Below are 57,671 nucleotides of genomic sequence, written 5' to 3' on the forward strand. Positions count from 1 at the left end.
CCTTTAAATGTTTTCCATGGCTTTAAACTGGTTAACCCGGTGTTGCCATCATTGCCCTTAACAGGATCGATATAATAGGTTCGATTGCCCGGAGAAACACTTCTTCCGGATGGAGCTAAATATTCAACAAGTTTATTTTGAGCTTTTAATACGTTGCATATCAGAAACGGACTTAAAAGTAACAGGCATTTTATTGTAAAATATCTCATGGTAAATATCAGGTTACTAATATATGGCGTATATGGTATAACATTTACGCTTAACATCTATAATTTTGGCCATCCACAACCAGCATTTAAAAATTACCTTGTCTTTACTTCATAACTTATGGTTAAAACAGCGATCCCTCTTTTATATAATATCCCATACATTTAACATAAGCGAAAATCATTCATTAAAATATAGGTTAAATATTTACCCCTGCACCAAAAGGCACTGACAGTCAAACGTGATGTCCATCGGTGATTATATTATTTTTATCATTATCATTGTTCTTCAAAACCATTAGCAACGACGGTATCAATTTCAGATTGACACCAGCCGGAACACTGATGAAAATAACTATATGAACGTTTTATCAAGAAAGATACTGCTTGCTTTTTTAGCCTTTACCATAATTTTAGTTATCGCTGCCCTTTTTGTAAGAGACAAGATCACAGAAAGATTAGCCCATACGGCACAGATCTCGCACCTTATGGACCTTAATAATTCCAGGCCCCAGCAGGCGCTGCTTTTACTTCACCAGGCCGAGGATTTATTTCAATCCTCACTCGTAGATGCCGACGCTGCTAAGGCTCAGGCTTATCAGGCCAAACTTTCACTGGCTTTTGCTGAAATTGATACCCTATTAAACATGCAGCATGACACTACCAAACTAAATGCCGAACAGCGTTCTCAACTTCATACATGGCACAACCAAAAGGTAAAACTATCTGCCGATCTTCTTTCTGCCCGGCACGACTTTGATTCCCTGCTCACAACCTATTCAGATTACAGCACAGCGACCGTTCAAAATAAACTTGCCGTAAAAAGTAGCCGTACGGTACAAAACAGCAGCGACACCTTAACCCAACCCGGCCAGGTAAAACGAAAAGGTTTTTTTGCAAGAATTAAAGAAGCCATAAAGAACAAAAACGCCTATGCAACCAATTCGGGCGGTGTTGTTATCAACCACCGGACCCGAATTTATGTCGACTCGGTTACGCAAAAACTCCGCAATAAAGATCAATCCAACTATCTCAATAAAATCAGGCAATTACAACAAAGCAACCACAAATTACAGGAAGCGCAAAGACAGCTCATCGCCCTTAATATGCGCATTACCCATAAAATGGAGCAGTTAATTAGTACCATTAAGGATATAAATTACAGCATGACCGATGCCTTTAAGGGTTTAGCCTTTAACAGTTACCTGGAAACAACACGTTTGCTAAACAGGCTTTACCTTGTTGCACTTTTGTTGCTTCTGGCTTTTGCAGTGTTGTTGATTGTGTTTGTTATTAAGCTGGGGCGATCTGAAGAGCTTTTGCTGAAGGAGAACGAACGGGCCGTAATGATAGCGCGTCAAAAAATGGACCTGCTGCTGCACATGAGCCATGAAATCCGTAATCCGCTCACATCTATAAATGGTTTTTTATACATTTTCAGCAGAACGACGCTCACTCCAAAACAATCAGAAATGTTGGGAACAGTGCGGGCATCATCCGATTTGCTACTGCAAACGCTCAATGATACCCTTGATGCCGCAAAAATGGAAAGCAGCGAACTCAAAATCCATCATGATCCTTTTTGCCCGGATAAAACGTTAAAAGAAGTAATTGAAAGCATGGCATTTAGTGCTGATAAAAAACAATTGGAATTAAATTATCATTTTGAAGGCGATCCGGAAGCTGAAGTTTTGGGTGATAGTTTCAGGTTAAAGCAGATTATCGTAAACCTTGTTAGCAATGCTATCAAATATACCGATACAGGAAACGTAAAGATCAAAGCAGCGCTAAAATTATCCGACAGCAAAGGCGGACTAACAGTTGATATTAGCGATACAGGAGCCGGTATAAGCCAGGAACAACAGATTAACCTGTTTTCAAAATATTACCAAACCAATTCGGCAAAAGGAAATACCGGTACAGGTCTTGGTTTATACATTTGCAAACAATTGATTGAATTGCAAAAAGGTAATATCACCGTAAAAAGCGATGCGGGCAAAGGAAGTACTTTTAGTTTTGAAATCCCTTACGAAAAGTATAAAATAGATTAATTGCCGGCGTTTTATTTAAAATTTGATGTATATACCCAGAATCTTAAAAAACTCTTTATTCTCCAGCTAATTATAAGTTACACCAGTACGTCCATTTTAACGTTAACTGTCTGTTTTTTACTGTATACGGTGATGGCGTGGTATTATCGCCGTAAACAATAAACAGGTCGGACGCAGGCTTATAGCGCCATTGCAGGCGGGTATTAATGTTGATATTATCCACCTGCTCATTATATTGTATATAGGTGGTAAAATACAAGCTATTGGTGAAGGTAACATCAATTTTTGGCCCTACCAGCCAGAACGTATTATGGCCAAATGGCTGCGGCAACCTTAAATCATTGAAGGAGGTATTGATAGCAATATTTACATAAGGTTGAAAACGATAGCCTATTAAACTTGTAAAGCTATTGCGTACGCCCTTATCATAATACCCACCGTGCGATGCTTCCAGCAAATAGGTAAACACATTTTGCGGCTTCGACACAAACTGCACATCAATAGTGTTCCAGTTATGCTCAGAGCCGGTAGGTAATAAACCTTTACCGATATTAGTTGGATCATAAGGCCTCAGAAGGCGCACATAATCATTTATACCGGACACCGACAGTGTTGCCCGGTTACGGAATGTGATCAAATATGACAGGATACTTTCATTATCAGTACGGTGAAACGACTCATCGAAGAAATAATTAGAGGTAAGCTGGATGCCATGGCTTAGAATATTACCCTGCTTAGGAAAAAAATTACGGAGTAACAGCGGGCTTAACTTCACATAACCAACACGGGGAACATAGCCTACTTCGGCATTGTAATTTTTACCTACGTACTCCTCCTGCATATAAAGCGTCCAGTATTTGCTCAGGTATTGGAAATGATCGGATACCACGTAATCATGCCCGCTCACGCCGGGCGTAAATGATTTAAGGGCCAGTACTTTGCCTGTCCAGATATTACTGCGCGAGGCAAGGTTAAACTCTGCGCCTATATTACGGTTATAGGCAGTTGAACCGGTATTGGTGCCGGGAATATTGGCGGTAGCGTCCTTATTTACAAACAGGAAAGCGATGTTTGAGCGATCAAGGATCCGTCTTTGCAGGGTAATGATGCCATAATTTTCAGAAGCCTGCTGGGCGCTGCCCGAGCCGCCTGTTTGAATATCCATAGCGCCAATACGCCAGTCCTTATCTAATTTGCCGGTCAATCTTGCTCCAAAATCAATCGGTACGGTGAGGCCTATCCGCCTTGAAAAAAAAGGGCGAATATCAGAGTAACCAAAGTTGGCAAACAGGTCACCGTTTTCTAAAAAGAATTGCCGTTTTTCGGGGAAGAAAAGTTCGTATCTGTTGAGGTTGATCACCTGTTGATCAACATCAACCTGCGAAAAATCGGGATTGACTGTTAAATCGAGGTTAAGGGCTGGTGTAACGGAGATCTTGGCGTCCCCTCCTATTTCATGTTTATATTCGGTTTTGGTATTATGCTGATAATCTTTAGATAAACCCGTAAGCGCGTATGGGATTATAGATACGTTGCTGCTGGCTGTTGGGGGCGCTTCGTCCCAAACAAGTGTGCCGGTATAAGCCAATGAAGCTGTAGGGAATTGCCGTGGGATGGGTGTCCAGCTTGATTTTTCGGCAGTCTTGAGATCATTACGGCTAAAGTTGATCCCCCATTCCTTTATGCCTTTTTTATAACGGATACTCTTAAATGGGATGGATGCTTCCCAAACCCATTTATCAGGATAATTTTTTACTGCCGAATACCAGCGGTTATCCCAGCTCAGGTCAACCTTGCCGCCTTCATACATGCTGCCGTCCCACTGCCCTCCCGCCGCGTTGGCACCAAAACTAAAGCCATCGGTGCGGGCATCAAATGGATCCATGAAAATCAGGAAGTTATCATTTTTTACAAAACTGAAATCACGTTTTAACGATTCAACCATGTAAGGCCCCGGTACCGAATTATAATTGATAGCTATGATGTACAGGTTTTTATCATCGTAGGTCATCCGCACCTCGGTTTTAACAGTAGCCTTGCTGGTATCCATCGGCAGCACCATGAAAAAATCTCCCGCCGAATCAGCCTGCATCCAGGCTTGCTCATTCATCACTCCGTCTATATTAATAGCCGAAGCAGCCCTGCGGATATGGTACTTATACCCCGCGTTCTTTTTTTGAGCCGATGCATAAAAGGAGGTTATACAGCATAAGATGATGAGCAAGAATGTTTTTGCCGAAAGCCAGCAGTAGCGTTTTAAGGGCATTAAGATAAGGGTATATAAACTTATTGGTTCACGAATTTTAAAACTACATTTTTTTAGTAAAAATCAACGCCTTGTATCATATAATTTACGGCCTGGGTTCTACACAAACAATTACATATCTGACAATCAGTACATTACACACAATTCGTATAAAGTAGAGTTAATCTTATAACCAACAGCCCGCTTAACCGATTGGTTAAGCGGGCTGTTGGTTACCCGTTATCATATGTTTGAAATCCTGCGGGCTTTGAAAGGCAATAACAAAGCCGGAGAATCCAGACTTACGAAGTTTGAAAAGTTCTTAAGTCTGGATTCTGCAACAGAATTATGGGTAACTTTTTATTTTTAAAATGTTAATTAATACTTTCCAACATCTTAATATACAACTCAATGCCTTCCCTGATCTCATCTACATAAACAAACTCATCGGCAGTATGTGAACGTGCGGAATCGCCGGGGCCAACTTTAATGGACGGGATATCCAGCAATGATTGATCTGATGTTGTTGGTGAGCCATAGGTGATACGGCCAAGCGCTATACCAGCCTGAACTATGGGATGTTCTTTAGGGATAGATGATGGTTTTAACCTGATAGAACGCGGTTTTACATCGCTGGCAACATGCTCACGGATAATCTCCAGTACTTCCTCATTACGATAAGCATCAGTTACACGCACGTCAACAGTATACACGCAGCTGGCAGGCACAACGTTGTGTTGTGAGCCGGCATTAATAATAGTCACCGACATTTTTATCGGTCCAAAAACTTCTGATTCTTTCGGAAATTTAAAAGTACGGAACCATTCAATATCTGTTAACGCTTTGTAGATAGCGTTCTCACCTTCTTCGCGGGCGGCATGGCCGGCACGCCCATGAGCGGTACAATCCAACACCATTAAACCCCGTTCGGCAATTGCCAACTGCATCAGGGTTGGCTCACCTACTATACCAAAAGATAGTTGCCCCAAATCGGGAATAATCAGTTCCAGACCATTTACGCCTGAAATTTCTTCTTCAGCGGTAGTCGCCAGGCAGAAATTATATTTCAGGTTTCCCTTATCATGAAAATAAAGAAATACCGCTATAAGTGAAACAAGACAGCCTCCGGCATCATTACTACCAAGGCCATATAATTTACCATCTTCAATTTTGGCATCGTAAGGATCGCGTGTATAGCCCGAATTGGGTTTAACGGTATCATGATGTGAGTTAAGGAGGATAGTTTCTTTAGCCGGGTCGAAATGTTTATTCCAGGCCCAGATATTGTTAAGCTTACGATGAGTGGTTACCCCATGCGACTGCAGGAATTCGTTGATCAGATCGGCGGTGCGGTCTTCCTCTTTACTAAACGATGGAATGGATATTAGTTGTTGCAGTAATGTTACCGCCAGTTGAAATAAATTGCTTGTGTCAGTCATAAATTTAAGGGTTATCCCTTGTAATGAACGGGCAAAATTAACACTTTTTATTTATGTGGATGAAATACATTTCCTGAACATTAAGTCACTTTAATAGATTTACAAGTAACTTAATATTCACCTAACGCAAACATTACATATCATTTGTAATCTGCACATTTTCAAATCTGCTCATCTTCCATTTTTGAATGTTTGCGGGTATCATTCATGGTGATATATAAAACCAACGATAGCCCGATACAAACAGTTACATACCAATAAAACCATTGCGCATGATGTTCATTTTTGAACCACAGGGCAATATATTCGGCAGTGCCGCCAAACAGGGATACGGCTATTGCATAAGGAAAACCTACGCCCAGGGCGCGCACATTGGCCGGAAAAAGTTCGGCCTTAACAACAGCATTGATTGAGGTATAGCCGCTTACAATGACCAGCGCGCAAAGGATCAGCGCGAATGCAACCCATACATCTTTAGTATGGCTTAGCAATGTCATGATAGGAATTGTACAAAGCGTACCCAATATGCCGAAACCAATTAGTAATGGCTTCCGGCCAACTTTATCCGACAGTAAGCCAAATAAAGGTTGTATCACCATAAATACAGCTAATGTTAAGGTTGAGATGAGCGTAGCGGCGCTCTTACTGAAGCCGGACGTATTAACCAAAAACTTTTGCATATAGGTGGTAAAGGTGTAAAACGCCAGTGTGCCGCCAATGGTTAATCCAATTACCGTAAAAACAGCTTTAGGATGCTTTGTTAAAGCTTTTATAGTGCCATTCAAGGCATCAGCTTTTTTACTTTCTTTATCAAACGATGCTGATTCCTGTAAGCTTCGCCTTAAATACATAGTGGTGACAGCCAGTATTGCCCCGATTCCAAATGGAATGCGCCAACCCCAGTCATGCAATTGTTTTTCAGATAAAAACGCTCTTTGCAGCAAAACCAAAACACCCAATGCCAGTAATTGCCCCATAATGAGCGTTACATATTGAAAGCTTGAGTAAAAACCACGGTGCTTTTTTGTAGCCATTTCACTCAGGTAAGTGGCGCTGGTTCCATACTCCCCTCCTACGCTCAGGCCCTGGATAATGCGGGCCAACACCAGCAGTATAGGCGCAGCAACACCGATGGTTTTGTAGCCAGGTGTTATAGCAATGATCAATGAACCAACGCTCATAAGCAATACAGAAAATGTAAGCGCAGTTTTACGGCCGCGCTTATCCGCAAAGGTCCCCATTACCCAACCGCCTATAGGGCGCATTAAAAAGCCGATGGCAAAAATACCGGCTGTGTTTAAAAGCTGTACGGTTTGATTATCTGAAGGAAAAAAAGCATCTGAAAAATAAAGGGAAAAGGCAGTGTAAGCATACCAGTCATACCATTCAACCAAATTTCCCAGCGATCCGCCTATGATGGACTTGATGCGTCCGCCCGTGGTTTGGGGTATTGGTGATTTTATTTCATTCATAGGTTTGGCAGATATTGTTGGTTTCCGTAATATTAGGAATTTTAAAATAGAGGCGCAATACCAATATAATAACCGGCATATTTGCTTTAATAAAAACTTATTCAACCTAATCTAATACGCTCAACCATTCACCCAAACCACAACCATGCTTTTCACCGAAGATTTTTTGCACTACATCTGGAAATTCAGGCTTTTTGAGCGCGAAAACCTTCAAACTATAGATGGTGAGGAACTGGAGATCTTTTCGGCAGGGCTGCACAATTCAGATTCAGGTCCCGATTTTCATAATGCGAGGATCCGTATTGGCGAAACTGTTTGGGCAGGTAATGTAGAAGTGCACCTTTCCGCGTCCGACTGGCAAAAGCATGGCCATACTAATGATGGCGCTTATGATAATGTGATATTACATGTGGTTTATCGTAACGATATGCAGTTGTTTTTACCAAACGGGCGCAAAGTTCCAACACTTGAACTGCAAAACCGTATTAGTGAAGAGCTTTATAACAAATATCATAAGCTGGTTTTCGGTAACCAGAGTTTTATACCCTGCGAAAACGGCATCGCTACAGTGGATGCCCTCACCATGCAAAACTGGCTTACCCGCGTGCTGGTTGAGCGGATGGAAAAACGATCGGCAAATGTGGCAGCGGCTCTGGCACTTAATAAAGGCGATTGGGAGGAAACTTTTTACCAGTTTTTAGCGGCAAACTTTGGTTTTAAAGTAAACGCCCTCCCGTTTGAGCTGATGGCTAAATCGCTGCCTCAGCTTATCCTCGCCAAAAACAAAAACAGCCCGATGCAAATTGAAGCTTTGATATTTGGGCAGGCAGGCTTTTTAGAGGGTGAATTTAAAGATGATTATCCCCTCAAACTTCAAAAGGAGTATGAATATCTGCGTAAAAAATACAACCTTAAACCTATAGAAAGCCACCTGTGGAAGTTTATGCGGCTAAGGCCCCAAAACTTTCCAACCATCAGGCTGGCGCAATTTGCCGCACTTATCGTACAGTCAAACCACCTGTTATCTAAAATATTAGAGATTAAAGAGGTAAAAGCACTGCGTAGTTTATTTACAGAGATCAAAGTAAACGATTACTGGGAGGACCATTACCGGTTTGATGTGCAATCCAAGCCGTCATCAAAAAATATGGGCGATGGTTCTGTTGATATTTTGCTGCTCAATGCAGTGGCCTTGTTCCTGTTTAGTTACGGCAAGCAGCATCAGCAGCAATATTATATTAGCCGTAGTCTTAAATTGTTAGAAAATTTACCGGCCGAAAAAAACAATATTATTGCTGATTTTGTTAACTTAGGAGTGAAAATTGAAACTGCGTTTGAATCACAGGCATTGCTTGAGTTAAAAAATAATTACTGCAACTATAAGAAATGCCTGCAATGCGGCGTTGGTAATAAGATACTAAAACTGGCTTGACACCATGCTACAGCGGATACTTACTTTTTTTGAACGGTACTCTTTTGGTGTATGCACCTACCTTGGCGAACGCTTTAATATCTCGATCTCCAAGATCAGGCTTTTCTTTATCTACTCCTCATTCCTGGCGGTAGGCTTCCCGCTTATATTTTATTTTTTTGCAGGTGTTGTATTGGATATCCGGAACTTCATTAAACGCAAGCATACCGGGGTTACTGATCTTTAACCGCTGATCATTTCTGATTACGTTGATTTCGCTTATTTTTATTGGGAGATTTCACCGATTATTCCCTGCTTTCACCGATTTTGATTAGTGAAAGCACATCTTCTCATTAAACCAATTTGCCAGTTTTTACAGCATCTTGTAAGTTGCGCACCTTAAATTTGGGAGTATAGCAATATTGGGCCAGTTGTTTAACCCATGTAGTATTGTAGCCAAACATCAGTTTAATAACTTTTACCCGGGTTGAACCTTTGGGATAGCCATATTTATACCAACTGAATTTAGATGGATCTATATTGAACTGTTCGGCAAAATCAGCAAGAAAAAGGTCTATCTCAATGTCAAAAATATCCAGATCAAGATCAATACTGGTATCGAGGTTCAGGCTATGCGGATCAACCTTATGTATCTTATACCTGTTGCAATAATCAACTATAAATTCTTTTAAGGGTGGCAGTATCTCTTCCATTTAAACGAATGTTAATTTGACCATTTAAGTTATGAGACGTAGCTTTTTAAATAAGGTTGCATACAAATTTACTTTATTTTTAAATCGTTTAAATTGAACCTGATAGTTAATAAATGTTAAATATTTATTGCTGTACAATGGAGCTTTATGCTACTAAAATCAACCTGATGTATTATTATTGCACCAGGTAAACCAGATACTTCAAATGAACCTAAAAGTAATTGCCTTTGATGCCGACGACACCCTTTGGGTAAATGAACCTTACTTTCAAGCCACCGAAGAAAGGTTTTGCAGTCTGCTCGAAAATTTTTCGCCACAGCACACCATTTCCAAAGAGCTTTTTAAAGTTGAGGTTGATAACCTCCCACTTTATGGCTACGGGATAAAAGGCTATATCCTCAGCATGATAGAGGCAGCATTGAGCATTTCTGAAAAAAATATTAGCGTTGATGTAGTGGAAACCATATTACAATATGGTAAGGATATGCTTAATCAACCGATAGAGTTACTGAACGAGGTAGAACATGTTTTATCCTCATTAAAAGATCATTACAGACTGGTGGTAGCCACCAAAGGCGATCTGCTTGACCAGGAGCGGAAGCTCAAAAAATCAGGGCTGGCACATTACTTTCACCATATCGAAATTATGAGTGATAAAAAGGAGGATGATTATATCAAGCTGATCAAACACCTTGACATCAATCCCGATGAGTTTATGATGATCGGCAATTCCTTAAAATCAGATGTAATGCCCGTGATCAACATTGGCGGGCATGCTGTTCACGTACCCTATCATACAACCTGGGCGCACGAACACGTAGAAACCGTTTTAACACACGAAAACTTCAAACATGTGCATAAGATCAGTGAAGTATTGGAATTTGTGAAGTTCTAAGTCTTGAGTCCTAAGTCGATTATACCAATTTAACTTTTGACTCAAGACTTAGAACTTAGGACTTAAACGCTCTTCTCCATTACAATTAGCTCAATATGCTGTTTGGCGTCACCAAAACGGCCATGCGCATGAAAAGGCTGGATTTCGCCGGTTGGTTTGTAGCCGCGGCGCTCATACCAGCTTATCAGTTCGGAGCGGATGCTGATTACCGTCATAGTTAAAGTATTGCAGTTATACTTACGCGCGTAAACTTCAGCTTCTTCTATCAGTGCGCGGCCCACACCTTTATTCTGCAATAATGGTGATACACTAAACATGCCAACATACAACTTTGGAGTTCTGACTTCAAGATAAACAGTACCCGTAATATTGCCCTCCTCATCAGTATGTTTTAAAATGATAATATTTTCATTATTCATATACCCTGCAAGAGTTTGTTCATCAATGCGGGCACCACCAATTAAGTCGGCCTCAGTTGTCCAACCCCGTTTGGAGCTTTCACCACGGTAAGCGCTGTTTACTAAAACATTAAGTTCGGGTACGTCGGTAAGTGTAGCTTGGGTTATTACAGGCATATGATTAATTTAAGGATGCCAAAGGTAATGGTTGTACGTTCTAAATAAAAGGCCTCAAATTACCATTTTGAAGTTTGTACCTTAATTAATTCTGCTTAATTCATAAATCAGCAACCTTTCGGCGCTTCACAAAGCCTATCCCGATAATCGTTAAAGGCAATAACAATAATACATCGGCCACATGGGCTAACAATAAGATCCTTAAAATCCGGCTTACCGGGAAAGCTACAGCTGCAAGGCCTACCAGCAAACCAAGCCAAACAGGTACTGCTTTTTTACGGACAAGGTTTATAGCTAACACCAATAGACTTAACGGGAACAACGGGCCTGCCCAAAAAAGCAACAAACCCGAACTGACGGGATATTGCTGTAAAACACCGAGATAATTATGATGAGAAATTTTAAATATAGTTGATAAATATCCCAACATGCCAAACCCTATCCCACCCATACAGCATCCATAAATCGCTATCAACAAACCTATCGCTGAATAAAACGGCATGTTGTGCTTTAACAAGCCAAATAACCCATACAAAGCCGGGATCCAAAATACTGTTGACAGGCAGATCAGCGTTGCGGCCGTTACCCCGTATTGTCCATCTACCCAAAAAAATGTTGATATGCAAAACAGCAATGGTGCTGTAATAAGGCACAAGCCAGGCAATATTTGTTGCTGGAAATCAATTTCGGCTTTCATAATTTAAAAGATTTACCAGCTATGACCGTAACATGCTATCGTAGGTTACACTTATATCAAATGACATTAAAAAAGCCATAAGTTTTAAAACCAAGCTGTATATTTAGTAGTTAATAACACATCTGTTTATATTAAACCCCGCCATGGCTTTTATAGATTATTACAAAGTATTAGAGCTCGACAAAAATGCATCCGAAAAGGATATTAAAAATGCTTACCGTAAACTGGCCCGCAAATATCACCCCGATCTTAACCCTAATGACGAAGATGCCCACAAAAAATTCCAGCAGCTAAACGAAGCAAATGAAGTATTAAGTGACCCGGAAAAGCGAAAGAAGTACGACAAATATGGCGAAAACTGGCAGCATGGCGAAGCATACGAACAACAGGCGCGCCAACAGGCCGGTGCACAAGGAGGTTTTGGTGGCTATGGGGGCTTTAACGGAGCCGAAGGATTTGGTAGCGCCGAAGGGTTTGGAAGTGACGATTTTTCAGATTTCTTTCAATCGATGTTTGGCGGTGCAGGAGGCGCGCGTAGCGGCAGGCAGGCAAAATACCGCGGGCAGGACTATAACGCCTCGTTAAGTTTAAACCTTCGAGACGTTCTTGAAACACATAAGCAAACGTTGACTGTCAATGGCAAAAACATCCGGATAACTATACCCGCAGGTATTGAAAACGGGCAAACTATCAAAATAGCCGGGCATGGCGCCCCGGGTGTAAACGGCGGCCCCGCCGGAGATCTGTATATTCAGTTTAATGTTGCACCTGATGCAAATTTTAAGCGTGATGGTAATAATTTGTACACCACGTTGAAACTTGACCTGTACACTGCAGTTTTAGGTGGAGAAATAACTGCCGATACATTAAACGGCAAAGTTAAAGTGAAAGTAAAACCTGAAACTCAAAACGGCACTAAAGTAAAACTCAAAGGCAAAGGTATGCCCGTTTATAAAAAAGAGAATGAATTTGGCGATCTGTACCTGACCTATGATATCCAAACCCCTACCAACCTTACCGAAAAGCAGAAACAATTATTTGAAGAACTGGCAAAATCCTCAGCCTAAATTAAAAACATTATGAAAACAGCAGAATTAATAGCAGCAAACGATTTTTGTGTATATCATAATGTTGAATACACGTTCATCACATCTTTACATGAAGCAGGCCTGGTTGAGGTAACCATCATTAATGAAATCGTCTTCATTCCTCAAACTGAACTTCAAAAGCTGGAAAAACTGGTGAGCCTGTACGAATTGGATATTAACGTAGCCGGCATTGAAGCTATCTCCCACCTGCTTGACCGGGTTGAAAAATTACAGGAAGATATGCGGTATTTAAAAAACAGGTTGAGCTTATATGAATAAGAAAGCTTTTTTTTCAGGAATGCTTAAACCAAATATTTATTCATCATCCGCTCGCTTACAATATTGGCTTCATCGATAACAGGTTCTGGATATCCCATGGATTTGAGTATGGCGATTCCGTTAGTGTTTTTAAGCAGGCCCTGCTTCAGGATATAGTCAAATACCAGCATGCGCCCGTCTTTTGATTCTGAAAAGGAATATACAACAAAATCTTCGTCGAGCAGTTCGGCCAGTTCAAGGTCATGGGTTGATACAAAAACAAAATTTTGGTTAGCGGTAATGTACGAAAGCGCAGACTTAGCCGCCGCTATACGTTCGATGGTATTGGTACCCCTGAAAATCTCATCGATGATCACAAGGCTTTTTATATCCTCTTTCTGAGAACTGTTATCAATGATATCTAAAATAGCTAAGGCCTGTGCCTGAAAATAACTCTTGTGTTCATCAATGTTATCGCTGGTTTTGATGCTGGTTTGTATTTTGAGAAAAGGAGCCTTATAGGCCTTTGCACAACTTGTAAATATAGTTTGCGATAGCAGCGTATTTAATGCCAGCGCTTTAATAAATGTAGTTTTGCCAGACATGTTTGACCCTGTGATCAATGCGCCCCTGTCTGCATCAGTTGTATAAAGGGAGTTGGTTACACAGTTAGCTACTAATGGGTGAAATAGTTCGGTAATCTCTATTTTGCCATCAACACCAGTAAACGCGGGTTTTGAATAAAAAGGCATTCCGTCACGTATTGATTGTATGGCTATCAGTGTATCGGCCCGGCCAATAAATTTATACACTTCTTTAATATCCTCGCGGTATTTACTGACTTGTTTTAATGATGATGTATAAATATTGGGCTCAATCACAAAAAGCAGTTTAAATAAATGGAAGGCTGCGTAAGCAATATCACTTTTACCATTCACGAAGCCGCTTTCTATATTTACAAACTTAAGCGCTCGTTTTAAACCTCGTAGGCTGGTAAGGGAACGCTTTACCTCGGGTACCTGACCAAATTTCCCACTTTTAACTAACGCCACTGCAACTTTATACATTACCAGCAATTGCGGTAACGATTTGGTATACCCTGAAATAGCCTTGCGGTTGCCGAAGTAAATAACAATGTTGTACGCAAACAACAATAGCAAAAAGATAAAGCTAAAAATGTTAGGAATAACAATCAGCGATAATAACGCAGCCAGGATCAGAAAAGGTGAAACCTTTATATAAAAATTAATTACCGATGCAAATACCGGTTCATGTGCCCTGAGAAAAAGATCGGCTATAAAATAAGCATCGGGGTGGTTAAGTTTTGACAATTCCACTTCAAGCAATTCGCGGCCGGGTATATCCATGTTAAGATCCTCAATATCATTGTCGAGGTCATGCAAAACATCAAGCTCGGTTGTAGGGCAATGTAATAAATTAAACAAGTATTGTTTACCAGGCTTACTGTTTGTTCTGTCGATATAATTGAAAACACTTATCAGGTCAAGGTCGTCGGCTGTTTGAGCCGAAAGCTTGTTTTTACTATCTTCCGAATCCAGGTAAATCTTTATTAAGTCAAAGTTTCGGCGGGCGTTAACCGGTTTGCCCCACTTCTCCTGAATTTTTATCAGCTGCTTTTTTGCCCAGCGTAATTTATCATAATACGACTTAATATAAAGCACTCCAATTACGATAAAGACAACTATCGCAGAAAAAACAAAGTAATACATATCTAAAAATATAAAAATTTAATTAAACCAACTTATCTATCGCCAGTCATAATTATGTATTACAATTCAGGTATTAACTAAAATTTACGACCATGAAATTTATCCGATTTTCAATAATAGCTTTTGTGATGATGTTTTCATTTCAATTTGCAAAAGCTCAAAGCATAAGTATCAGCGCGCATTTTGGCCGTCCTTATCATAGGGTAGTTTACACAAGTGGATATTACGAAGCACCTGTTTACTATGGCAGGGACGTTTATTATGACCGTCCTGTTTATTATGGTCGTCCGCGCTATTACGCAGCAAGATATTATGATGCGCCGGTATACTATCAAAGACACTATCGTGTTCATCGTTATTGCAGGCACTGGTAAAAAAATAAAGCCTCCGGGTTGCCGGAGGCTTTATTATAATATGTAACTATGCCAGTATAAAACGATCATATACATTAACCAATGCCATTTAGATGTACACAAAATTAGCCCCGTTAAAAATGAGAGGTTTTAAGGGTTGTGTAAAAATACAGGCAGTTATTACTCAAATATTACTTGGTTCTATCCTTAAAAAAAGAATGTAATGCCCGTTGCGTAAATTCTGATAAAACCAGCTCACCACTTATAGCCGCACGTTGTTTAAGCAATTCATCCCAATCAGCAGTGCCTTCCCAAAGTACCTGTTTTAAGCCAGTAAGTGCTGCCGGGTTATATGAAGCTAATTTTTGAGTAAGCTCATATACAGCCGCATCAAGACTAGGAGTATCTTCATAAACCTCATTATACAAGCCGTTTTGCTTTGCCCATTGGGCAGTTTGAAAATCTGACGCCCTGATAGTGAGCTGTGAAAATGCTGATAACCCTATTTTACGGATCACAGCGGGGGCTATCACAAAGGGGCCAATACCTATAGTAAGCTCACTTAACTTTATTGATGCCGCCTCGCTGGCCAGGCTATAATCGGCAGCGGCGGCAAGGCCAACCCCACCTCCAACTGTTTTACCCTGTACCCTCGCAATTATTATTTTAGGGCATTTGCGGCAGGCACTAATCACGTTAGAAAACCCTTCAAAAAATAACGCGCCGGTCTCCCTATCCTTAATTTGCAACAGCTCGTCAAAGCTTGCCCCCGCGCAAAAAGTACGATCGCCCGTGCTTTTTAAAACAATGACTTTTGTTTCCGGATCATTACCGGCGCTGAATACCGCATCGGCAAGTTGTTTTAATAGCGCCGAGGGCAGGGAGTTTTGTGCCGGATGATAAAAACAAATGGTAGTTACACCATCAGGCTCATTTACAATGGATACATTTCCGTTTTCGGCAGGCATATTTTATTTTTTATATCAGATGGTTTTCCAACCAATATCAGAAGTATTTATGTCAACTGCAATTTTGAGCCTAAAAAACAGTCATTTACTTTTCAAGCAAGGGCAGCTCAAAATAAAAAGTAGCGCCTGCACCAAGCTCACTTTCTACCCCTATATCGCCGTTATGATTATTAATGATCTCAGCCGAGATATAAAGCCCCATACCAAGGCCGCTCGTCATAAATTTTTTATCTTCGACACGATAAAACCGCTCAAAAATATGCTCGATTTGCGCGGCAGACAATCCGATGCCAAAGTCTGTTACTGATACACGCACCTTACCGTTTATATTCCGGGTTTCAATAATGATATTTTTATTCCCGGTTGAATATTTTACAGAGTTGTTAATGAAATTTACCAGTACCTGCTCCAGCCGGCCAGCATTTCCATCTATAAAAAAATCATTTTCCGATTTATTGATAAAATTAAATTCGGGATAAAGGTGGATAGCATTTTCTAAAGTTGACGCTACCAGTTCACGAAGGTTTACTTTCGCCATGGCATATTCAAGGCCTCCCGCATGAATTTTGCTTACATCAAGCAAATCGTTAACCAAACGCTGAAGCTTATTTAAAGCAGTGCCGGCCTTTTCAATATATTGTTTTACTATTGATGGTACTTCCTCCTTTTTATAGGCCAAAATAAGCTGTAAATAACCTTTCAGGCTGGTTAAAGGTGTTTTAAGTTCATGGCTGGCCACACCAATAAACTCATCCTTCAAATCAAGCTGCTTTTTCTGTTCCTCAATGTCGGTCGCGGTACCTACCCAAAAAAGGATTTCCCCGTTATCATCTCTTAACGGCACTGCGCGGTTAAGGTGCCAGCGATAAGTATTATCCCAGCGGAGGTACCTGTTTTCCAATTCATAAACACTCCCGCTTTGCAAAGATTCGAGGTAAGCACTCATTGTTTTTTGCAGATCATCTGGGTGTACGATCTGTTGCCAGCCCCAGCCTGCTGTTTCACCATATCGCCTGCCCGTATAATCAAACCAGCGCTGATTATAAAAATCAACTTCGCCACCGGGCAAATTCGTCCAGGTCATTTGAGTAATGTTATTAGCCAGCAACTTAAAATGTTCCCTGCTGATAAGCAAATCATTGGTACGCTCCCTCACAGTATCTTCCAGATCATTATTCAGCCTCTCGGCAATATTCTGGGCTTCTTCAAGCTGATCATTTTTAATTTTCAGCTCCCATTCGGTTTCCTTTTGAGCAGTCAAATCGGTCAGGATCAAACTCAATGCCGTTCCTTCATCAAGGTCAAGCGTGGTAGATGATAATAAACAGGGAGTCAGTTTACCATCCCGATTTGATAATAAAACCTCGCCCTTGCAATCGGCATTCCAGCCATCCCTGATTATCTGCTTATACTTCTCCACCGAAACTTCGGCAACAAAAGTGTTCAAATCCAGCCCGATCACTTTTTCCAAGGGTTCATTAACCATAGCCGCAAAGCTCGAATTGCTATATAATATCGTACCATCGCTATTCAACGTAACAGCTCCCTCGTTCATTTTTTCAATGAAAACGCGGTAGGTTTGATCGGCCGTTTTCAACGTATAAAGCTGGTGGCCTTCATCATCTTTAACTATAAAAGCATCAACCTGACCATTACGAATAGCAGAAATGACGTCGGTAGCTTCTTCTAATTGATATCGAAGCTTATTGTTTTCCGCAAGCAACTGCTCATATGTAAGTTTGTCCGGCTCCATAATTAGCTTTCTGTAAGTATTCCCAGCCCTTTTAAAACTTTGTCGGTGTTTGACATATCTCCGATAAGCTTACGTTCGACGCCGGGAGATTTTTTAATAAGTAAAGGCAATGCTATGATCTGTTCTTCCTTGGCAATGAGCGGTTGCTGATAGACATCAATTATCTCGAGCTCGTAATTAGGCTTAAGGTACTGCTCACAAATAATTTTCAAGTTGGCTATTGCCCTGACAGAATTGGGCGATGCTCCAATTACAAATAAACGCAATCGGAAAAATTGACTTTCTCCCTGATCTAAAGGCAACTGGTTTTGCTCGGTCATCTAACTATTTACTTACTGGTATTATATTCAATCCAACCAAAACTTTTTCCTCGTTGCTCAAGTCGCCTATTATTTTGCGAATCGGTTCAGGTACTTTTCTTACCAGCGTGGGGATTGCAAATATTTGATCCCCTTCGGCCAGTTGAGGCTGCTGCAGCAAGTCAATTACTTCAATAACATACTGACCTTTCAAATGTTCTTCACAATATTTTTTTAGGTTGGTGAGCGCGGTAACTGATTTAGCAGTTTTGCCCGCTACATACAGCCTTAACTCATATTTTATAACTTCATCCAGTTCCATTATTTTTTACTTTTTGATTTACTTTTAAGCGTATCCGCATTTCCGCGGCGGATATCGGTTATCTCCTGGCGGTTTCTTTCTATAATATTCTGTTTTAATTCTTCTTCCAGGTATATTTTATTTAATTCCTCCTCTGTCGATTCAAATTCGGCCTGCAAGCTTGCAATTTTTGATTCAAGCATCATACGCCGACGCAATATCTCTTTATCTTTACGGGATATTGCGAATTCCCTCAATGCGACGCCTGTTTTTTCTCTTAATTTTTGTGCTTCCCTGGCCGATCCTGTAAGCACTCCATCAGGGCCAAGATAAACATCAACCAGGCTTAACCCTTTATCGGTAATGGTAAACTCGCGTACCTGGTTTGAGTGGCTCATCCCACGCGATTTCATAATATATAACCCCCTGTTGCGTTCACCGTTCGATTCGATATCCCTTACAAGCAGCCAGGTATCAACTAATGATGAGACGCCTTCGTCGGTTTGTTCACTTACCACCGTATTTAAACTGAGGGCAGTAAACATAACCGTGATCTGTTCGTCCTGTAAAAAATCTATCAGCCTAATCAGCATCGATTTTACTTCACTTACCGAACCCACCGTAATGAGGTTTGTAATCGGGTCGAGGATCACCGCTGCGGGTTTAAATCTTTTAATAATCTTATAAATAGCAACGAGGTGCATTTCAAGACCGTAAAGCGTAGGACGCGAGGCATGAAATTCAAGTAAGCCATTGTCAATGTGTTTTTGCAGGTCGAGATTGATTGATTTCATATTGCGAAGGATCTGCTTAGGCGATTCCTCGAACGCAAAATAAAGGCACTTCTTTTTGTTATTGCAAACCTCATTGGCAAAGCAGGCCGCAATACTTGTTTTGCCGGTGCCGGCCGTGCCCGAAACCAGGATACTGCTGCCCTGAAAAAAACCCTTGCCTCCAAACATGCTGTCAAGGGAAGGTATCCCCGATGAAATTCGTTTTGATGATACTTCTTTTTCGAGAACTAAAGATGTTACCGGAAGCACGGAAATGCCATCTTCATCAATTAAAAATGGATATTCGTTGGTACCATGCTGTGTACCACGATATTTTACCACGCGCAAACGACGGGTCGAGATCTGATTTACAACCCTGTGATCAAGCAGGATCACACAATCTGAAACATATTCTTCAAGCCCCTGCCGTGTCAATGACGAGCCGTCACCTTTTTCGCCGGTTATAATAGCAGTTACACCTTTTTCCTTTAAAAAAGTAAAAAGCCTTCTAAGCTCGGCCCTCAATATAATTTGGTTTGATAAACCCGAAAAAAGATTTTCCAGGGTATCCAGTACTACTCTTTTTGCCCCGATGCTGTCAATAGCAAAGCCCAAGCGGATAAACAAACCTTCCAGATCATATTCGCCTGTCTCCTCAATCTCGCTTCGGTCTATATGCACATGATCAAGTCTTAATTTTTTATCATCCTGGAGTTTAATTAAATCAAACCCAAGCGATGCTACGTTCGAAGCCAGTTCATCTGCCTTTTCTTCAAAAGCCATAAAAACACCGGGCTCATTAAACTCGGTAGCTCCCCTTACAATAAACTCAAGCGACATAAGAGTTTTACCGCAACCCGCTTCACCACATATCAGTGTTGGTCTTCCATTAGGTAAACCACCGCCCGTTATTTCATCTAAACCGGTAATACCGGTAGGAGTTTTGGGCAATTGCTCAAACGTTATAAGCTGCTGTTTTTTATGCAATTTGGTCATAATAAATCCAATCTGTTTAAACTACCCGTATACCACAACCATCAAGTATACAGGATTTTGTTTTATTGGTATGGTAATAGTGATACTTATAAAATTGTTTTGGCATAATTGATTTTGTGAAGTAAAAAAATCAAAAAACTTGGTGAAATTACTGTCCCAGATAAATCTCCCCATTATACAAACCTTTGAAACCTCATATCACCAAATTCTCTAAAAACAGAAGTAAACATTTATACAGGTATACCGTTTAAAAAACAAGGCATACGCTTCTGTAACCCGTTTTTATCAATAATTGCAGTTATATTAATATAACTGCATACTCATTAATTGAAAATTATGATGTATGAATTGAGATTTTGATCTTAATTATTATAGCCTATATTTATAAATATTATTTATATAATGAATAACGACGCCGGCCTTCATCAACAATTAAGCGAAGATATTTTCCGTATGCTGATAAGGGAGTCTCCTACCCCGGTAGCATTATATATTGGCGAAACAATGGAGATCAGGATTGCCAATAAAGCCATGATAGATATATGGGGGAAGGGCGATGATGTTATTGGGCATAAATATTTTGACCTACTGCCCGAATTCGAAGAGCCGGGCTTTCATGCAATATTATCAAATGTATACGATAACGGTACGGCTTATGAATGGAAAGAGCAAAGGGTTGATGTTATGGTTGACGATAAACTTGAAGAATTTTACTTCAACTTTATTTTTAAACCATTACGGAACAATGATGGTGAAGTTTGGGGTGTGCTGAATACAGCTACAGATGTTACCGAACTGGTTAACACCCGCAAAAAGCTGGCTGAAACTGAACAGCGTGCTCAATTTGCCCTGCAAGCTGCCGAACTGGGTACCTGGGATTTAAACCCCAGATTAGAAACCGCAACATGGGATGACCGCTGTAAAGAGCTTTGCGGTTTTCGAAAAGATGATGAGATAAAGTATCATGATCTGTTGAAATTTGTCCACCCGGAAGATGAGCAACGCTTGCGAACAGCAGTAATGCAGGCTTATGATCCTGTAGGCAATGGTAATTATGATATAATCGTCCGCACTGTTGATGACACAGGACACTTGAAATACTGGATTCACCTGAAAGGTAAAGCGTATTTTAACGATAATCATGAGCCCATCCGCTTTGCAGGTACCGTACAGGATATAACCCGCGAAATATTAGATAAACAGGAACAACAAAAACTGATTGCGCTGATTGATAAAACAGCCGACGTGGTTGCAGTAGGCAGCATGGACGGTTCTGTAACCTATATCAATAAAACGGCATACACTATATTAGGTATCGGGAGTACAAAGGAGGCTTTAAAACCCGGCGTTGAATATTTTGCAGATCATGAAGCAGACAAAGTAATTAATGAGATAAACCCCGCTGTACAGCAGTACGGTAAGTGGGAAGGTGAAATGCACTACCGGCATTTTAAAACAGGAGAGAATATTCCGGTTTACGTTAACTGTTTCAGAATCGATGATCCGTTAAATGGCTTGCCTATTGGTATGGCATCCGTGGCCCGCGATCTGCGCCCCGAAAAAGCGGCAAGAAATGAGCAGTATAAATTATTGTCGCTTATTAACCATAGCTCAGATTTTGTAAGCCTATCCAACCTTGATGGTAATGTAACCTATGTAAATACCGCCGGGCGAAAAATGTTAGGTATAAAAGGTGCCAACGAGCACAGGAGGCACAACAGTGAATATTTAATGCCTGATGAGCTTGATAAGCTGAGGGACAAAGTAAATCCAATTTTAATGAAGCATGGTAAATGGAGCGGTGAAGTACTTTACCGCCATTTCCAAACCGGCGAAGCCATACCTGTGTATGGTACCACCATGCTGGTTTATGACGCTGTAACCGGCTTGCCACAGGGCCGGGCTTCAATTGCCAGGGATTTGCGAAGGGAAATTGCCGATAAAAAAGCCCTTACTGACAGTGAACGACTGCTTAAAAGCATTACTAATGCATCGCCAACAGTACTTTGGATGGCCGATGCTGAAGGTAATATCACTTACGTAAATCAAACCTGGGTTGATTGGACCGGCATTAAATATGAGGATAATATGGGCGCAGGATGGATCAACGCGCTTTTAGAAGAAGACAGAACCAGGGCTGCTGAAAAGTTCTTAACCGATTTAAATGCCCGCCGGTTCTATGAAGTTGATTTTAGGATCACACGCAGGGATGGTGAAATAAGATGGTGTATAGCCACCGGCAATCCGCAATACAATGAACAGGGGGAATTTACCGGGTACATAGGTGCTTGTACTGATGTCACCGATAAAACACTTGCCGAAAGCGAAGTGAAATTACGTAACAGGGAATTGAATAACCAGATCAGGCAGTTTGAGTTTGTTACAGGTTTTATGCCAGTGCAACTTTGGACGGCCCGCACGGATGGTCAGGTCGACTACTTCAATCAACGTGCTGTAGATTACTTTGGCGCCCAGGCAAATGAAATAGCAGCATCCTGGCTCAATGCTATTCATCCCGATGATAGGGATGCTTGTATTGAGGCTTGGAACTATGCAGTGAACACGGGTAATGTTTACCAATGTGAATTTAGATTAAAAGATAAAGATCAAAATTACAAGTGGCATTTGTCCAGGGCTTTACCCTTTACCATTGACGGTAAGATCATTAAATGGTTTGGCACTAATACAGATATTGATGAGCAGAAACAACTACAACGGCAAAAAGATGATTTTTTAGGTATTGCAAGTCATGAATTGAAAACCCCGGTTACCAGCATAAAAGCATATGCCCAGGTATTGGGTGCTATGCTTAGCAAAGAAGGCGAGCAAAAAAAAGCCGAAATGGTACTTAGGATGGATGCCCAGATTAACCGTCTTACCAACCTCATAGGCGATCTCCTTGATGTTACCAAGATTAACTCGGGGAGGCTACAGTTTAATAAAACATGGTTCGATTTTAATGAAACACTACAGGAAACTGTTGAAGACCTGCAGCACACTACCCAAAAACATAAACTTATCCAAAACTTTACCCCAACAGGCCGTATCTATTCAGACAAAGATCGTGTAAGCCAGGTTATTACCAACCTTATTACAAATGCTATCAAATATTCGCCTCATACCGATACCATCATCATCAACACTCGCCGCGAAAACAATGAGGTGATTGTTTGTGTGCAGGATTTTGGCATCGGGATACCCGAAGACAAGAAGGACCGGGTATTTGAGCAATTTTACCGCGTAAGTGGGAACAAGCAGCATACTTTCCCCGGTTTGGGGTTGGGATTATACATCTCGTCAGAAATTATCAAGCGTGAAGGCGGCAGAATGTGGGTAAACAGCATTGAAGGCAAAGGGTCTACTTTTTGCTTTGCATTACCTGTAGATGATATCAACAGTTAATGATCTGTTGGATAGTTTACAATCAGGTAAATTTATCACAGCTAATTTCAGAGGGTTTAACCAAGCCCTTACGCCTAAAATGGATACAAAGAACAAGAAAATCATGATTGCGGATGATGACCCCGGCATTGTAGATGCTGTGGAAATGCTGCTTGAATTTGAAGGCTATGAGGTAACGTCAACCGTAGATGGTACAACAGTACTTGATATGAAAGACGAACTCCCCGACTTGCTACTGTTAGATATCTGGATGAGCGGCGAAGACGGTCGCGATATCTGCAGGAAGCTAAAACAAGACGAGCTAACCAAAGATATACCTGTTATCATGATATCGGCAAGTCGCGATATACGTGATTCTGCAATGATGGCCGGTGCCGACGACTTTTTAGCCAAGCCTTTTGACATGGATGATTTACTAAAAAAAGTGGCCTATTTTGTTCAAAAACCTTAATAATAGACAACAAGCATCAATCAACTAAATAAACATTACCCCTCTTCGGAAAGAACCTTATGGCGGCCGTCTCACCCGGCCGCCGGTTTTTCCCGTTGCTTAAGTATCCCTTTAAAATTAATATAAAACTGACATGCTAAAATGCTATTACGCCTCTCCGGGATAAGTCCTCGCGATGGCCGTTTTATCCGGTCGCCGATTCATCCAGTTGTATTTTATGGCATGTAGTTAAACTGGTCATTTCACTGGTCAACCTAACTAAAATATAAAAACATTAACCCATATGATACGTTATTTATTAAAACAAAACAATAACGCCATGGGAGTTTTACAGCACGTACAACATCAGATCTCGGCACTGAACGATCTGATCAAGATAAATAACGACCGGATAGCCGGATATCACAAGGCTACCGAAGCAACAGATGAAACCGGATTGAATTTACTTTTTAATGAATATATTGATCAAAGCAAAAATTACGTTAGTGAAATACGCGATTACATTCATGTATTAGGAGGAGATCCAGCAGACGGTACTACCCTCGCGGGGAAATTTTATCACGCCTGGATGGATGTAAAATCGGTTTTTGTTAGTAAAGACAGCCGCTCGATACTTTCGGATTGCGAATATGGCGAAGATATAGCAAAAAAAGCTTATCGCGCCGCGCTTGACGATAAAGAGTTGATATGGGAAGATGAGCAGGTTGTAACCCTGCTTAATAACCATTTAGAAGGTTTAAAAAAAGCGCATGATACCATTAAATCGTTAAGAGATACGGTTAATGCCTGATCATAATTTTTGTTATATTGAGCAAATGAACAATTCAAATCAATCATTTTTTTCGGCATGCCGCATACCTGGTCAATACGCTAAGGTTGCCTGCACACAGGATAAGGTAATTTATACGCTTTCGCAATTAAAGCAGGCCACAGTTGCTGATATAGCGTTGAAGTTAAGGGAGTATGAACCAACGGTAAATACTTTCACACATGAGAAAAACACAATTGAAGTGCTTGACTATTTGTTTGCCCGCGGTTTGGTAAAGATCACCAAACAAAACGGCGAGTTAAACTACAACCTGGTTAAGGCTTAAGCAGGTTGTAGTTTAATGCATTTTATTACATACCTGGCGCAAGTGGTTTGGCCGAAACTACGCTGTCAACTACAAAAACGCTCACCCCTCTCCATGGAAGCGTGTGCAGGTATTCTTTATAGTGAAGTTCTAAAAATGAGCCTGCGTTGCTGCTCAGTTCTTTTGCTACTTTTTCGTCGGTTACCGAAAATATAAATTCATTTGAGCCAATTGTGCCCCCTGTAACCTGTGTGCGGAGCCCGCTTTGAATTAACCTGCCTTCATAAGTTTTAAATACGTAACCTTTCTTTACAAAATAGTTCATAGTACCGGCTTTGGTTCCCTCGCCAAAAACAAAATAATATCGATAGTAAAAAAAACCTACTATAATCAGTAGTAATATAAGGGTGATAATAACCTTGGTTTTTGTTTTCATCGGAGATTTTATTTGCTAACTAAGCTACAAAAACTTAGCAGGTAAGCAAACATTTATATCATGACAATGGCCTGTTTAGTTTGCCGGCTTCTCTCCTTCTTTGATTTTCGTGAGGGTCACTTTTTTAAAAGACTCCACTAAGAAGGTAACCAAACCGCTTAGGCTAAAAGGTGGATCATTGGTAGTTAGCGTAAGTTTGTCCTTATTGTTTTCAAAATCGATATCCAGGTAATAATTAGGTGCATCTGTAACCTGGCTACCCTGTTTCCAATCGTACATCTTTTTTAGTTCGCTCCGTTTTAGCCAATAGTTGAGGCTATCAAGTTGCTGGTTAGTAAGCTTCCCGGCATAATCTCCCTTATAGGGATCTGCAAACTCGCCGCCTTTTAATCGATAAGTGCCATCTGCCCAAATATTGATCAGTAATTGAGGGCAATTGCCATAACAGGTTGAGGAGAGGAAACGAAGTTTTGAAAATTTGATCCCGTTATCGAAACTGGCCTTATAATTTTTAAACTGTAAGGGAGGGCGACCAGCTAATTTTATAGCATTATCATTAACAGCTTTGATAGTCAATTTTTTGCCATCAAAATAGTTGATGATAAACTTAGAAACATCAATATGCTGTTGTTTAAAATTATCTGCACTGGTAGTATATGTATCAATTATTTTAAGCGTATCATGCTCTATTTTGTATTTGTTTTCGTGTTTCTTATATCCATCCGAATTAAAATAAACCTTGCCACTGTTAAAATAAAGGTAACCGAGATCTTCGGTTATCCATTGTTCTGATTCAACAGTAGTATGCTGGCCCATTACCGGGCCGCACAGGATAGTCAGAAATAAAATAAGCAGTGATACGCTTTTCATGTAAACTAAAACTTACAAACTCAAATAATATTGGGTAAGCGATTCAAAATCGTCAAACTTATGATCATAATCATCGGTATTACCAAAACCGTAACTAACAAACACAAATGGGATACCGGCAAGGCGCGTTTGTTCAGCATCGCCATTAGTATCGCCTATGTAAACCGGGTTCTGCAAATTGTGTTTATTCATGAGCAGATGCATATTGTGGTTTTTAGGCATCTGGTTGGTGCCATAAGCCATGCTATCTGTAATAACTTCATTAATGCCAGCCCATGTTAAAAACAACGGAATAATACCAACAGCACAGTTACTTAATACAAATAATTTGTATTTGCCTGCCAATTGTTTTAAACCCTCTGTAACCCCACCGTACATAATACCACCGCTGGTTGGTAATATTTCGCGCCTTACCTGGTTCACAGCATTGTAGATCTCCATCCCCTTTTCCTCATCAAATTCGGGCAACATTACCCGTGTAAGCTTTTTACCATCCATACCTATCACGTGCAGCAGTTCATCTCGTTTAATAGTCCTTTGAATGTCAAGCTTTTGAAATATCAGGTTCCATGATTCGGCGTAGGTGTCAACGGCATCCCAAAGGGTTCCGTCCATATCAAAAATGAGGCTATCGGGTTTCTGCATTAGCTAAAAGTATGTTTTTCGCTAAGATGAAAAATTAACGGCAATTAATGTTCATGTTTTCTTCATTATTAATCCTCACCTTAGCATTGTGATAAGGTTAACGCGGGTCGGCTTAGCAGGAGGCTGAGCCCGCAAAGAACCCCCGCCTCTCGGCGGGGGTTTCTTTTTATACAGGTGGCTTTAAAGTCGTAAGTCCTAAGTTCAAAGTCTTAAGTCGTCACGATAATGGTTTATAATCCTCCAAGTTAAGACCTGGGGCCTCAAGACTTCTGACTAAATACTTATCCCGTCCCCTACTTTATAAATTTCATGAAACTTGATTCCTTGCTTGTCAAAATGTTTTTTGTACGCGGCGTAACGCTGAAGTATGAAAAAATCTTTAGCAAACCCGTCGTGCACAGGCAAAATTTGCTTAGGATGCAGCTCATCGGCAAAGGCCGAAATTGTTGGTTCATTGGCAAATGGAGCCATCGAAACCATGATCAGCAACTCGATACCTTTAAAATTCAAAAGCTTCTCTTCCATCGAATCAACGGGGTGCAATACTTTGTTATTGATTAGGAAGCCCGTCATTTGAGGTAGCGGATTATCCATGATAAGTTCGTGCCTCACCGGGAAAGCCTGGAGTTTAAATGGCCCGGCTTTATGAGTTCCCTCTTCAAGCAATGTATATTTAAAATTGATTTTCTCCAGCTCCTTTCCTACCTGCGAATTAGTGACAACCGCTGCGCCGCTTAACTCTACAATACTTTTTAAGATATCTATATCGAAATGATCGGGGTGGATATGGGTGATCACAATAGTTTTTACATCAACAAACAATTGTGGTGTAACCAAACCTTCGGCAAATGAAAACTTTCCGGGGTCAAACAAGAGCTGATAGCCGTCTAATTCAAAAAGCAGGCATGAATGAAGGTATTTTGATATTTTCATAAGCGCGTAGGTTTATTTCCTAAAGATACACAGGAAAGACTTATGAAGTTTTAAAAAGTTGATCCCGATTGAAAAGCGGATATCACGCTCGGTGTTTGGACTCCAGGAATTTAGGGAGCGAATTATAAAAGCGCAAAGCCTTACTAAGTTAAAACGTTGCAAGTCTGGCTTTACAACAACTCCGTTGCCAAATTGGCCAGTTCGCTCCTCTCCCCTTTTTGCAGGGTGATGTGAGCATAAAGCGGATGCCCTTTCGCTTTATCTATTAAATACGACAGTCCGTTACTTTCAGCATCGAGATATGGGGTATCTATCTGATAAATATCACCAGTAAATACAAATTTGCTGTTTTCACCGGCCCTGGATATGATAGTTTTCACTTCGTGCGGGGTTAGATTCTGCGCTTCGTCAACAATAAAGAAAATTTTACTAAGCGTGCGCCCGCGAATAAAAGCCAGTGGAGCTATCGAGATTTTATCATTATTGACTAACTCATCAATTTTGGCCTGCATTTTTTCGTCGTCACCGAACTGATCCTTTATAAATTTTAGGTTATCCCATATTGGGGCCATATAAGGATCAATCTTTGATTTAATATCGCCAGGCAAAAAGCCTATGTCTTTATTGCTTAAAGGAACAATAGGGCGGGTAACAAAGATTTGACGATAATATTTACGTTGCTCGAGCGCGCTGGCCAAAGCTAATAGCGTTTTACCCGTGCCGGCGTTTCCTTGTATAGTTACTAATTTTATATCCGGGTGCAATAACGCATGAATAGCAAAAGACTGCTCGATATTACGAGGGTGAATATTTAAAACAGGTTGCTCGGTAACTTTTTCAAGCTGCTTAGTTTGTGAATTGTAAAAACCTACAGTATCGCCTTTTTTTCCTTTTAATACATAAAAGTGATTGTTGGTGTACGAACCTATCTTTAAATTTTCGGCCGGTAAATTTTCATTTTTATTCAGGGTGGTGATCAGTTTTTCCGTCACCTTATCTACATCGGTTTTACCTGTATAAAGCTCCTCCAGGTTTTTGATCTTGCCCGTTTCATAATCTTCGGCATGCAGGTTAAGGGCTTTGGCTTTGAGGCGAAGGCAAATATCTTTTGATACCAACACTACCTTTTTGCCAGGATTTTCTTCCTGTAAGCCAAGGGCCGCGTTGAGGATACGGTGATCCGTTTTATCTGAACCAAAAATCTGCTCGGCATCCTGGCCGGTAGTTTTAGTATCCATTGCAACTTTAAAGCTGCCTTTAGTTTTACCGTTAAGCGGGATCCATTCGTTGATCAGTCCATTGTGCGACAGGTCATCCATCAACCGGATAAAGCTTCGGGCCTCAAAATTACGGGTATCATTACCGTTCTTTTTATTATCGAGCTCCTCCAATACCTGGATGGGTATGGCAACATCGTGCTCCTGAAAGTTTTGAAATGCGTTGTGATCATACAGGATCACAGAAGTATCTAAAACAAATATTTTCTTCTGGTTACGCTGACCGTCCTTCATATCCGCCTAAAATAACGATTTTAAGGCTTGAAGAAAAATTTCTCCTCAAACAAAAAACCTGCAAAAGCGAAAACGGGAGTCATCTCTTGCGATTTGAACTCCCGTTTCCAAACTGTTGTTTAACCGTAGTTGCCCAACAGCATCAAGTTTTGTGTATCTCTTACCGACATGATCTTCGTCCGTTGCTCTCACGAGCGGTCGACTATTTTCAATGTCACCGGTTTCTGTTGTTTCCCTCCGTAGAGTTCTTCTTCTTAATTCCGGTACCTCCTTTAATTGCTTTCTTTTTTCAAAAGACTTTCGCCTTCTTCATTTTTTCTTGCAACTCAGGGACTTCCCTTGATCTTTAGTTCCCCCGAAGGTTCACCCGATTCAATTTCTGTTTTCCTGAAAGGCTGTCAAAGTACGTCGTTCTTGATGATTTCAATATCGGGACATTACCGTGATTTGGCAAATATTTTTGATTGTTTTTATTAACAGGTTATTAACAATAAACCAACACTTATCAACATTAAATTCCAATCCTTCTCAAGTATAAATCAAGGTAATTAACTGAAATACAGGCTACATTATTAACATTGCCCTTTATTAACAAAATGCATGAAAAACCATTTGTATCGAAAAAGGAAAAACGCGTAAAATCATAAAAACGTTAAATTTTCTCTGTTAAATGCCGCCAATATCGCCTCGGAATATGACGCACATGAAGCCTGGTATTTTTGCGTGAAGCGATGTTTATGCTATTAAAATAATTCTTCCAAAGGTCTTGATAGACACCTTCATCCTCGCTATAAGCCGCAATTACATTAACCGGTTTACTTAACTCATCAAAATTCATTTCGATGAATTGCGTGTCATGAAGATCGTAGTACAGCCCATAATTTCTTTTAATATCATAGATCATCCATTTTTGATCGGTATAGCGGCTTTTAAAATGCTTAATCAACAATGGCAATACATTAAAATCAGGTTCGATGGCAGCATAAAAAGTACCATCATTTAGTTTTTGAAACCTAACAAAAGCTTCCATCCTGTGTTTTTCGCGCCGCACCATCTTTAAAATCTCCGATAGTCGCATCACATATCTATTCCCGTAATCTTCTTCAATATTTTGGTCGCTGTCAAAAACATGGCGGATAAAACCCAGCACATTGCAGTCTTCGCCGGCAATTTCGGCCATGTGACTAATGTAAAGGCGCTGCACCCCGGCAGCTGAAAGTTTTTTCCGCAATCCCTTTAATACCCGGCCGGCGCGCGCCTCGTCAGTAACAATAGGAATTACCTCTTCAAACAACGCACAGCTGCGCCACTCCCCTTTCAATAACTTTACAGGATAGAGTTTACGTTCGTAAATCTCGAACACGGCTGTAAGCAAGCCTTCAAACGATCCGTCGTAAACCAGTGTGTTCATTGTCAAAACAGGTTAAGTTGGGTTTGTGTATTTTTAATGTACTTGCTTTGCGATTGGGCCATAATAAATTGCTTAATGTTTTGCCCCGTTAAATCCCGCCGTTCAAATTCATTGCTTTTGCAGGTAATAAAGTATCGCGCCCGGTTAATGGCCACTCCTATTTTTTTTAGCTGTTCCCAGCCCAGCCCGGCAAATTTACGTGCAGCCACAATTTTTTGTGCCGATAACAAACCGATACCCGGCACCCGGAGGATCAGCTGCAAATCGGCCTTATTGACATCAATAGGAAAAGCCTGCATATTGCGGATTGCCCAGCTGAGTTTGGGATCAATATCCAGATCAAGTAACGGGTTTTGATTATTGACGATCTCGTTTACATGGAAACCATAAAAACGCATGAGCCAGTCGGCCTGATAAAGACGATTTTCGCGCACCAGTGGCACCGCGGTATTCAAAGCAGGCAGGCGTTGGTCGGCCAATACAGGTACATAACCCGAATAATACACCCGTTTTAAGTTAAAATTTCTATAGAAATAATTAGCCGATTGCAGCACCTGCTGATCGCTCTCAGGCGTGGCGCCAACAATTACCTGGGTACTTTGCCCTGCAGGTGCAAACATGGGGGCGTTTTTGAAAAGCTTTTTCTCTTCTGTGTTCCGGATGATCTCCTGCTTCAAAAAATGCATCGGGTCAATCATGTCCTGCCGGTTTTTATCAGGTGCAAGCAGTTTTAATCCGGCTTCTGTAGGCATTTCTAAATTCACACTGAGCCTGTCGGCATATAATCCGGCCTCCTGCATCAGCTCCGCACTTGCACCGGGAATGGATTTCAAGTGGATGTATCCGTTAAAGTTATGCTCAGTTCGGAGTTTTTTAGCTACGTGCACTAATCGCTCCATGGTATAATCAGCATTTTTAAAAATACCAGAGCTTAAAAACAAGCCTTCAATGTAATTGCGGCGATAAAAGTTAATGGTAAGGTCAACTACTTCCTGTACCGTGAACGCGGCCCGTTTGATATCATTATTCTTCCGCGACACGCAATAAGCGCAATCAAAAATACAATGATTAGTAAGCAGGATCTTCAATAACGAAACACAACGCCCATCTTCCGTATAACTATGGCAAATTCCGTTACTGGCATTTCCCAAACCCTTGTCCTTGTTTTTCCTGTTACTTCCGCTCGACGCACATGATACATCATATTTAGCCGCGTCGGCCAAAATATTAAGCTTTTCCGTTATCCTGCCTACATTCATATCAATCAAAAATACTAATATTTTTAGCAACAAATTCAAATTGTGGGATAAATAAATGGGAAGGCAATTTTTTTTTGCTGTATGCCTCAACAACTTTTTCCTTCACGGCATTGATACCGCTGTTAGCACTATTGTTCATATTTACTTCCAACACCGCGTGAGCGTCTATAGCGAAAACTGGAACCGCCTGTACATTGTTGCGCAATTCAATATTTTTTTAAAAAAGCTCCGCAGCGACACAGATAAGCCAGATCAAGCGTTTTGGAGGCAATCAACGCAACAAACTTTAATGTATTTGCAACAAGCGCGAAGCACTTTCAATGAACTCATAGTGTGCGATGTTCGAACCAATTAGTACATTGACCGAATTCAATAAAAATTATTTTCAATTCAAATCAACAAAATAAACACTATAGAAATTCATGACCGATCTTTATTATACAGAGAGAGTCAATAAGATCTATCGTTAATACAAAAAAAGCGCTCCGTATCTCACCCCGGAGCGCTATTCAATGTTCCTACAAACACTGTTCAACTAAACTCAGATCTCTACAATCTAAGATTCGTGCGACTCAATAACGCAGGCTATAGGAGCAAGCGCATTGAAAAACCGGGGCAATAGTTGCCCATATATCATAATATTTAATATTCAATTGAAAAATAAATTTGAAATTTAAACAAAAACAGACCCTGCCTTATTTTTTCTTGCAAATGCGATCACCTTTTCATATGAATTATGGCAATATCAATCAACGCAATGATATTTAATATAACATCATAAGCATAGTTTCGATATAAACTCATCGGGGAACAAGCAATTGCAGGCAACTCAAAAAAACGGAGAGGTTATTTAGCAATTAGCCTTGGGCGGCTGTTTGGGTGTTTTTATGGAGCGAGTGGTTTCAAACTCAAAACTGTGCATATTGGGCGATGTAAGCTTTGTTTCAAAAACCCTGAAATCAATGGATTGAAATGACTGGGCAATCAATACATCTGCAAAGGAGATGCCTACATAAGGTACATGTTCTTTTTGAGGTACGGGTATACCTTTTACCGGCGCTGCATGCAATACATTATCCGCATTAAAACGCGTTTCCGCATAAGTAGGGATACATTTCAAGTACAATTTCTTACTTGTAACCCGCATCTGTATGTAATTATATGCCTGCTCTCCAAACTGGATCTGCCCCCTTATATTCTCATAATGCTTCCAGTCATGAATGCCCGGAAGGTTTACAGGGATAGCTATTTCTTTCAGATCGTGAATATCATACAAGCCTTTTGATGCCTGCTCATTATAAAAATTCTCCATCCGCCATGACAGATATTGATGCATAATCAGCGATCCGCCCGAACCATAGGTGTGCACGATCAACAATAATATGGCAACAAGTTTCTTCAAAGGTAGTATAATTTGATATCTGTAAATATAGAAAACCCGCAACATTTATGCAACAATTCACAAAACTATTTATTAAATTATTACAGGTATTTTTAAACAAAAACACTCTTTTGTCTATTATTAAAATTTATATCTTCAGCTTTCCCGTATTGGTTAGCAAAATAAATGGCGCAACCGGATTCCATCCCGGCTTAACCCCCTGCTGATTAATAAAACCCGTAGAATAATTACCGAGCAGGATATCCGGTTTGCCATCTTTATTAAAATCGCCCACATCCATGCAGATCCATCGTCCTTCATGCTCAATCGGTAAATTATGCGGCATGAAATGCAGCGGACTGTCTTGCTCAAAATACGTAAAGCCTTCTGCAGGGTTATTTTTCAAATCTGAAAAAAAGGCGATCACCGCAATATCCTGCAAGCCATCTCCATTGAAATCAGTTGCTACTGCTTTTGTAGCACCGTTAACCGGGAAGAAATAAGCCTTTTTGTATTTAAAATCACCCTGATTCAGGAAAATGTAAACACCATGAAACGGTTTCAACACACGGGAATAATCGCTGTTATCACCACTTGTATACAGGATATCCAGCTTTCCGTCTCTATTGAAATCAACCAGCTGAAAACTGCTCGACCCGTAAAATGGCGGGAACCGCAACAAATTGCGTGTTGTAAAACCACCCTTGTGATCATTCAGAAACAACCAGATCCCTTCGTCGGCCTGGGCAAACAAGCAGGCTACATCCGGCCATCCGTCATGGTCAAAATCGCCTGTTACTGCCTGCTCAGCTCCTGGTATTGAGCTAACAACATGCTTTTCAAATTTTTTATCGGGCAGCTGCGTGTATAAATACAAGCCTCCTGTGTTATGGCCAAACCCACATACTACAAAATCATCCAATCCATCTTTGTCAAAATCGGCGGTTAATGATTGAACAGGTCGAGGCAAACCGTTTGTTATTTCTTCATCCTGCCAGGTCCCATTGTCATTGAATGTAATATCAGTCAAAAAGCCGTTGAACACATCAACTGCATCCATCGATCCGATAAAAGTAAACAAGCCATGTTCTTTGCCCGTTGCATCTTTTTCAAAACGGGCATCAACAGCAGGCGAGCTATACCGGTGCGCCGAAAGCTGAACCAGTTTATCAGACCATTGGTAGATACTGCTGCTGTTACGGTCGCTGGTATAAACCTTACGCTCAATAGTATCAAAGACAATCATTGTGGTTGTGGCATCGAGGGGTTTGTAACCGCTGGGCTTTTCCAAACTAAAAACACCCCAATCTTTAACCGGCTTAACAGGTTGCTGTGCCGGCTTAAGTGCCTTCGGTGCCGATTTGCTATAATAATCTACTATTTTCAGCCACTCATCATATGACAAAGCCGATTTTGCTGATGGGTTGTTCACATACTGATCATCATCATAAACCTGTATCCCAAGCCGGGGCGCCATTGCAGGCAATACATGTTTAACCCATGTTTCTTTATCAAGAAATTGCGCTTCCGGGTACTCATGACAACTTTTGCAGTATTTTAATGATAGCGACTTACCATCGTTTTTTGCCAGGTCGCCCTCGGCTGCCGGCTCTCCGCAGCTAAACTGCATAAAGCATACTACAGCACCAATCAAAAATACACAAAACGATAACCGGCGTTTTCTCAGATCCATTTAAGCTTGCTGATACCTTACCACAATATTAAAATACAAGAAAGAGGCAGCAACAAGCACCACCTCTTTCTCGCTAAAAACAGAATGATTGAAATTAATATTTAGGATTTTGCTTTAAAATAGAAGTTCCACCTATTTTTTCAAGATCTATCTGAGCTTGCGGTATCGGATAAACCTCGTTTTTTCCAGTTGTAAAATGAGCACCTGTAACATCGGTAATCACTTTACCATCAAAAGCAAAGTATACTCCCAAAGCTGCTTGTGCTATCCCCCAGCGCGAAAGGTCAAAGAAACGATGTCCTTCCATGGCCAGTTCCAGCTTACGCTCAAAATAGATTGCTTTTAAAGCGACATCCTTACCTGTAAAAAAGCCCGCAGGATATTGACTTACTACATAGTTAGCCGCCGGGGTGGTTGTATAACCTCCCATCGGGCTTGCCGCGTCTTTGTAAGTATATACAAAACTGGCCGGGTTAGCAGCCCGTGCGCGCACCTGATTTACATAGCCAAGACCAAGATCACCTGTTCCTAATTGTGCTTTTGCTTCGGCAGCCATCAGCAGCACATCTGCAAAACGGATTACATTAACCTGGTTTGCATTGCCCGGGGCCCATGAATGGCTGTCGGCATATGTGCCCTTGGTAGCCTGGTAATAAACGTTCTTTTTAGGCGAATACGGACCTGCCGAACTTTGTTCACGGATCCAGTTCATACCCGGATGGTTACCCCAATCAAGATAAGGGATACCACGACGACCAACAGTCCAATCCAAACGCGGATCAAGGTTACCGGCATCCAGTGTAAATGATTTATCTGATGCAATGTTCATATCATTTGCAACCGGATGTGAATTATAATCGTCAAGATATGGCAAACCGGCGGCGTTAGTCCTGAATGAGTTAGCAAGATCTAAAGTAGGCTGAAAAAATCCGCAGCAACCGAACGGGCTGTTGTACGGATAATTCAACATATCACCATTGTTGGCCTCACCAATGGTATTGGTACCATCATTTGCCGCTTGCTGGATAGCAAACACCGTTTCCTTGTTGTTTTTGGTAGCAGCGTTGAAGTTATCAAAATAATTATCAGTTAATCCGTACGCTACGCCCTGCGAGTTAGTCCCCCCGTTGATCACCTCGGTAAATATCTTATCGGCATTGGTATAATCTTTTTGATACAGATACGTTTTCGCCAGGTACGCACCTGCTGCCCATTTATTTACACGTCCCTTTTGTGCTTGCGTGCCGGATAAATTAGCATAAGCATATTTAAAATCATCAACTATTTTAGGCCAGATATCTTTGTCGTTAGGTTGTACATAGTTGGTTGTCGTTTCGTCAATATAGGGCACATTGGCAAACATCTTTTTCAAATCAAAATAGTAATGCGCGCGCAAAAAACGAGCCTGGGCTATAATATTGGTTTTATCGGCATCAGCAATCCCGCTTGCTCCCGCAGCTGCCTTTAACACGTTGTTGGCGCGGCTTATACCCTCGTAATCGGCCTTCCATTTACTGTTTAAAAATCCATTACTGGCATCAACAGTAAATGTAGCAATGGAGTTAATAGCCGGCTGATCGATACCAGAACTGCCTTTATGCGCATCGCCTCCGGCAACGCTGCCGTAAATCCAGTTATCCGGCGATACCTCCCAGGCACTACCACCACCTAAACCGGCATTATTTCCGTTACCTCCCTGCCCGTCAAGTGCAGAATAAGCTCCTATAAGCAACCCGTCAACGCCGGCTTTTGTAGTAATTTGCGCTGAGCTAAGCGCACCTATAGCCGGCTGATCAAGATATGCCTTTTTACATGAACCCTGTAAAATACCAGCAGCAATTAATGCTAATACTGATACACGTTGTATATTTTTCATAATGATTTCTCTATTTAAAATTTAGCCTGAACACCTAATAAATATGTACGATTTGGAGAATAGTTACCACGGTCAACACCAAAGTTTGTGCTGCTGTTGGTGTTACTGGTGGTACCTCCGCCAACAATCTCCGGATCAACTCCTGAGTATTTAGTTATGGTAATTAGATTTGCGCCTGATAAGTATACACGCAAGCTGCTCAAACCAATTGATTTGATGATTTTAGGAGCAAACTTGTAGCCTATTTGCATGTTTTTCAGTCTCAGGTATGAGCCGTTCTCAACATAAAAAGAGTTAGGAACCGTGTTGGTACTAAATGAGCCATCAATTTCCTGGATAGGAGCCTTGGCATTGGTGTTTGACGGTGTCCAAGAATCATATAAAGCATTTTTGCTTTTTGCGCCGGCAAAGTTGGCATAAAAATCTGTCCACCACCTCACGTCATTCCAGATCTTGTTGCCGTATGATCCGTACCAGAACATGTTAAGATCGAAGTTTTTATAGCTAAAATCGAGGTTTAAGCCGCCGGTGAATTTAGGGTTAGGATTACCCAATAAGGTACGATCGTCGGCAGTAATTTTTCCGTCACCGTTTATATCTGCGTATTTGAAACGGCCAACTGCGGCATCGTTCTGATAAGTTCCGCCAGCAGCCGTATTTGCGGCGTCAATTTCAGCTTTCGAATCCCAGAAACCGTCAGTTTTATAACCAAAGAAACCGCCAACCGGACCACCTACGCTGTTTCTAATAATTGAGCTGCCATTAAATCGGCCAGAGTTTTGCTCAAAGTAGGTTTGTCCGAGAGTTACTTGCTTAATAACGTTGTGATAAGTTGTAAACGTTAAGGCGGCATTCATTTTCAGATCGTGGGTTATATTGGTGTGGGTACCAATTGTAATATCCAAACCGGTATTATTCATTGCACCTACGTTGCTGTACGGTGCAGTTGCCGAACCGGCAGTACCAGGAAGTGCAGGATTAAATAACAGATCGGTGATGATCTTTTTATAATAATCGGCAGAGATGTCCAACTTTTGACCAAAGAATGAACCATCAAAACCAACGTTGAAGTTTTTATCTTTTTCCCATTTAGCATCAGGGTTACCTATACGGTTTTGAGCGAAACCGGCAACCGTACTTGTAGAGGTACCGTTAATATCGTAGTAGGAGTTTGTTTTGTTACTACCAAATGTAGTAAAAGCGTTTGCAGGGTCAACGTTGATCTGGTTACCCATAATACCATAACCACCCCTTATCTTCAAATCGTTAATCCACGATACACCTTTCAGAAAATCCTCCTGCGATATACGCCAGCCCGCGCTAACGGCCGGGAACCATCCATACTGGAAAGACTTGAACCTGGAAGAACCGTCACGACGGATAGTAGCATTCAACAGATATTTGTCGGCAAAAGTGTAATCCAAACGGGCAAGCAGTGAAAATATCTTATCGCGTGTTAGTGTGCTGTAAGCAGTTGGTGTACCGGTACCTGTAGATATGGTGGTATAATCCTTATCAAATGTAAAGTAACCGGTATTGGTTGCGCCTAAGGTTTCGTACCTGTTTTTATAAGCTTCGGTACCTGCCAATACTTTGATATCATGTTTCCCAATTGTTTGGTGATAAGTTAAAGTATTTGTCCAGGTATAGTTATATCCGTTAAATGAGTTTTCCGAATATGAATTGGTCGAGTTGTTTTCAGAGTTCTCATATTCCGGGAAGGTAAAGCTATGATTATAGTCTGAATAATACTCACCACCAAACTGCGTACGTAAAGTGAAGTACCTCAGGAAATCCACCTCGGCAAATGCATTACCAAACAACCTGTTAAATGCACCGTAGTTATTTTTAGTACGATCCATAATGGCTACCGGGTTACGTGCATTACCTAAGTTGGCAGTATTTGAACCTGCGTAGTTGCCTTTAATGTCATAAACCGGAATAATAGGCTGCTCGCGGAATGACATGCCGATAGCCGACCCCTCATCATTTTCGTTGATCAGCGGGTTTTCAGTTAATGAATATGACAAGTTCTCACCTATCCTGATATGTTTGGTTACATTGTAGCTTGTATTAGCCCTTACGGTGTAACGCTTATCATAGGTATTTTTCAAGGTACCCCTTTGGTTAAAGTAATTCAATGAAAACAAATAAGTAGCGGCATCAGTGCTTCCGCTCATAGCCAGGTTATGGCTTTGAATCGGCGCCGATTTAAATATCTTGTGGTACCAATCAGTACCGCCCTTGTTTGCTCGTGTAATACGATAAAAACCCGACGCATCGCCTGACGTATAAAACGGGTTCACATTGTATTTAGCAGGATCAACAGCAGGATCACCATCATGTACTCCAGCTGGGCCTACGCCACCTGCACTGATATAATCAGGCAAAACATCACCATTAGCGCCGTAAAGGTTGCTGCTAAGGTCAACAGGAATATTTTTAAGTGCTGCGGTATTTTTTATAGCGAGGGCTCTTAATTGCATCATCTCGGTTGGATTGAGCAAATGGAACACATTACCGCCTTTCGGCACCTGTGTACCATAGTAGGCATCGTAGGAAACGTTGGTTTTTCCGTTACCTTTTTTGGTAGTGATTACGATTACACCGTTTGACGCCCTTGCACCGTAAATAGATGCCGAGCTCGCATCCTTAAGTACCTGCATGCTTGCCACGTCATTGGGGTTAATATCGCTTACGTTGGTTGTTGGTACACCGTCAACCACGTAAAGCGGCTGGTTATTGCCAAACGTGTTAGCACCACGGATTTTTACAGAAGGATTTTCACCCGGTTGCCCTGAAGCGATAACGGTAACACCAGCCGCCTGACCTTGCAGCTGGCTTTCAACCGATGAAACCGGCTGACGGGTCAGTGCAGCAACGTCGACAACGGCTACAGCACCCACCAGGTCTTTTTTACGTTGTGAGCCGTAACCTGTAACCACCACTTCATTAAGTGCATTGCTGCCCGCAGTAAGCGTTATCCTTAAATTAGGATCGGTCCCTACGGTAACTTCTGTTGTTTGATATCCAATATAAGATATCACTAATACATTGCCTGGTTTTAAGCTGAGTGTAAACTCGCCATTAACATCGGTCACCGCACCTGTCGTTGATCCTTTGAGCCTGATAGAAGCACCAACAACCGGCTGCTTGTCATCGCTGCCGATAACCTTTCCTTTGTACTTTGTTTGGGCCATAACTACTACCGAGGATATCAGGCAGCACAACAGTACAGCCAGAAACCTCCCTCTGAGAAGTAAATTTTTAAGCATGATTTTAATTTAATTTAGTTAATATATTTGATTAAGAACATAGCCCAAAAAGCTGAAATACAGCAACTTGGTTTCGGCAGTGGTAGAGGCAGCGCCTGGGATTTTTTTAGCTTTTGGCTTAAAGCAATGGTAGAGACATTGCTGCGAAATAAATACTTACTCCGGCAAATACAACGTTACAGGCTATCGTGTAGGACAAAGCCATATAACAACCAAAAAACAAATGCGATACTGATTATTGTGTAGGCAATAACAGTTTTAAATTTTAATCAAATGGAAATCATTGCTCCGTGACTGAATGTGAGATAAGCCTTGCGGCAGTAGCACGAAAAATGAAATTCATTCATCTAACACGTAAGGAAAAAAATGCCTTCTATCATATGGTTGCCTCCGGATTGAATGTGAGATAAGCCTTGCGGCCGTAATCCAAAAACTAACAATGATCAAAACATTTACTATCCTTTCAAAGTACTAAAAACTTAATTTTTACTGGTGATAAAATAGTATTAAATAAGGTTATTTATAGTGTTGGTTTATTTCTGTTTGATTAAATCTAAAATAGGCATAGTGTACAATTTGCACAAATCACTTTTTAGTTTTACGAATTAAATATTAAACAAAGCATAATATTATCAATAATGAAAGCAAACTATGGTTTTAAAAAAAACATTTCGGCAAAACTGCCACTTTTATTAAAAATCGATTTTTACCTGTATTTTTTACATTAATCATATATCGGGATAATATGCGATAAAAAAAGAGTGTTTTTTATAAACCCAGCTGTTTGTTAAAAATAAAAACATAACATCAGCTGAATTGAATGTTAAAATAGCATTACATAGACCTGCAGATAAATTTCAAATTTTTCTGTTAGATATAAGATATGGCACTTTGCGCCCAGTCAGGGATTAAAAAAATAAAATGATATAAAAGAGTCTACTATTTTGCTAAAAGATGACATGGCATCGTTTGTATTATTTACTTAAATCGGTAAAACATAGGAGGACACGATCCCTTCAATGCACGATGCCACTTTCAAACCGGGCCATGACCGCTCAAACTGGCCATTTGGTTTCCTCGTGGAAGAATGATATTAAACTTGATATAGCAACTGCACAGTTTATTTTACAGACCCTACAATTCAAAATTCTGTCTTTTATCATCCAAAATCAACCTAATTACCCACTTTAGTATTATAAATGGCAGTTACTATAAATTGATTTACTGCGACGGCTGGTATCGTAATTGTGCTTGTTCTGCTCAATCTTGCTATATTAATGCCCAAAAACTTTCCGGTGATATCAAATACGGCCCCTCCGCACTCCCACGGTTTTATTCTTGCATCATGAACAAATACATTCCCAAACCCATCTTTTCGAATGCTTTTCCCCCCTATGAAGTGGTCGGCCGGATGATTGGTAATTTTTTGGGGTGGATATTTTAGGGCGACTTTTTTTATTAACTTTTCTCCCTTATGATTGATTGTCATTAAAGTAGTATCGCCGGCGCGGAATTTTAGAAGGGCTTTAAACATATCCAGTTCGTCATTTACAGTTTTGTCATCAATTGCTAAAAGCTCATCGCCGGTTGTTAGTCCGGCAGCCTCAGCCGCGCTGTTGGGCTGAATAAAAGTAAATAATAACGCCTGTCCCTTTTGCCGGGCAACAGCTCCCAAATAGCCGTAGCTGGTTTTTTTTGGCAAGCTTACGCCAACGCTTCCCAAAACACTACTACAATACGGAGAATCAGCGCGAAGAGAAATCAAAAAACTACCCAAATCGTTATCACTAAGTGTATCTGCCAATAACATTCCAAGCCTGATACCTTCCTTCCCTAACTTTGAAATGGGCAATAATATCGCAAGGTCATTAATTCTGTCTCGTCTGATAATATTTGCCTTAATACTCTTGCCGCCCGATAATGTAATAAAAGGTTCCTCGCCAATCATTGAACTTTTAGTCAAAATGATATCTGAATTTTTGAAAGCGGTTTTTACATTGACATCATCTAAAGAAAAAATGGTCCCTGCAATAGTCTGTTCCTTACCATCAATAACACTCTTAATATTTACACAAGTTGTTTTAAAACGCTTGTCCACACTTTTAAAATACTTATCTGGATTTTCAACTACCGGAAAATTATTGGCCGGCTGATATTTTGAAATCACATTTGTATCCAAAGGCAGGGAAGTATAATTCTCTAAACGGGTTAGTGCTGTATAATATTTACGATAGGTATCTACGGGGATTTCATAATTAACATCCTCCGACTGTTCGATGCCGCTATGGATTCCGATCAAACGGCCAGACAGATCAAACAGGGGGCCGCCTGAATCTCCCGGCTCCATCACGCAAGTTGATTCCATAAAACCATACCTGTTATTTAAATTGGTGATATGTCCAAACCTTACATCAGGTTTGCGTTGTTCCATGCTTTCCGGGTAAGCTATGCTAATACATGGCTGGTTGATTTTGACATCTGAATACCAGCCCATTTCGACAAACGGCCAATCCCCTTTTGGGATTATTTTGAGCATGGCTGCATCCGGCAGCATAAATGTTGGGGGAATAGTAATACGGCCCAAACCACGGGCCAGGCACACTTTCCCATCGGGGAACATTACCTGGTAGGTTTTGCCGGGCATTACCACATGTGCTGCGCTTAAGATCTCTCCTCCTTTCGAGACTACAACACCACTAAACTGCGCACTCATCCGGCTATACTGTAAAGTATCATATTCCCACATCAATACACTGGCAGCATAACCTTTTTTTATCGCAGTTTTTATATTATCCTGTAGTTGCGTAGCTCCGGGCTTTTGTATCCGCTTATCAACATTTTGCGCATTAATAGCCTGCAGGTTCCATAAGCACTGCAGGAAAAAAAATAATAAAAACCGTTTTGTCATTATACATTATAATTGAACCGTAGCGTTGTCCAAACGCTGCTGTTTAGGGTACCTGCCGATGTAAAAAGAGCCGGTATTAAAACCGGCTCTCCGGAAATTAAACTAAAACTGATGGAAAACGTCCTACAGGGACTGTCTTTACGATAGCCAGTGCTATCATTTTATAATTTCTTAACTGTTAAAGATCTTTTTGAGCTGTATATCGATATCAGAGGAAGTGGGATTTATTAAAATCACATTCCCCTCAGCATCCAGTACAATTGCAAAGGGTACCGACTGGATACCTAAAGCATTCGTCATCACTGATGCATCTTTACCCTCCTCATATTTATCTATTCCCTGTTGCCAGGGCATTGCTTCTTTAAGCATGGCGTTTTTCCAGGCTTTATTGTTTTGATCAATTGAAATACTAACTATCTCGAATCCTTTAGCGTGGTATTGTTTATATAACTCCTTAAGGTGCGGAATAGCCGCCCTGCACGGCATACACCACGAGGCCCAGAAGTCAACCAATACCACTTTACCTTTAACCGATGACAATTTGATGGATTTACCACCGGCAGTTTGTAACTCAAAAGCCGGCAATGGTTTTCCAACTAATAAATTTTGACTTGCTGTAACAGTATCCCGCTTCTCTAATGATGAAGCTTTTACATCCGCCTTCCATCCGATGCTTAGGGCAAGCATTACCGGTGTTATCAACAGCAACTTTTTAAAGTTTATTTTCATTTAGCCTGACTATAAAACCTGTAATTCAATTACCTTTCTTTTAGGCGGAAAACATTTGTTGTTATCACAAACCTGGTAATAAAGCCCGCATTTGACTACCATGCCAGTCTTTAATGAAGCCGCACTTATCTCGGTTTTAAATGTTGCTATGCCCTCCCAAACAAACATGCCTTCGCCGCCGATAAATGGCACACCTGCCGATGCCTGCCACTCGCCGCTTGTTACACCTTTGGGTAACTCAATAATAGGTTGTGTGGTAATAAAAGGGCTGTCCTTAGGTACATAGGCGTAAATATGCCAGCCTTGCAAAATCTCAGCCTTAACAACTACCTGTTTTTTCCCGTTTGCTTCATCAATCAACATGGCGCTCACTGTCACCGGATCGGTACGGGTTGGTACTGTTGCCGCATTTGCAGTTTTAATGTCGCCGGTTGATGCGGGTGTTATTGCCGCCGTTTCTGTTTTATAGGTATTCACCATAAATTTAAACCCTCCGGCTTCGGTATAATAAAGGTTGGATTTGCTTTTGGTTAACCAAATGCGCCATTCTTTGGCAGATGTGAATTTTTCAGTGGTATATCTTTCCAATACCTTTTGGGCCAGGGCAGGCTCCTCTCCTTTCTCAAGCATATTGATACATTTTTCAAGCAGCTCGATTTTGCGGTTGGAGATCCCCAATTTTTTTGCATCCTCATCCACCTGTAACGAGTAAGCATCAACCGGATAAAAATACTCGAGGTTATCCCGATAGTACTTATGATAGGCCTCTACGTTAGTACCAAAAGCATCATACATGCCGCTGCCGGTCCAGCTTTTAAGGTATTCATCAAAACTTTGTACATCATCGGATACGGGCATCTTTAAAAACGCCTCGTTACCTTTACCAATATCCTCGCCTTTGGCTTTACGGTCTTTAAGTTCCTGCTGCATTTTTAGCAGGCGTGCGTTGCCTTCTTTCCGGGCTATCAGCGTTTTTTGGTATAGAGCTTTATCACTGCGGTAAATCATTTCATTTACCCACTCACGGTTTTCAATCTGTACTTTTTTCATGATGGGCGCCTTGTGATCAAACTTTTTGATGTAGCAAACTGTGTTCACAAATACATCTTTAGCTTCATCTGTCATATGATTTGGCGAAGCAGAAAAGCCCCACATAAAATAATTACCCTGACGGCCTAACGCTACTGCTTCAGCATTTTTTAAGCAAACACCGCCGCTTATAGCTTCGGCATCCGGCGAATCATTAAATCCCTCGCCATGTGCCACCATGCCGATAATGTATTTATCCTTAGCTGCAGGATCTTCTTTGATCACCTTCCACATAGGCAGTTCTTTCGGGGTAGTTGCTCCCTGAAAGCCGTTAAAAAAAGAACCCGGCGTAGGCCTGTTAACTAAAGTTAACTTCACTTTTACAGGTGTATTAAATATGGCATGACTGGTTTTGATGTTCAGCGCATCGTCTTCCAAACACTGACAATACCAATCAAACTTAAGTCCTATCGGCATGCCCACATCGGGAGCCAGCTGATGCATCAAAATAATAGGCCTGTCAAAATTGGCAGGTAATTTTATCGGCCCCGCATCGGCAATTGTTACGTCGACATTGGCAGACATCGATGCATCGTAATCCCTCACATCCACAACTTCAACTTTGTCAAAGCGCGTTTCTAAAAAAGCCTTAAAATCGGCCATACGGGTTTTCCAGGCCTCATCTACAGCGCCCGCAGCTGTGCTGTAGTAAGTAATATGTTCGGGCTTAGGTTTTGCCGGATCATATCCTACATATAAAACATGGAGTGCTATTTTGCCCGCTCCGTGTTTTATGACGTTACCCAAAGAGGCTACGCTAAACATAACACAAAGCAGAAAAGCCAAAATGATCTTTTTCATACCTGCTTAATTAAAAAGTTCGGCAAGTTTATGATTGAGGTCTTCCCCGCGCAGATTTGTGCTAATAAGTTTGCCGTCGCGGTCTACCAGGAATGTAGCAGGTATAGCCGAAACGCCATAAAGACGGGCAACGCTGTTGTTGTTGCCATTCAAGTCGCTAACCTGCGGCCATGTCATACCCTCCTGTTGCAGTGCTTTCAGCCATTTGTCACGGCTGTTGTCAAGCGATACCGAAAGGATTTCGAACCCTTTATCCTTGTACATTTTATACTGACTTAACAGATTTGGGATTTCCTGACGACAAGGTGAACACCAACTTGCCCAAAAATCGACCAAAACGATTTTACCTTTATAATCGGCTAACGATAAGCGTTTGCCGGCAGGGTTGACCTGAGTAAAAACCGGCGCCGGGCCACCTATTTTTAAACGGTAATGTGCATCAATAAATTCTTTGATAGTTTTACCGTTATCAGTTGCCTGGATTGCCGGACTGAAAGTTTTGAACACCTGTTCGGCTATTGTAACCGTTTTTTCATTAGATGCAGTGCCGAACAGCGCTACCGGTGCAAAGAACGAATCGGGGTGAGTTTTGGCAAAATCGAGATTTTTGCGCTGAAAATCGGCAATCATTTTATAGTGATGGCGGGCAACCGAATTGGTAAATGCGGTATCATTCACCAACTCGGGCGCTGCCGCAATTTCAGCATTAGAAATATGATCGATGTCCCATGGCATCGGTCCTACAGCTTTCACATAAGCCGAATATTCATCATATGTTTTGGATCCGCTCATCTGGGCGTTTGCCAGGGAATCTTTAGAAACTATATTAAGCGTTTCATTAGAAAAATTAAAGTAGAGAATATCGCCGCCATGGGTGGCAATTTCCCGGCCGGCGCCTTTATGATCAAGTGCAAGGCGTACAGAACTGTATGGGTTCATCCTACCTGTGAAATGAAAAGCGCCGTTAACTAATGTGGTCGAATCTTCATGCCCCTTGCCGTCCGTCATAAAGCTTAAATAAACTTTCTGACCGTTGAGATTGCCAATCTGCCCATTAATAGCGAACTGGTTAGTTTGGCCGGCGGCGTTCAACGCAGCCATGCTCAAAATTAAGTTTAGTAGTTTTTTCATTTCTTTATATGTTATACATCGAGTCGACAGGTTACGTTATACTTTTCAAGGATAAAACGCTCTTGTTAATGTCATGACTGCGGCCAACAACACAAAAATCATTCATGCTGTTGGTTAATTTTTTATATGGTTTTGATTAGTTAGTTTTTTATCTGCTCACAATGTCAACCGGTTCGCCCGGTATACCGGTTATTGTTTTGGTGATATTACCGGTTTTAGAAACACTTACGTCAAGTGTATAAACTGCCCCATCTGCGCCAACAGTAAGGCTGTTGTCATCCAAACTGATCTTCATCATGGATACCTTTTTACCGCCAAAGTCTGCGTCGAGCTGCCTTATATCTTCATTAATTGGGTTATAGCGGTAAATTTTCCCTTTTGATGAAAAATAAAACACATTTAAGCTATTCACCACCCATTTGGTATTATCATCAATTAAGGCGCTGCCTTTGAATGTGCGTTTGCCCAGCCCTTTAAATGTCCGGTCATCCCCCATAGGGTAGCTAAAACTTAGTTCGGTTATGGTACCTGTCGCTGTTTTAAAGAAAGCATAGGAAGGGCCACCTTCTGTAGGTTTCATGAACAACAAATTATCGTATCCTACATTTTTAGGGTCAAAGCCAGTGCTTGCGGTATCAATCTGGTAATTGGTGCCAGAATAAGTACCATCGGCCCCGAAGGTAATAAAGGCTTTTCCTTTAAGATTGTAACCGATAAAAAACGAGCTTCCATGTGTAAAATATTTAGACATGGTGTAATCACCGCCCTGTTCGTTGGCAAATTTGCCGTAGTCATCAGCAAATGGCGCTGTTGAGGATACACCTACATATAGCTTACCATTGATAACCCCCGTTGGCACTGTTCCCATTTGTACGGGGCCTAAAAAGGGCTCCAGATAACCCGCATTGATGACGGCCGGCGGCGAGAAGAACTGCGCTGCAAAATCCGTTCGTTTTAATAAGGTACTGGCATCAAGCACCACCCCGCTTTTATTAGGATCGTTGCTTAGCACCCAATATTCCTCTTTGGTATTGGGTTGATAAGGCAGTGGTTTTGAATAGTACAACTGAACCGGATTGATAGGCAAATCGCCTTTATTAAGTGATTTATAAATATCGCCCAACACTGTTTTATACGGTTTTACGAATGATAATTTGGTAACCCCATTATCGTTACTCAACACCAAAATACCTGCCGAAAACTGCGTCGTACCTGTAATTTTGAAAGGGAACGTATAAAATAATCCATTCCGTTTGTCGGTAATGGTGAGTTTACATGCGCGGTCGCCGGGGCCTAAATTGTAGACCATTTTCAAAGGGTAGCCTTTGTAAACTGCTTCCCGGAGTTCTTCTTGTACGGTGATGTGCCATTCAAAATCAAGATCCTTTAAGGGATCCGCACCGGCCAAAGTAACCTTGGGGTTTATGGTGAGCGTATCGCCCAGCAGGGCTGCAAATGTGGCGTTATTAATGCCGGTAACTACCGGCTCTGAAGGTGGCGAGTATACATAATTGCCGAGGTCTTTTTTACATGAAGTATAAAATACCGTTATGAGCGCCAATATAGCTATCGATTTAAATTTCATGACCTAAGTGTTTAATTGATAATAACCTGCTGACCATTTTCATCAACAAAAAAGTACTTGCCTGCCTGCGCATAATACTTGAGGTAAAACTTCTTACCGGGCGAAGAAGAACTATAAAAATCATAATCGTTGCTTCCATCGGCCCTTTTGGTAAGTATGTAGCCTTTTTCGGGATATCGCGCTACCCAGGCAAAAGGGTCATTAATAAAGGTCCTCACGTTATCTATATAATACAGCGTACGCGGGATCTGGAGATAAGCATTAGGTTTTGACATATCAACCAAATCGGTAGTACCCGAAGAGATCAGGAACAACTGGTGTTTTATCCTGCTGTAAGGGCCCAGATTACCCATCCAGTAAATCCACCAGGCCGGTTGCTCCAGACGCGATGAATAAAGGATAGACCTCATCCTCAACGCTACAGGCAATGACGAATTAAAATCCTGACCACCCGAAACAAGAATGGTAAGCACAACCGATTTATTTGCAAGTTCTGGGTCGGTATTTTTGATGATGACAGGTACCTTTACTGTGCCCGAATCAGCAGGCATAGTGTACGAGGGCTTAAGCGCTTCATAGTGCAAACCGGCTTTGGCCGTGGTAGCGGTGTCAACTACGGATATCGCAAACCTTCTTTCGGTTTTTGACCTTTGCCCCGAAATGATCACCGGTACCCAAATGGTATCCTGCGCCAGGGTTGGATTATAGGCGAAAGAATATGTTAATACCGACGTATCCTGGTTGCCGTCTTTATCCTTATAATTCAGATAAATATTATCCCTGGTACCGTATGTAAGTAACTGGTCTTTTTTGCAACCGAAAAGAGCTGCAAAGACCACTAAAACAAAAAATATATTTCTTTTCATTGTCATAAATGGTATGAGATCAATTATTGTAAGCTGTTTCGTCGTCGGGGATCGGGAACACGTATATGCTGTTTGATGCCGGATAGATCTGGCCGCTGGCCGCCACTATATCAAGGTTTAAGCGTTTATACATGTAAAATATCTGGCTCTCGCCGTAAAACTCTTTACGGGCTTCTTTAACCAGCTCATTCATAAACGCTGATTTGCCCAAAGTATTCGGCAATAAATCGATAATGCCCCTATGGGTACGCACTGTATTTAAATACTCAATGGCTTTTGTTGGGTTACTATCATAGCTTGCTTCAGCTGCTATATAGTAGGCCTCAGTTAAGCGAAAAGACGGCGCCATTAACGGGTGCAGGTTTACCTGCGGCGAACTGTTAACCAAATATTTAACCAGGTAACTACGGTTTGGGGTTACATCTGTAGCTGTAAAAAACCATTCTCTGTAGCGCCAGTCCTCGGCTCCAACAGTGCTTTTTTCATAGATATTATCTAACTGCAACGGTGTTGGCTGATATTGAGCAGTATTTGTGGCACTGAATAACGTAACAAGCGCGTTGTTATCATTGGCATGTGGTGCATACCAGCCAAATACCAGCTCGTTATAAAACACCCTGTCTTTTTGCTCAACGTTGTTGTTAAAGGCATCATCTTTTTGAGTCCAGGGGAATTTATTAGCAGTTATTACATCATTGGCGTTGGCGAGTGCATTCTGGTAGTCATTTTCATACAGGTAAATCCTTGCAAGTTCGCCGCATACGGCATAATAATTAAGCCTGTGCCTGCGGTTTTGCAAAAACAGGGTATTACTTGTGGTTTCTGTTTGTTTGCGGCCTGTATAACCGCCGGGATAGGTTTTGTTAGGATATCCAACTATGTAGCCTGGAGAAAGAATAGGATCAGTTGTACTCAGCAGCGCACGTGCATTACGCAGATCAGCTATGGCGTTGTTAATTACCTCAGCTACTGATGAAAACGGTGTACTTTTAATACTAACATTAGTTACATATGGGATGCCCTTGGCGCTCGGATTGGATTTATACGAAGCCGCGAACATGCGCAAAAGATCAAAATGCAGGTATGCGCGAAGGGCGAGCGCTTCGCCTTTAATGATGGCATAGTTGTTACCCGAAAACACAGCCTTTTGTTTATCTATCACCTGTAATATTTCATTACAATTACCGATGGCGTTATAAACCGCCGACCAGATCTGGCTGTTTTTATCCTTTAAAATGCTTTGGCTGTACTGAAAAGAAGCGATCTTTTGAAAATCAGTATTCGAAAACGAATAGTTCTGCGCCATGATATCCAGGTTGCTAAACGTGAGGTTGCCACCGTACATATCTGCTTTGGTACACCTGGTGTAAACACCATTCAACGCCTCCTCAAAACCATCTTCAGTGGTAAACAGTTGCTCTTTGGTTACATCAGATTCCGGCTGTACATCCAAAAACTTTTTGCATGAGGTAAATACCAGCAAGGGGATTATAAAAATTAAATATCTCTTCATGGTTATGTGTTAAAATGAACCCAATAATGAAAATGTTAAGCTGCGGGCAAAGGGATAATAGATCCCACGCTCTGCCTGGATAGTTGAAGTCCTGAAAACATCGTTTGCTGTGGCTGCCAGCCTCAAATTTTGAAGCCCCAAACGACGAATAGCGTTTGGCTTAAAATCATATGACAAGTAAAGCGACTGCAGCTCTATCAGGTTATCTTTTTGTACAAATCGCGATGACACATAAGTATCGGTTAGGTCAGTAATATTTTTGAAAAACGTGCGATCGCCGGGCTGTTTCCACCTCTGCTCCAGCACGCGGCTATCAACATTAAAACGGGGATCAGCATTTTCAACCCTGTCGATAAGCGTTTGGTTAAAGGCTTGCCCACCAAAACGGTAATGGAAGCTAAAGCTCAGCATAAACCTTTTGTATGATACCGTACTACCAAAAAAGCCCTCGGCCTTTGGCGTGGTATTGCCCACGTCCTGTACATCCTTAACATCCCAAACATAGGTTAGGGTACCATCTTTTTTTACCAGGATCTCTTTACCGTTTTCAGGATCAATACCCAATGACTTCACTGCGTAAATGGTATTCAGTGATTTACCTTCAACATACCGGGTTAGCGGGGTTGAAAAAGCGTTGTTATCCTTATTGGTCTGGAAGTTATCTATGTTATTGTTGAAGGCTTTAAGCGCATCAGATATGCTCACTATTTTGTTAACGTTATGAGCAAGGTTACCTGTCAGGTTAATGTTCCAGTTGGATGTATGGAAAACCTGGGCTACGAGGTAAAGCTCATAGCCTTTGTTTGACATGTCACCAAGGTTATCTTTGTAAGTTGTAAAACCTGTTGACGGCGCAAGATTGATATCAGTAATTAACCCTTTGGTAAGTTTGTAATAGTATCTTGGCGATATAACTATCCTATCTTTAAACAACCCAATGTCCATACCAACATCAGAGGTACGGGTTTTTTGCCATTCCAGGTTGCTATTGCCGTAGCCCAGGATGGTAGCGCCGATACCGGTTGAATACCAGTTTTGCGTATCATATGAATAAATTGAGCGCGACTGGTATGCCGGGAAGCTGATAGAACCAAGCGTTGCGATACTGCCTTTAAGGCGCAGCTGGCTTATTACTTTTGAGCCCTGAAAAAAGCCTTCCTTATGAATATTCCAGCCAATCCCAAGGGATCCGAAAGGAGCATAACGCCTGTCGGCCCCGAAAGCCGATGAACCATCAACCCTTACCGATGCATCTAACAGATATTTGTTTTGGAACGCATAGTTGCCAGAAAAGAAAGCACCTGCCGTTCTTGACTTGGTAACATCTCCGTAAGGGCCTGAATTTTCTTTGTAAATACGTGCAAAGCCAATATTGGTAAACCTGTCGTTTGAAAAACCCTGGGCCGAAAATGATTTAACATCGGCCTTTGAAGCCAAAATATTAGCACCTAACACAAGGTTGAAATAATGATCGCCCAACTGCTTGTTATAACTGATAGTTACGTTTCCGTCAAGGTTAAGACTGGCATTTGTTCCGTAATCATAAGTCCCCCTGTTGTTCAGCCTATCAGACGCGTAGTTGTAAAAAACACTACTTAAGGGCGATACATAATTATCAGATGTTGAATTGGTTTTGTTTACGCTCATTAACGCCCTTAACCTCAGGCTTTTTGTCATCTTATAATCAGCAGAGAACGACTCCAGTATTTCTGTATATGCCGCTTTATTAAAACTGCTCAGGCTGGCTTCATATAAAGGGTTAAACACATTTTCGGTAACATATTGATCAGTTCCTGAACGGCCGGTGTTTACACGCCAGTTGGCCAGTTCCTGTACCAATCTGCCTGTACTGTCCCTTATCGGGAAATATGGGTTGGCATTTACATAGGTCGAAAAATCGCCGTAAGGAGAATTGGCCTGGTTAACCTGTGTAATGGTCAGATCATTCCTGATAATAAGCTTTGAGCTTGGATTATAGGTAAAATCAACCCCGCCGCTATAACGCGTATTGTCAGAACCCTTCATAACCCCCGGTTGTGTCTGGTATCGCAAGTCGATACCATACCTGAACGATTGATCGCCTCCCTGCGCGTAAACCGAATGCTTCTGCTGATAGGCGTTTCTTAAAGGCTGCGACAACCAATAAGTATTAACACCGCTCGCTACATTTTTTAAGCGCGTGAACAACTGGGCGTCAAGCTCGTCCTGTTTAGTATCACCGCTGGTAGATGTCTGTGTGTCATATAAACCCACAAGCTGCTCATAGGCCACTTTTTGTTTAGCATTAAGCACGTGATAGTCGGACAGATCCGGGCCGTTGAAGGTAAGCTCGTAATTGTATGATAACTGCAGTTTCCCGGCAACAGGCGCTTTGGTAGTGATCACCATTACACCGTTGGCTGCCCTTGAACCGTAAACCGCAGTAGCCGCACCATCTTTCAATAAGGTAACCGATTCTATCCGGTTAATATCCAGGTCAACTACTTTTTGAAGCGATACTTCAAAGCCATCAAGGATAAAGGCCGGCAGGTTATAATTACTTGAAAGGTTGTTGCGGTCCAGTATATTGTCGCTGATGGAAGGGATAGCTGTGGCGCCCCTTACGTTTATCTTTGGCAGCTTGTTTGGATCCGAACCGATAAAGTTATTATCAAGTACTTTAAACGACGGATCAAACGAAGCTATACTTTTGATCACGTTTTGCGGGTTATTACGCTTCAAATCTGCACCGCTTACCGTGATAGCATTACCGGTATAATTATCCTTTTTGATAACCTGGTAACCGGTTACCACTATGTCTTTAATGTTATTAATATCAGGCAAAAGCCTCACTACAATCGATTGCCCTGCTACCACCTTAACTTCTGCGGATTTGTAGCCCATAAACGAGAATATTAATGTTTGCCCTGCATCCGCCTGTACATTAAACTCCCCTTTATCATTGGTTTGGCCTATTACTCCCCTGCCGCCTTTAATGGCAATGTTTACACCGGGCAAAGTGGTTTTACTCACCGAATCCAGAACACGGCCACTCACCGGAATTTTGCTCATCGGCGCAGCCAGTTCCGGCCGCGGTTCGGGTATTTTATTTTGGATTACGATGGTTTTAGATACAATGGTAAAACTCAGATCAAAATCTTTAAGACACGTGTTAAGCACATCAACAAGCGGCGCGTCATGAAAATTGGCATCAACTGTTTTGCCTTTTATATTTACTTTTTCGCTGTAAAAAAACAAATAGCCTGTTTGTTGTTTTATATCCTTAAAAACCGATTCGAGGCTTTTATTTTTACCGGATATGGTTACCGTTTGAGAATAACTTGCAGCCGATAAGTGCAACACGCCAACAAGCAACAGTATAGTGGTGAGTTTCAATACTAATAAGAATTTGCACTTTACCCCCCGCATTGCGCATACGGCGTTGTAAAGAAAAGTTAATTTCATATTTTTGAATAAGATTGGGTTAATAAAATGCAGCCCAGGGCTTCGACATCTTGTGCTGCCTGACCTATTTTAAACCGGAAGCGGTGAGAGGCTTCCGGTTAATTTTTGGTCTGTTGATATGAGATTGGTCTGAGATTTATCGTACTTGTTTATCCATTAAGTTTTGTTTTAGTGATTAGCATTTAGTTTTGTTAGTTGTTAGTATAAAGTTTAAGTTAAATATCATTTACCGTAGGACACCTTCACTGTTTTGCCCTCCACCGAAAATTTCATGTTGTTAAGCTCCAGGATCCTGAAAACGTCGGTCAGTTTACTGCTCCTTGAAATTTCACCAAAAAATTTCTCCGTTGGCATATCGCCTTCATAAACCACATCAATATCATACCAGCGGCTTACCTGGCGCATAACCTCGCGGATATCCTCATCTGCAAATGAGAATACCCCGTTTTTCCAGGCTACTTCTTTGTCAAGGTTCACTTGTTGTTTACTGATGGTACCATTGCCTGCACGGCTTATTACAGCCTGCTCACCGGGAACAATAAGTATTGAGTTTGTTGCCGATGTTACCTTTACCGAACCTTCCAATAGTGTGGTTTTAACCAAAGCTTCATCGCCGTAAGCATTGATATTAAAATGTGTACCCAGCACCTCAATAGTTTGCAATGCCGATTTAACCCTGAATGGCATGGCTTTATTTTTTGTTACCTCAAAGTAGCCTTCGCCATCGAGCGTTACCTCACGTTCCGCTCCCTTAAACACGGTTGGATAAGTTATTGACGATGCCGCGTTAAGCCACACGTTAGTGCCGTCGGGCAGGATCACCTTGTACTGCCCGCCCTTAGGTGTGGTAACCGTGTTTTGAACAGCTTGATTTTGCCCGGTTGCGTCGGCCTGGTAAACGATCTGCCCATCGGCTGTTTTAGTGATTTTTACCCCGACCTGTTTAGCTATTTGTCCGTTGGCTGCATCATCAAGCGATATGGTTGTGCCGTTAGCCAAAGTAAGCGTGGCCTTGTTGGTACCAGGTACTATACCTTTGTAAGAGTTTGCGGCCAAATTATTGGCCTTATACCGGTTACGAATAAAAAAGTAAGCACCAACCGAAATAAACAACAGAATTGAGGCGGCCACGGCATATCTGGTCCAACCCAATCTTAAAGGCATGGTAACCGGCTTTTTTTCGTATTGCGCTATCCTTTCATCAACCTTTGCTTTAATGGCATCTTTCAGATACAGGTAGTCGACCTCATTTTCATCGGTAATGAGGTCATCGTTCAAATCAAACAGGTTATAGTACGATTCCAGGAATTTAATTTCTTCCTGAGTAGCCTCGCCACGTTTGTATTTTGTTAGTATTTGTATAAAATATTGCTTGTTCGCCTCGTCCATTTACATCCTTTATATATACATGAGTCGGCAAAATGAAAATAGCCCATGTTAATTGAAAATATTTTTAATGTTTTATTTAAAAATAATGCAGGTTTAAAATCAAAATGATAAAATATTATCAACCAATCATCATAATTGATAAAAATAGGGCATCTTCATTAAAGAAAAAACGTTTTATCAACCTTGTTGATAAAAATAAAGCAATACATGAAGTAAGAAAAGTGATTTACGAAGTGTTGCAAGGGCCTTCCCCATTTGGTTACGAACGGTTTTGGGTGAGATTTCCAGTTGGTCGGCAATTTGCTGGCTTGAGAGGCCTTCATAAAAGCGCAAATTGAATATGATACGCTGTTGAGTTGGCAAGGCATCAATAAGCTCATTAAAAGCTTTCAAAAATTCATCATGAAGCACATTAGCATCGGCGCGGCCAAGATGGCTTTCAATTTCATGGACTGTATCGGGTAAGGCCGCATAGCGCGATTCCTTTTCCATATATTTGAAAACGCCGTTGCGAGCGGCAACCAATAAATAAGCCGGCAGGTTTTCAATCGGCGACTTTGACGCACGCACCCATAACTGCACAAATACGTCCTGAGCAATATCCTGAGCGCGTTCAATATCGTTAACCCGTTTGTATGCTGCGTTATAAACCTGTTTCCAATATTTGGTATATAATACATCAAAGGCAGGTTTGCTACCTTCACTAATGAGTTTCAGAAGTTTGGCATCGTCGGCTGACAAGTCAAGAGGGGCCATGCGTTATTTTAATTTCCTATATTGATCAGGTTAATTACACAAACATCATGGTGTTTTAATGCTCATTGTATATGTGTCAAATCCAAATATAGAAATTATCTGGCAAAATAAAATCTTATAAACGGGTTTAACCCCGATGGCAGAGAATTATCAGCTTAGCATGGCAAGAAAACTCCGATTTCCGTTAGTATGATGGTCTCTTCCCTATTATTGTAATTTTCCATGAGCCAAACCATTACAATCAGGAAAGGGCAAACCAGCATCCTACTGCCCCTGCTATTGTTTTCCTCATTTTTTACAGTTGCAAAACGGCAAAATGGACCGTATTGGTTACACCGTTATACATTTGTGCATGAATGCCCCTACAGAATAAGTTTAAGGCTTAATGGCTTAACAGAATCCCAGTACAATATATCCTATAACATTTACTACATTTATACTTAAGTTATCAAAATCTATGGATCTTATTATCAAAGTACTCATCGGCCTGGTAGCCTTTATCCATTGTTATATATTATGGTTGGAAATGTTTGCCTGGACAACCCGTGGCCCCAAGGCATTCAACAAATCATTGCAGGAACTGGAAAACAGCAAAGTTTTAGCGGCTAACCAGGGTTTATACAACGGATTTTTAGCAGCAGGTCTGATTTGGACATTCTTTATCAGCAACGCACAATGGCATAACTATGTGGCCCTGTTTTTCCTGAGTTGTGTGGCCGTAGCTGGCATTTACGGGGCACTTACAGTAACCAAAAAGATCTTCTATATACAGGCCGTACCTGCATCACTGGTCATTTTATTGATCCTGATGAGGTAGGCGCATTTATCAACCCACGCGATCTTTTATGTGGGTCGAAATGGAAAAAACTATCAAGGGATTGGTCATGCTATAGCCGGTTACAACAAACAATTCACGGTTTCGATTGCTGCCTGGATAAAAACCAACAACGTGTCGAACTTACGACCAAGCGTGGCATCGCCCCCGAGGTTTGTGAACCGGCTGCTCAAAAGGTTATGGGAA

47 protein-coding genes (1 of these 47 only partly in view) are annotated in these 57,671 nt (G+C 41.2%); 12 read left to right on the forward strand and 35 right to left on the reverse strand.

What is annotated here, in order from left to right:
- Window positions 1-209: the 5' end (the start) of a right-handed parallel beta-helix repeat-containing protein gene (locus BLP33_RS07060; protein ID WP_175489958.1), read on the reverse strand. It extends 1,645 nt beyond the left edge of the window; only the first 209 of its 1,854 coding nucleotides appear in the window; it begins with the start codon at window positions 207-209; its stop codon lies off the left edge, out of view.
- Between the two features lie 356 nt (window positions 210-565).
- Here BLP33_RS07060 and BLP33_RS07065 point away from each other — a divergent pair, with 356 nt between their 5' ends.
- On the forward strand, window positions 566-2,257 hold the full coding sequence (locus BLP33_RS07065) for a sensor histidine kinase (RefSeq protein WP_090525998.1): 1,692 nt from the start codon (window positions 566-568) through the stop codon (window positions 2,255-2,257).
- A 70-nt stretch (window positions 2,258-2,327) separates the two neighbouring features.
- Here the strand turns inward: BLP33_RS07065 and BLP33_RS07070 are convergent, their stop codons facing one another.
- The 3 genes from BLP33_RS07070 to BLP33_RS07080 all read right to left on the reverse strand — a co-directional run bounded on the left by BLP33_RS07070 (window position 2,328) and on the right by BLP33_RS07080 (window position 7,413).
- Window positions 2,328-4,523 carry a carbohydrate binding family 9 domain-containing protein gene (locus BLP33_RS07070; RefSeq protein ID WP_090525999.1) on the reverse strand — a complete coding sequence of 732 codons (2,196 nt, stop codon included), beginning with the start codon at window positions 4,521-4,523 and terminating at the stop codon, window positions 2,328-2,330.
- Window positions 4,524-4,876: 353 nt separating this feature from the next.
- Window positions 4,877-5,941 (reverse strand): M20 family metallo-hydrolase, encoded by a 1,065-nt coding sequence (locus BLP33_RS07075; RefSeq protein WP_090526000.1) that lies wholly within the window; start codon window positions 5,939-5,941, stop codon window positions 4,877-4,879.
- A 161-nt stretch (window positions 5,942-6,102) separates the two neighbouring features.
- Window positions 6,103-7,413 (reverse strand): MFS transporter, encoded by a 1,311-nt coding sequence (locus BLP33_RS07080; protein WP_090526001.1) that lies wholly within the window; start codon window positions 7,411-7,413, stop codon window positions 6,103-6,105.
- A gap of 145 nt (window positions 7,414-7,558) precedes the next feature.
- On the opposite strand from BLP33_RS07080, the gene BLP33_RS07085 reads away from it, so the two are divergent.
- Window positions 7,559-8,845 (forward strand): DUF2851 family protein, encoded by a 1,287-nt coding sequence (locus BLP33_RS07085; protein ID WP_090526002.1) that lies wholly within the window; start codon window positions 7,559-7,561, stop codon window positions 8,843-8,845.
- 4 nt (window positions 8,846-8,849) lie between these two features.
- On the forward strand, window positions 8,850-9,071 hold the full coding sequence (locus tag BLP33_RS07090; protein WP_090526003.1) for a PspC domain-containing protein: 222 nt from the start codon (window positions 8,850-8,852) through the stop codon (window positions 9,069-9,071).
- A gap of 106 nt (window positions 9,072-9,177) precedes the next feature.
- Here the strand turns inward: BLP33_RS07090 and BLP33_RS07095 are convergent, their stop codons facing one another.
- A complete protein-coding gene (locus tag BLP33_RS07095) occupies window positions 9,178-9,537 on the reverse strand; it encodes a DUF1493 family protein (RefSeq protein ID WP_090526004.1) in 360 nt (119 codons plus the stop codon).
- Between the two features lie 205 nt (window positions 9,538-9,742).
- Here BLP33_RS07095 and BLP33_RS07100 point away from each other — a divergent pair, with 205 nt between their 5' ends.
- Window positions 9,743-10,432, forward strand: a complete 690-nt coding sequence (locus BLP33_RS07100; protein ID WP_090526005.1) for an HAD family hydrolase — start codon at window positions 9,743-9,745, stop codon at window positions 10,430-10,432.
- 62 nt (window positions 10,433-10,494) lie between these two features.
- Here the strand turns inward: BLP33_RS07100 and BLP33_RS07105 are convergent, their stop codons facing one another.
- Both BLP33_RS07105 and BLP33_RS07110 read right to left on the reverse strand, forming a co-directional pair.
- On the reverse strand, window positions 10,495-11,007 hold the full coding sequence (locus BLP33_RS07105; protein ID WP_090526006.1) for a GNAT family N-acetyltransferase: 513 nt from the start codon (window positions 11,005-11,007) through the stop codon (window positions 10,495-10,497).
- 100 nt (window positions 11,008-11,107) lie between these two features.
- The gene (locus BLP33_RS07110) at window positions 11,108-11,704 is read right to left on the reverse strand and encodes a hypothetical protein (protein WP_090526007.1); all 597 of its coding nucleotides are present in this window, start codon (window positions 11,702-11,704) and stop codon (window positions 11,108-11,110) included.
- 143 nt (window positions 11,705-11,847) lie between these two features.
- Here BLP33_RS07110 and BLP33_RS07115 point away from each other — a divergent pair, with 143 nt between their 5' ends.
- Window positions 11,848-12,771, forward strand: coding sequence for a DnaJ C-terminal domain-containing protein (locus BLP33_RS07115; RefSeq protein WP_090526008.1), 924 nt, complete (start codon window positions 11,848-11,850; stop codon window positions 12,769-12,771).
- 12 nt (window positions 12,772-12,783) lie between these two features.
- Window positions 12,784-13,071 carry a chaperone modulator CbpM gene (locus tag BLP33_RS07120; RefSeq protein WP_090526009.1) on the forward strand — a complete coding sequence of 96 codons (288 nt, stop codon included), beginning with the start codon at window positions 12,784-12,786 and terminating at the stop codon, window positions 13,069-13,071.
- Window positions 13,072-13,094: 23 nt separating this feature from the next.
- Here BLP33_RS07120 and BLP33_RS07125 read toward each other — a convergent pair whose 3' ends face one another.
- A complete protein-coding gene (locus tag BLP33_RS07125; protein WP_090526010.1) occupies window positions 13,095-14,780 on the reverse strand; it encodes a MutS-related protein in 1,686 nt (561 codons plus the stop codon).
- 92 nt (window positions 14,781-14,872) lie between these two features.
- Between BLP33_RS07125 and BLP33_RS27165 the strand changes: the two genes are divergently transcribed.
- Window positions 14,873-15,154: a hypothetical protein gene (locus BLP33_RS27165; RefSeq protein ID WP_139159947.1), complete on the forward strand. Its 282-nt coding sequence runs from the start codon at window positions 14,873-14,875 to the stop codon at window positions 15,152-15,154.
- A gap of 170 nt (window positions 15,155-15,324) precedes the next feature.
- Here BLP33_RS27165 and BLP33_RS07130 read toward each other — a convergent pair whose 3' ends face one another.
- From BLP33_RS07130 to kaiC, 5 genes are all read right to left on the reverse strand, one after another.
- A complete protein-coding gene (locus BLP33_RS07130; protein WP_090526011.1) occupies window positions 15,325-16,101 on the reverse strand; it encodes an enoyl-CoA hydratase/isomerase family protein in 777 nt (258 codons plus the stop codon).
- An 85-nt stretch (window positions 16,102-16,186) separates the two neighbouring features.
- On the reverse strand, window positions 16,187-17,854 hold the full coding sequence (locus BLP33_RS07135) for a PAS domain-containing sensor histidine kinase (protein ID WP_090526012.1): 1,668 nt from the start codon (window positions 17,852-17,854) through the stop codon (window positions 16,187-16,189).
- A gap of 2 nt (window positions 17,855-17,856) precedes the next feature.
- Window positions 17,857-18,174 (reverse strand): circadian clock KaiB family protein, encoded by a 318-nt coding sequence (locus BLP33_RS07140; RefSeq protein WP_090526013.1) that lies wholly within the window; start codon window positions 18,172-18,174, stop codon window positions 17,857-17,859.
- Window positions 18,175-18,178: 4 nt separating this feature from the next.
- Complete coding sequence (locus tag BLP33_RS07145) at window positions 18,179-18,475, reverse strand: circadian clock KaiB family protein (RefSeq protein WP_090526014.1); 297 nt, start codon at window positions 18,473-18,475, stop codon at window positions 18,179-18,181.
- On the reverse strand, window positions 18,475-20,223 hold the full coding sequence (kaiC, locus tag BLP33_RS07150; RefSeq protein ID WP_090526015.1) for a circadian clock protein KaiC: 1,749 nt from the start codon (window positions 20,221-20,223) through the stop codon (window positions 18,475-18,477). The genes BLP33_RS07145 and kaiC overlap by 1 nt, the downstream gene beginning before the upstream one ends.
- A 402-nt stretch (window positions 20,224-20,625) precedes the next feature.
- On the opposite strand from kaiC, the gene BLP33_RS07155 reads away from it, so the two are divergent.
- From BLP33_RS07155 to BLP33_RS07170, 4 genes are all read left to right on the forward strand, one after another.
- Entirely contained in the window at window positions 20,626-23,625 is a 3,000-nt protein-coding gene (locus BLP33_RS07155; protein WP_090526016.1) for a PAS domain S-box protein, read from the forward strand.
- Window positions 23,609-24,076: a response regulator gene (locus BLP33_RS07160; protein ID WP_308421683.1), complete on the forward strand. Its 468-nt coding sequence runs from the start codon at window positions 23,609-23,611 to the stop codon at window positions 24,074-24,076. Before BLP33_RS07155 ends, BLP33_RS07160 begins: the two co-directional genes overlap by 17 nt.
- Before the next feature lie 283 nt (window positions 24,077-24,359).
- A complete protein-coding gene (locus BLP33_RS07165; protein WP_090526017.1) occupies window positions 24,360-24,866 on the forward strand; it encodes a ferritin-like domain-containing protein in 507 nt (168 codons plus the stop codon).
- 25 nt (window positions 24,867-24,891) lie between these two features.
- Window positions 24,892-25,170 (forward strand): hypothetical protein, encoded by a 279-nt coding sequence (locus BLP33_RS07170; protein ID WP_139159948.1) that lies wholly within the window; start codon window positions 24,892-24,894, stop codon window positions 25,168-25,170.
- Window positions 25,171-25,195: 25 nt separating this feature from the next.
- Here BLP33_RS07170 and BLP33_RS07175 read toward each other — a convergent pair whose 3' ends face one another.
- From BLP33_RS07175 to BLP33_RS07285, 22 genes are all read right to left on the reverse strand, one after another.
- Window positions 25,196-25,585, reverse strand: a complete 390-nt coding sequence (locus BLP33_RS07175; RefSeq protein ID WP_090526019.1) for a hypothetical protein — start codon at window positions 25,583-25,585, stop codon at window positions 25,196-25,198.
- 75 nt (window positions 25,586-25,660) lie between these two features.
- Window positions 25,661-26,455: a DUF6438 domain-containing protein gene (locus BLP33_RS07180; RefSeq protein ID WP_090526020.1), complete on the reverse strand. Its 795-nt coding sequence runs from the start codon at window positions 26,453-26,455 to the stop codon at window positions 25,661-25,663.
- A gap of 12 nt (window positions 26,456-26,467) precedes the next feature.
- Complete coding sequence (locus BLP33_RS07185) at window positions 26,468-27,100, reverse strand: HAD family hydrolase (protein ID WP_090526021.1); 633 nt, start codon at window positions 27,098-27,100, stop codon at window positions 26,468-26,470.
- A 273-nt stretch (window positions 27,101-27,373) separates the two neighbouring features.
- Window positions 27,374-28,033 carry an MBL fold metallo-hydrolase gene (locus tag BLP33_RS07190; RefSeq protein WP_090526022.1) on the reverse strand — a complete coding sequence of 220 codons (660 nt, stop codon included), beginning with the start codon at window positions 28,031-28,033 and terminating at the stop codon, window positions 27,374-27,376.
- A 170-nt stretch (window positions 28,034-28,203) separates the two neighbouring features.
- The gene (locus BLP33_RS07195; RefSeq protein ID WP_090526023.1) at window positions 28,204-29,544 is read right to left on the reverse strand and encodes a PhoH family protein; all 1,341 of its coding nucleotides are present in this window, start codon (window positions 29,542-29,544) and stop codon (window positions 28,204-28,206) included.
- A 652-nt stretch (window positions 29,545-30,196) separates the two neighbouring features.
- Window positions 30,197-30,955, reverse strand: coding sequence for a TIGR03915 family putative DNA repair protein (locus BLP33_RS07200; protein WP_090526024.1), 759 nt, complete (start codon window positions 30,953-30,955; stop codon window positions 30,197-30,199).
- Window positions 30,956-30,957: 2 nt separating this feature from the next.
- Window positions 30,958-32,214 (reverse strand): putative DNA modification/repair radical SAM protein, encoded by a 1,257-nt coding sequence (locus tag BLP33_RS07205; protein ID WP_090526025.1) that lies wholly within the window; start codon window positions 32,212-32,214, stop codon window positions 30,958-30,960.
- 1 nt (window position 32,215) lies between these two features.
- Window positions 32,216-32,419, reverse strand: a complete 204-nt coding sequence (locus BLP33_RS07210) for a hypothetical protein (RefSeq protein ID WP_090526026.1) — start codon at window positions 32,417-32,419, stop codon at window positions 32,216-32,218.
- Between the two features lie 645 nt (window positions 32,420-33,064).
- A complete protein-coding gene (locus BLP33_RS07215) occupies window positions 33,065-33,616 on the reverse strand; it encodes a hypothetical protein (RefSeq protein WP_090526027.1) in 552 nt (183 codons plus the stop codon).
- Between the two features lie 127 nt (window positions 33,617-33,743).
- Entirely contained in the window at window positions 33,744-35,288 is a 1,545-nt protein-coding gene (locus BLP33_RS07220; RefSeq protein WP_090526028.1) for an FG-GAP repeat domain-containing protein, read from the reverse strand.
- Window positions 35,289-35,382: 94 nt separating this feature from the next.
- The gene (locus tag BLP33_RS07225) at window positions 35,383-37,164 is read right to left on the reverse strand and encodes a RagB/SusD family nutrient uptake outer membrane protein (protein ID WP_090526029.1); all 1,782 of its coding nucleotides are present in this window, start codon (window positions 37,162-37,164) and stop codon (window positions 35,383-35,385) included.
- A 14-nt stretch (window positions 37,165-37,178) separates the two neighbouring features.
- Window positions 37,179-40,439 (reverse strand): SusC/RagA family TonB-linked outer membrane protein, encoded by a 3,261-nt coding sequence (locus BLP33_RS07230; protein ID WP_090526030.1) that lies wholly within the window; start codon window positions 40,437-40,439, stop codon window positions 37,179-37,181.
- 1,174 nt (window positions 40,440-41,613) lie between these two features.
- A complete protein-coding gene (locus BLP33_RS07240; protein WP_090526032.1) occupies window positions 41,614-43,347 on the reverse strand; it encodes a trypsin-like peptidase domain-containing protein in 1,734 nt (577 codons plus the stop codon).
- Between the two features lie 171 nt (window positions 43,348-43,518).
- On the reverse strand, window positions 43,519-44,076 hold the full coding sequence (locus BLP33_RS07245) for a TlpA family protein disulfide reductase (protein WP_090526033.1): 558 nt from the start codon (window positions 44,074-44,076) through the stop codon (window positions 43,519-43,521).
- A gap of 9 nt (window positions 44,077-44,085) precedes the next feature.
- Complete coding sequence (locus BLP33_RS07250) at window positions 44,086-45,966, reverse strand: protein-disulfide reductase DsbD domain-containing protein (RefSeq protein WP_090526034.1); 1,881 nt, start codon at window positions 45,964-45,966, stop codon at window positions 44,086-44,088.
- A gap of 6 nt (window positions 45,967-45,972) precedes the next feature.
- Window positions 45,973-47,097 carry a TlpA disulfide reductase family protein gene (locus tag BLP33_RS07255; RefSeq protein ID WP_090526035.1) on the reverse strand — a complete coding sequence of 375 codons (1,125 nt, stop codon included), beginning with the start codon at window positions 47,095-47,097 and terminating at the stop codon, window positions 45,973-45,975.
- Window positions 47,098-47,245: 148 nt separating this feature from the next.
- Window positions 47,246-48,682, reverse strand: a complete 1,437-nt coding sequence (locus BLP33_RS07260; RefSeq protein WP_090526036.1) for a PKD-like family lipoprotein — start codon at window positions 48,680-48,682, stop codon at window positions 47,246-47,248.
- 11 nt (window positions 48,683-48,693) lie between these two features.
- Complete coding sequence (locus BLP33_RS07265; RefSeq protein ID WP_175489959.1) at window positions 48,694-49,548, reverse strand: DUF4843 domain-containing protein; 855 nt, start codon at window positions 49,546-49,548, stop codon at window positions 48,694-48,696.
- A 19-nt stretch (window positions 49,549-49,567) separates the two neighbouring features.
- On the reverse strand, window positions 49,568-51,061 hold the full coding sequence (locus BLP33_RS07270) for a RagB/SusD family nutrient uptake outer membrane protein (protein WP_090526038.1): 1,494 nt from the start codon (window positions 51,059-51,061) through the stop codon (window positions 49,568-49,570).
- A 9-nt stretch (window positions 51,062-51,070) separates the two neighbouring features.
- Window positions 51,071-54,505 (reverse strand): SusC/RagA family TonB-linked outer membrane protein, encoded by a 3,435-nt coding sequence (locus BLP33_RS07275; RefSeq protein WP_090526039.1) that lies wholly within the window; start codon window positions 54,503-54,505, stop codon window positions 51,071-51,073.
- Window positions 54,506-54,727: 222 nt separating this feature from the next.
- Entirely contained in the window at window positions 54,728-55,894 is a 1,167-nt protein-coding gene (locus tag BLP33_RS07280; protein ID WP_090526040.1) for a FecR family protein, read from the reverse strand.
- A 177-nt stretch (window positions 55,895-56,071) separates the two neighbouring features.
- Complete coding sequence (locus BLP33_RS07285; RefSeq protein ID WP_090526041.1) at window positions 56,072-56,650, reverse strand: RNA polymerase sigma factor; 579 nt, start codon at window positions 56,648-56,650, stop codon at window positions 56,072-56,074.
- Between the two features lie 457 nt (window positions 56,651-57,107).
- On the opposite strand from BLP33_RS07285, the gene BLP33_RS07290 reads away from it, so the two are divergent.
- Window positions 57,108-57,467, forward strand: a complete 360-nt coding sequence (locus BLP33_RS07290) for a DUF1304 domain-containing protein (protein ID WP_090526042.1) — start codon at window positions 57,108-57,110, stop codon at window positions 57,465-57,467.
- The last annotated feature ends 204 nt before the right edge of the window (window positions 57,468-57,671 follow it).

The sequence above is a fragment of the Mucilaginibacter sp. NFR10 genome (assembly GCF_900100445.1).
GTDB classification, from domain to species: domain Bacteria; phylum Bacteroidota; class Bacteroidia; order Sphingobacteriales; family Sphingobacteriaceae; genus Mucilaginibacter; species Mucilaginibacter rubeus.

Coding starts and splice junctions, on each gene's coding strand:
- BLP33_RS07220 (WP_090526028.1), bottom strand. CDS start 35,288: ATGGATCTGAGAAAACGCCGGTTATCGTTTTGTGTATTTTTGATTGGT.
- BLP33_RS07075 (WP_090526000.1), bottom strand. CDS start 5,941: ATGACTGACACAAGCAATTTATTTCAACTGGCGGTAACATTACTGCAA.
- BLP33_RS07250 (WP_090526034.1), bottom strand. CDS start 45,966: ATGAAAAAGATCATTTTGGCTTTTCTGCTTTGTGTTATGTTTAGCGTA.
- BLP33_RS07140 (WP_090526013.1), bottom strand. CDS start 18,174: ATGACCGAGCAAAACCAGTTGCCTTTAGATCAGGGAGAAAGTCAATTT.
- BLP33_RS07170 (WP_139159948.1), top strand. CDS start 24,892: ATGAACAATTCAAATCAATCATTTTTTTCGGCATGCCGCATACCTGGT.
- BLP33_RS07135 (WP_090526012.1), bottom strand. CDS start 17,854: ATGGAGCCGGACAAACTTACATATGAGCAGTTGCTTGCGGAAAACAAT.
- BLP33_RS07180 (WP_090526020.1), bottom strand. CDS start 26,455: ATGAAAAGCGTATCACTGCTTATTTTATTTCTGACTATCCTGTGCGGC.
- BLP33_RS07225 (WP_090526029.1), bottom strand. CDS start 37,164: ATGAAAAATATACAACGTGTATCAGTATTAGCATTAATTGCTGCTGGT.
- BLP33_RS07065 (WP_090525998.1), top strand. CDS start 566: ATGAACGTTTTATCAAGAAAGATACTGCTTGCTTTTTTAGCCTTTACC.
- BLP33_RS07070 (WP_090525999.1), bottom strand. CDS start 4,523: ATGCCCTTAAAACGCTACTGCTGGCTTTCGGCAAAAACATTCTTGCTC.
- BLP33_RS07195 (WP_090526023.1), bottom strand. CDS start 29,544: ATGAAGGACGGTCAGCGTAACCAGAAGAAAATATTTGTTTTAGATACT.
- BLP33_RS07145 (WP_090526014.1), bottom strand. CDS start 18,475: ATGGAACTGGATGAAGTTATAAAATATGAGTTAAGGCTGTATGTAGCG.
- BLP33_RS07125 (WP_090526010.1), bottom strand. CDS start 14,780: ATGTATTACTTTGTTTTTTCTGCGATAGTTGTCTTTATCGTAATTGGA.
- BLP33_RS07105 (WP_090526006.1), bottom strand. CDS start 11,007: ATGCCTGTAATAACCCAAGCTACACTTACCGACGTACCCGAACTTAAT.
- BLP33_RS07280 (WP_090526040.1), bottom strand. CDS start 55,894: ATGGACGAGGCGAACAAGCAATATTTTATACAAATACTAACAAAATAC.
- BLP33_RS07190 (WP_090526022.1), bottom strand. CDS start 28,033: ATGAAAATATCAAAATACCTTCATTCATGCCTGCTTTTTGAATTAGAC.
- BLP33_RS07270 (WP_090526038.1), bottom strand. CDS start 51,061: ATGAAGAGATATTTAATTTTTATAATCCCCTTGCTGGTATTTACCTCA.
- BLP33_RS07175 (WP_090526019.1), bottom strand. CDS start 25,585: ATGAAAACAAAAACCAAGGTTATTATCACCCTTATATTACTACTGATT.
- BLP33_RS07275 (WP_090526039.1), bottom strand. CDS start 54,505: ATGAAATTAACTTTTCTTTACAACGCCGTATGCGCAATGCGGGGGGTA.
- BLP33_RS07110 (WP_090526007.1), bottom strand. CDS start 11,704: ATGAAAGCCGAAATTGATTTCCAGCAACAAATATTGCCTGGCTTGTGC.
- BLP33_RS07205 (WP_090526025.1), bottom strand. CDS start 32,214: ATGAATGTAGGCAGGATAACGGAAAAGCTTAATATTTTGGCCGACGCG.
- BLP33_RS07245 (WP_090526033.1), bottom strand. CDS start 44,076: ATGAAAATAAACTTTAAAAAGTTGCTGTTGATAACACCGGTAATGCTT.
- BLP33_RS07290 (WP_090526042.1), top strand. CDS start 57,108: ATGGATCTTATTATCAAAGTACTCATCGGCCTGGTAGCCTTTATCCAT.
- BLP33_RS07090 (WP_090526003.1), top strand. CDS start 8,850: ATGCTACAGCGGATACTTACTTTTTTTGAACGGTACTCTTTTGGTGTA.
- BLP33_RS07085 (WP_090526002.1), top strand. CDS start 7,559: ATGCTTTTCACCGAAGATTTTTTGCACTACATCTGGAAATTCAGGCTT.
- BLP33_RS07080 (WP_090526001.1), bottom strand. CDS start 7,413: ATGAATGAAATAAAATCACCAATACCCCAAACCACGGGCGGACGCATC.
- BLP33_RS27165 (WP_139159947.1), top strand. CDS start 14,873: ATGAAATTTATCCGATTTTCAATAATAGCTTTTGTGATGATGTTTTCA.
- BLP33_RS07185 (WP_090526021.1), bottom strand. CDS start 27,100: ATGCAGAAACCCGATAGCCTCATTTTTGATATGGACGGAACCCTTTGG.
- BLP33_RS07255 (WP_090526035.1), bottom strand. CDS start 47,097: ATGAAAAAACTACTAAACTTAATTTTGAGCATGGCTGCGTTGAACGCC.
- BLP33_RS07155 (WP_090526016.1), top strand. CDS start 20,626: ATGAATAACGACGCCGGCCTTCATCAACAATTAAGCGAAGATATTTTC.
- kaiC (WP_090526015.1), bottom strand. CDS start 20,223: ATGACCAAATTGCATAAAAAACAGCAGCTTATAACGTTTGAGCAATTG.
- BLP33_RS07240 (WP_090526032.1), bottom strand. CDS start 43,347: ATGACAAAACGGTTTTTATTATTTTTTTTCCTGCAGTGCTTATGGAAC.
- BLP33_RS07115 (WP_090526008.1), top strand. CDS start 11,848: ATGGCTTTTATAGATTATTACAAAGTATTAGAGCTCGACAAAAATGCA.
- BLP33_RS07130 (WP_090526011.1), bottom strand. CDS start 16,101: ATGCCTGCCGAAAACGGAAATGTATCCATTGTAAATGAGCCTGATGGT.
- BLP33_RS07265 (WP_175489959.1), bottom strand. CDS start 49,548: ATGAAAAGAAATATATTTTTTGTTTTAGTGGTCTTTGCAGCTCTTTTC.
- BLP33_RS07285 (WP_090526041.1), bottom strand. CDS start 56,650: ATGGCCCCTCTTGACTTGTCAGCCGACGATGCCAAACTTCTGAAACTC.
- BLP33_RS07200 (WP_090526024.1), bottom strand. CDS start 30,955: ATGAACACACTGGTTTACGACGGATCGTTTGAAGGCTTGCTTACAGCC.
- BLP33_RS07260 (WP_090526036.1), bottom strand. CDS start 48,682: ATGAAATTTAAATCGATAGCTATATTGGCGCTCATAACGGTATTTTAT.
- BLP33_RS07160 (WP_308421683.1), top strand. CDS start 23,609: ATGATATCAACAGTTAATGATCTGTTGGATAGTTTACAATCAGGTAAA.
- BLP33_RS07120 (WP_090526009.1), top strand. CDS start 12,784: ATGAAAACAGCAGAATTAATAGCAGCAAACGATTTTTGTGTATATCAT.
- BLP33_RS07095 (WP_090526004.1), bottom strand. CDS start 9,537: ATGGAAGAGATACTGCCACCCTTAAAAGAATTTATAGTTGATTATTGC.
- BLP33_RS07100 (WP_090526005.1), top strand. CDS start 9,743: ATGAACCTAAAAGTAATTGCCTTTGATGCCGACGACACCCTTTGGGTA.
- BLP33_RS07165 (WP_090526017.1), top strand. CDS start 24,360: ATGATACGTTATTTATTAAAACAAAACAATAACGCCATGGGAGTTTTA.
- BLP33_RS07230 (WP_090526030.1), bottom strand. CDS start 40,439: ATGCTTAAAAATTTACTTCTCAGAGGGAGGTTTCTGGCTGTACTGTTG.